Here is a 54,723-nt window from a genome sequence, read left to right as displayed (position 1 = left end):
GCCCGCAGGTGCGTCGAGTACGCCCCGCCGAAGGTCAGCAACCGGCGGTGCCCCTCCCGCAGGGCCAGCTCCAGATTGGGCCCCAGCTTGCGCCACTTGTTCCCCGGCACCAGCGGATGCACCAGGTCGTCCCGCTTGAGCCGCAGCTCCACCCCCGCCCGGGCGAGCACCTCGTCGGTGCAGTCGACGAGCGGGGTCGGCAGACGGGCGGCTTCGAGCATCCGCCCAGGATACGAAGGCACCGGACCGGGCCCGGCCGCGGGCGGACGGGACAGACGGGGTGACGGCGCGACGGGGGAGGGGAGGATGTCCCGGGAGCGGCATCGTCCGGGTGAATTCCGGCGCGTCGCGAGCTGCCGGTGAGCCCGATCCCCTAGGGTTTTCCCAGCCAGGGGCCGCTCGCGCGGGTGTGAGAGGTGGGGCGGGTGGGACTCGAACCCACGACCAAGGGATTATGAGTCCCCTGCTCTAACCGGCTGAGCTACCGCCCCGGTTCGCAGTGCGCGACGGAAGGTCGGTCGCGGCAGCAGCAGACGGCCCCGAAAGGCCGTCCCGGGCAGCATAGCCGGTCGATCACCCGTGGTGCGCGCCGGGGGCGCACACGGGTGCGGACCGGGGCGGCCGACCCGGACGGACGGCCGGTCAGCGGTCCGGTGGGCGCGGGGGCGAGGCGCGCGGGCGACAGTGGCGCGGCCGCGCCCGGCCTGGTAGATCTTGCTCACGAACGGCGAACGCGTGACCGGCCGCGACCGCCCCGAGGACCAGACGGAGCACCGATGCCCTCCCGCCCGGTTCGGACCGCGCGCGCGGCCCAGACGGTCGCCGTGGCGGCCCTGCTGCTGGCCGCCGCCATCGCCTGCGGCGGGGGCGAGGGCGGGCGGACGGCCGCGGTGGCCCCGCAGAACCCGGCCTGGGACCGGATCGGCACCCTCTCCGTGCACACCTCGCAGGGCCCCAGGGCGTGCACGGCGAGCGTGGTGCGGAGCCCGCGGCGCAATCTGCTGGTGACCGCCGCGCACTGCGTGCAGAGCCGCCGGATCGGCCTGCTGGACGGCCTGGTCTTCACTCCCGGCTACCGCAACGGGTACTCGCCGTACGGGAGTTGGCCGGTGGAGTCGGTCACCGTCGATCCGCGCTGGGAGGCCGACGACGACCCCGAGTACGACGTGGCCTTCGTCACCGTACGCCCGGTGAACGGCCAACAGGTCGAGGACGCCGTCGGCGGCAACCCGCTCGGCACCGACCAGGGCTTCGGGCTGGCGGTCTCGGTCACCGGCTACCCCAACGAGCGCGACGAGCCGATCACCTGCTCGGGGCTGACCGCGTCACAGAGCCCGACCCAGGAGCGGTTCGACTGCGGCGGCTACACCGACGGCACCAGCGGCAGCCCGTGGCTCACCACCAACGGCCGGGTGATCGGGGTGATCGGCGGCTACCAGGAGGGCGGCACGACGCCGGACACCTCGTACAGCATCACCTTCGACGAACGGGTCGCCGAGCTGTACCAGCAGGCCCTCGGGTGAGGCGGCTCACGGCGTCCTGACGCCCTGACCTCGGCATCGGCATCGGCATCGGCGGACCCCGGGCGGCCCCTGGACGGACCCGGGCAACACGAAGGCCCCCCGGTCTACCGAGGGGCCTTCGCTCTGAGCAGTCACCGGGCGAACCCGGCGCAGCTCCCGCATTTGGACTCGAACCAAAAACCTGCCGGTTAACAGCCGGCTGCTCTGCCAATTGAGCTATGCGGGACCGCAGTACACAACACACGTACCACGTACGGGTGATGGGCCCGGAGGCCGCCACCCTGGCTCCCCCAATTGGACTCGAACCAATAACCTGCCGATTAACAGTCGGCTGCTCTGCCAATTGAGCTATGGGGGATCGAGCTTCCCGCTCCGGCCCCCGGTCTCCCGGGCTCCTCGGCGCTCGCTGCGGGACATACATTAGCGCACTCGGGGGGGTGGTCCGCCAATCGCTTTCCCCGGCCGGCCCGGGCGGGCCCCGCCGGGTGCGCTCCCCGCGCGCCCGGGGCACCGTCCGGGGATGCTGGGGTCACCGAAGGTTCACCGTCCCGACAGACGGGTAGGGCAATGCGGCAATGGCCGCCAGGAGAGGGTGGAATCCGACCATGTGGAAGCTGTCGTTCGGCGTCGGACTCGCAGCGGGCTACGTCCTGGGCACGCGGGCGGGGCGCCAGCGGTACGAGCAGATCGCCAGGATCAGCCGGCAGGTCGCCCAGAACCCCAAGGTGCAGGGCGCGACGGACAAGGCCCGGCAGCAGGCCGGCGCGGTCGCCGGCAAGGCCGCCGGGGCCGTCGCCGAGAAGGTCGGCGACCGACTGCCGAACGCCGTCACCGACCGGGTGCCGTACTTCAACCGACCCAAGACCGAGGAGGACGACGCCTGGGGCACCTTCCGCCCCTGACCGCCGTCCCGAACCGTCCCGTCGGGCCAGCGGCAACGGCGCCGGGGCCCGGCCGGACGAGGGCTCCCGGGCGCGGTACCGAACGGGCAACACTTGCCCGGGCGGGCCGCGTCCGGACGCCCGCTGAGGCATGATCTCGACTATGGCCATCGTCGCGGGGATAGACAGCTCGACCGGGCGCACCGGGATCGTCGCGTGCGACTCCGCCACCGGCGCCGTCCTGCGTTCCGGCAAGGCCCCGCACCCCGTACCGGAGGACCCGGAGACCCGGCCCGGCGAGGCCGATCCGCAGATCTGGCTGCACTCCCTCGGCGACGCCGCGGCCGGCGGCCTGCTGGAGGGCGTCCGGGCGATCGGCGTCAGCGCGCAGCAGCACGGCATGATCGGCCTGGACGCCGGCGGCGTACTGGTCCGGCCGGCGATCCTGTGGAACGACCCGCGCGCCAGCGGCGCCGCCGCGGCCCTGCTGAACGAGCTGGGCGGCCCCGCGGCCTGGACGGCGGCGATCGGCGCCGTCCCCGGCCCCACGTACACCGTCGCCAAGCTGCGCTGGCTCGCCGAGTTCGAGCCGGCCAACGCCCGGCGGATCGCCGAGGTGCTGCTGCCGCACGACTGGCTGGTCTGGCAGCTGCTCGGCCACCCCAGGCGCCGCACCACCGACCGGGGTGACGCCTCCGGCACCGGCTACTGGTCCCCGATCACCGGCGAGTACCGGCAGGACCTGGTCGAGTTGGCGCTGGGCCACGCCTTGAAGCTGCCGGACGTGCTCGGCCCCGCCGAACCCGCCGGGCACACCCCCGAGGGCCTGCTGATCTCGGCCGGCACCGGCGACAACATGGCCGCCGCGCTCGGCCTCGGCCTCGGCCCCGGTGACGCGGTGGTCTCGCTCGGCAGCTCCGGGACGATCTTCGCGGTGCACGAGCAGGCCGTGGTGGACGCCACCGGGCTGGTCTCCTCCTTCGCCGACGCCACCGGCCGCCACCTGCCGATGGTCGCCACCCTGAACGCCGCCCAGGTGCTCCGTTCGACCGCCGCCCTGCTCGGCCGCGACCTGGAGGGCCTCAGCGACCTCGCCATGCAGTCCTCCCCCGGCTCGTACGGGCTGGTGCTGCTCCCCTACCTCGACGGCGAGCGGACGCCCGCGCTGCCGCACGCGGCCGGCACCCTGACCGGGATGCGGGCCGAGTCGATGGCCCCGCAGCACCTGGCCCGCGCCGCCGTCGAGGGCATGCTCTGCAACACCGCGGACGCCCTGGACGTGCTGCGCGCCCGCGGCGTCGAGGTGAAGCGGGTCTTCCTGCTGGGCGCCGCGGGGCGGCTGGAGGCCGTACGGCACATCGCGCCGCAGCTGTTCGGCGTCCCGGTGGTCGTCCCGCCGCCCGGTGCGCACGCGGCGCGCGGCGCGGCCCGGCAGGCGGCCTGGGCGCTGGCCGGGACTCCCGAGCCGCCGGACTGGGAGCTGCCGGAGGCGGTCACCGTGGCCCCGGACGCCGAGCACGACCCGGCGGTCGGCTCGGCGGTCCGTCAGCAGTACCGGGCCGCCCGCGACCAGATCCACCCGGAGACGGCGGCCTGAGACCGCCGTCCGAGGCCCGCACGGCTGCCGCAGCGCCGCACCGGTCCGGATGCGCCGCCCGGCGTGCGGTGGCAGCGTGGGAGGCGACGCGGCCACCGGACGGAAGGGCGGCTGATCCCCATGGCACTGCACAAGGGCACCGGTGACGACCGCCGGCTGAGCGTCGGCCCGTTCCTCGGCACCGCCGATCCGCTCGGCACGATGGAGCTGTCGCCCCCGCTGCACCGGCTCGCCGACGGCCCCGTCCCGGCCGACACGGCGTACCAGCTGATCCACGACGAACTGCTGCTGGACGGCAACGCGCGGCTCAACCTGGCGACCTTCGTCACCACCTCGATGGAGGAGCAGGCCACCCGGCTGATGACCGAGTGCCTCGACAAGAACATGATCGACAAGGACGAGTACCCGCAGACCGCCGAGTTGGAGCGGCGCTGCGTGTCGATCCTCGCCCACCTGTGGCACGCCCCCGACCCGGACGCCGCCGTCGGCTGTTCCACCACCGGCTCCAGCGAAGCCTGCATGCTGGCCGGTCTCGCGCTCAAGCGCCGCTGGATGCGCCGCAACGCCCACCGCTACGCCGCCGGCGCCCGGCCCAACCTGGTGATGGGCATCAACGTGCAGGTCTGCTGGGACAAGTTCTGCACCTTCTGGGAGGTCGAGGCCCGCACCGCGCCGATGGACGGCGAGCGCTTCCACCTCGGCCCCGAGCAGGCGGCGGAGCTCTGTGACGAGAACACCATCGGCGTGGTCGGCGTGCTCGGCTCGACCTTCGACGGCTCCTACGAGCCGGTGGCGGAGATCTGCGCCGCGCTCGACGACCTCCAGCGGCGCACCGGCCTGGACGTGCCGGTGCACGTGGACGGCGCCTCCGGCGGCATGGTCGCGCCGTTCCTGGACGAGGACCTGGCCTGGGACTTCCGGCTGCCCCGGGTCGCCTCCATCAACACCTCCGGCCACAAGTACGGGCTGGTCTACCCGGGCGTCGGCTGGGCGCTCTGGCGGGACCACGAGGCGCTGCCCGAGGAGCTGGTCTTCAAGGTCAACTACCTGGGCGGCGAGATGCCGACCTTCGCGCTGAACTTCTCCCGGCCCGGCGCCGAGGTGGTCGCGCAGTACTACACCTTCCTGCGGCTCGGCCGGGCCGGCTTCCGGGCCGTCCAGGGCGCCTGCCGGCAGGTGGCCGGCTACCTGGCCGGGGAGATCGCGGAGCTGGGCGGCTTCCGGCTGCTGACTCGGGGTGACGAGCTGCCGGTGTTCGCGTTCACCACCACGGACGAGGTGCCGTTCGACGTGTTCGACGTGTCGCGGCGGCTGCGCGAGCGCGGCTGGCAGGTGCCCGCGTACACCTTCCCGGCGAACCGGGAGGACCTCGCGGTGCTGCGGGTGGTCTGCCGCAACGGGTTCTCCCGCGACCTCGCGGACCTGCTGCTCGGCGACCTCGAACGGCTGCTGCCGGAGCTGCGCCGCCAGCCGGTCCCGCTCAAGGACCTCGGGGTGCCGACCCGGACGGCCTTCCACCACTGACGTCGCTGACGTCGCTGACGTCGCTGACGTCGCTGGCTGGGCCGGTGGTCGCGCGAGGGTGGTCGCGGCGGGGAGGGCGGCTTGAGACGCCCTCCCCGCCGTACGTCCCTGCGTTCCGGGGCAGCCTCCCCCCGTGAGGCTGCCACGGAACGGTGGGGTCAGGGAGTGACAGGCGCCGGGCCCGCAACTGCGGTGCCCGGACCAGGATCCGGGCGGCGAACCGCTCCGGTGGGGAGAACACTGCCCGACAAGCACATGAATGTTCGAGCGCTTCGCGGGGTTGTGAGACACTTCCGTCCGTCTCAGCGCCAGGACCTGGGTATTGGGACACCGGGCCGTTGATGTTTGAGACACGGACACGCCCACTCGGGCCCGGATCGGTGCCCCGCAGGCACCGGCGCTCCAGCACCGCCGCCCCGCCCGCCTCGCACGTTTGGAAGAGACCGCATGGGTTCCGCCTGGAAGCAGCTGCCCGACGACCTGTCCGACCCTGCCAGGCGCCTCACGGAAGAGCTGCGCGCCGTCAAGGACACGACCGGGCTCTCGCTCTCCGAGCTGGCCGCCCGGACGCACTACAGCCGGGCCTCCTGGGAGCGCTGGCTGAACGGCAAGCGGGTCATCACCGAGCAGGCGCTGGACGCGCTGATCGGCGCCGTCGAGTGCGACGGCCCGCGGCTGCGGAGGCTCTGGAACCTGACCGCGGCCGAGGCGGCGGCGAGCGACGCGACGGCACCAGGCGCGGACGCGGAGGCGGAGGCGGAGGCGGCACCCGAGGCCGCCGAGGCCGTTGAATCCTCGGGGATCCTTGAGACTGTTGAGGCTTCCGAGGCTTCCGAGCCCGGAACGGTCGTGCGGGCCGAGGCCGCGCCCGCTCCCGCCAAGCCCACCGGCCCGACACTGGGCCGCTCCGTGGCCCTGGCCGCGGCCTCGGCGGTGGCGGTGCTGCTGCTGGCCCTCGCCGGGGTGCGGTACTTCTCCCCCGCGGACGAGGACGCCGTCGGACCGACCGCGGCCACCCTGCTGCCCTCCGCCTCGGCGACCGGCGGCACGGTCTCCCCGGCCGCCTCAGCCGCCTCGGCGCCCGCGGTGCCCGCCAACCCCGCCCCGGCGACCCCGGCCTGTCAGGCCCTCGGCTGCGCGCACAAGGACCCCAGGGCCGCCGGCTGCGGTGGCGACGCCCGGACCCTGCTGACCACCAACATCGGCAAGGTCGTCGTCTACCTCCGCTACAGCCAGAAGTGCCAGGCGGCCTGGGCCGCGATCACCGAGGGCCAGCCCGGCGACCAGGCGACCATCACCACCAGTGCCGGCGAGTCGGAGACGGCGCTGATCCACTGGGGGTACGACAACTACTCGTCGATGGTGAACGCGGGCAACCCGACGGTCAGCCTCCAGGTCTGCGGCAAGCAGGCCCAGCCGGAGGGCGCCTCCTGCACCAGCAGCATCACCGACCTGGCCCGGGTGGTCGCCAACACCCCGATCCCGAGCGGCCCGGCCTCCCCGCCGGCGGCGACCACCGACCCGTCCGCGGCGCCGACGCCGACGCCGGCGCCGACGAGCTGAGCCGCCGCCAGGCCGCTGCTCCGGGTGACCGCGCTATTCCAGGTAGCCCCGGAGCTGGGCGGCGAAGGCGTGGTCGCGGAGCTTGACCAGGGTCTTCGACTCGATCTGGCGGATCCGCTCCCGGGTCACCCCGAACAGCACGCCGATCTCCTCCAGCGTGCGGGCCCGCCCGTCGTCCAGGCCGTACCGGAGCTGGACCACCTGGCGCTCGCGCTCGCCGAGGGTGGCCAGCACCGCCTCCAGGTGCTGGCGCAGCAGCAGGAAGGCGGCCGACTCGGCGGGTGAGGCCGCGTCGGCGTCCTCGATGAGGTCGCCGAGCGCGACGTCGTCCTCCTCGCCGACCGGGGTGTGCAGGGAGATCGGCTCCTGGGCGAGGCGGAGCAGCTCGCGCACCCGTTCCTCGGTGAGCTCCAGGGCCGTCGCGATGTCGGCCGGGCCCGGTTCCGTCCCGCTTTCCTGGAGCAGCGAGCGCTGCACCCGCACCACGCGGTTGATCAGTTCGACGACGTGCACCGGCACCCGGATCGTGCGGGCCTGGTCGGCCAGTGCGCGGCTCATCGCCTGGCGGATCCACCAGGTCGCGTAGGTGGAGAACTTGTAGCCCCGGGTGTAGTCGAACTTCTCCACCGCCCGGATCAGCCCGAGGTTGCCCTCCTGGACGAGGTCGAGCAGGGTGAGGCCGCGGCCGATGTAGCGCTTGGCGACGGAGACCACCAGCCGCAGGTTCGCCTCGATCAGCCGGCGCTTGGCGCGCCGGCCGATCACCACCAGGGTGCCGAGTTCACCGGCCAGCCGGTCGGGCGGCGGCGGTTCGCGGTGCAGCCGCTCCTCGGCGAACAGCCCGGCCTCGATCCGGCGGGCCAGGTCGACCTCCTCGGCGGCGGTGAGCAGTCGGATCCGGCCGATCTCGCGGAGGTACTGGCGGAGCAGGTCGGCAGCCGGCGCGCTCGGGTCGACGCCCGTCCGCCCCCGGCCGGCGGCGCCCTCGGGCTCCTCCCGGTCGTCCCTGTCGTCCCGGTCGTCCCTGTCGTCCCCGTCGGCGCCGGCCCCGGAGTCGTCGGCGTCCTCGGGCTCGTCCGCCCCCTGGGCGTCGGGGTGCCCGGGCGGGCGGCCCTGGGCGGTCACGCGCGCGCCGTCCGCGAGCGGCGCCCCCGCCCGGCCGTGGTCCTCCGCCGGGTCGGCGGTGTCGTACGGCGGGGGCGGGGCGAGCGGGTCGGTGGTCGGCTGGGCGGTCGCGGCGAGGCCTCGGTCCACGGGCATCCCCTCTGGGCGGGCGCGACTCTGGCGGACCCGCGCTGTAGGAGGCAGGACGCCCTCCAGTGTGCGGCACGCCACACTCCGTGGCCGAGACTCGTGCGCGGACTTTCTGAACGCGGGCCACCGCCCGGCTGCAGCGCGCCTAGAGCGCGGCGGCGCCGCCGCTGCGCAGGGACTGCCCGTACTGCTGGAGCTGCCACAGCTCGGTCTGCACCGCGTGCAGCTCCTCCGGGGCAGCGCGGTTGCCGAGCCGCTGGAGGTGGGCGCGGACCTCGTCGACCCGCCGGTCCACGGCCAGCATCCGCAGCTTGACCAGGAACTCCCCCGCGTAGACGGCGTCCACCTTGCGGCGCGAACGCACCGGCTCCACGGTCAGCTCGGTGACCAGCGAGCGCACCCGGTCGTCCGGGCACGCCTCGCGCACCACGGCGGTGAAGTCGGCCAGGGTGGCCCCGTACGCGGCGCCGCCGGCCTGGCCGACGGCCCGGCGCACGGCGGTGTACGGCGGGGTGGGGAACTCGTCCTCGCCGTAGTTGTCGAAGGCCGGCGCGACCAGGTCCGGGTGCTGGAGGGCCAGCTTGAGCAGCTCGCGCTCGACGAACTGGGCCGGGTCGCGCGGGTTGAGCACGAAGGCGGGCCGGGCCGGGCGGACCGGCTGCGGCGGTTCGGCGCGGCGCAGCTGGCCGTTGGCCCGGGGGTTCTGCTGGCGCTCGCGGTCCCAGCGGGCCAGCTGCGCCACCCGGCGGACGACGAACGGCTCGTCCAGGATGCCCAGCATGCCGGCCAGCCGGACGGCGTACTCGTGCTGGATCGAGCGGTCCTTGATCCTGGCGACGATCGGCGCCGCCTCCTCCAGGGCCGCCGACCTGCCCTCGGGGGTGTCCACCCGGTGCTTGGCGACGGCCGAGCCCAGCGCGAACTCGAAGAGCGGGACGGGGTTGTCGATCAGTTCGCGGACCGCGTCGTCGCCCTTGGCCAGGCGCAGCTCGCACGGGTCCATGCCGCCGGGGCTGACCGCGATGGAGGTCTTGGCGGCGAACTTCTGGTCGTCCTCGAAGGCCCGCAGGGCGGCCTTCTGGCCGGCGGCGTCGCCGTCGAAGGTGAAGACGGTCTCGCCGCGGTACTGCGAGGTGTCCATCAGCAGCCGGCGGATGATCTTGATGTGGTCCTCGGCGAAGGCCGTGCCGCAGGTGGCCACGGCGGAGGTGACCCCGGCCAGGTGGCAGGCCATCACATCGGTGTAGCCCTCGACCACCACCGCCCGGCCCGACTTCGCGATCTCCTTCTTCGCCAGGTCGATGCCGTAGAGCACGTGCGACTTCTTGTAGATCGGCGTCTCGGGGGTGTTGAGGTACTTCGGCCCGTTGTCGTCCTCGCGCAGCCGCCGGGCGCCGAAGCCGACCACCTCGCCGGCGATGTCCCGGATCGGCCAGACCAGCCGCCCCCGGAACCGGTCGATCAGTCCGCCGCGCTGGCCCTGCGAGGCCAGGCCGCCGAGCAGGATCTCCTTGTCCGAGAAGCCCTTGCCCCGCAGGTAGCGCACCAAGTGCTCCCAGCCGACCGGGGCGTAGCCGACGCCGAAGGTCCGGGCGGCCTCCTCGTCGAAGCCGCGCTCGGCCAGGAAGCGGCGGCCGATCTCGGCCTCGGGCGAGGTCAGCTGCTCCTGGTACCAGGCGGAGGCCACCTTGTGCGCCTCGACCAGGCGGGTGCGCTCGCCCTGCTGGTGGCGGGGGCTGTAGCCGCCCTCCTCGTAGCGCAGGGTGATGCCGGCCTGGGCGGCCATCCGCTCGACGGCCTCGGCGAAGGTGAAGTGCTCGATCTTCATCAGGAAGGCGATGGTGTCGCCGTTCTCCTGGCAGCCGAAGCAGTGGAAGACGCCCTTGGAGGGGTTGACGTAGAAGGAGGCGGACTTCTCGTCGTGGAAGGGGCAGACCCCCTTGTACTCGCCGCCGCCACCGTTGGTCAGCTGTACGTAGTCGCCGACCACCGCGTCGATCGGCAGTGCGCTCCGCACCGCCTGTACGTCTTCGTCCCTGATCCGCCCGGCCACCCCGGAAGTCTACTGGGGCGACCGGGTCGCGCGGGGGCCCCGACCGGGCGGCTCCTCCGGCAGCCGGAGTGCGGGGCCGGTCAGCTCCGGGTCGGGTCGACCAGCCGCGCGTGCAGGGCCAGGGCGGAGGCGTCGGTGAGGGTGGCGATCTGGTCGATCACCGTGCGCAGGGCGGCGCGGTCGTCCTCCGCCTCCTGGTACATCGCGGCGAAGACCGGGTCCAGCACCTCCGGGGCGCGCCGGGTGAGGGCCTCGGCCAGCTCGGCGATGACGATCCGCTGCCGGGCCCGCAGCTGGGCCTGCTCGTCGCGCTGCATCACGTACCGGACGGCGACCGCCTTGAGCACCGCGCACTCCAGCCGGACCTCGCGCGGCACCACCAGCTCGGCCCCGTACCGGGTGAGCCGGCCGGGGCCGTAGCGGGCCCTGGTGGCCTGCTCGGCGGCCAGGCAGAACCGGCCGATCAGCTGGCTGGTGAGGTCCTTCAGCCCGGCCCGGGCGCGGGCGGTGCCGTCGTACGACTCGGGCCACCAGTCCTTGTCGAGCAGTCGGTCCAGGGCGTCGGCCAGCTCTTCGGGCTCGGCGTCCCGGGCGTAGCGCTCGGCGACCTTGAACAGCTCGGAGCGCTCGCTCGGGGCGCGCAGCGCGGCCGGGTCGATGTGGCCGGCCTGGAGGCCGTCCTCGACGTCGTGGGTCGAGTAGGCGACGTCGTCGGACCAGTCCATGACGGTGGCCTCGAAGCACTTGCGCCCGGCCGGGGAGCCCGCCCGCAGCCAGCGGAAGACCGGCAGGTCGTCGGCGTAGACCCCGTACTTGGGCGAGGCCGGGTCGGCGGGGTGGGCGCCGTGCGGCCAGGGGTACTTGGTGGCGGCGTCCAGGGCGGCGCGGGTCAGGTTGAGGCCGACGCTGCGGCCCGGCCAGGGGGCCAGCCGGGCGGGCGCCTCGTCCGGCGGGGCGAAGCGCTTGGGCTCCAGACGGGTCAGGATCCGCAGCGACTGCGCGTTGCCCTCGAAGCCTCCGCAGGCCTCCGCGGCCTGGTCGAGCGCCTCCTCACCGGTGTGGCCGAACGGCGGGTGGCCGATGTCGTGGGCCAGGCAGGCGGTCTCGACGAGGTCCGGGTCGCAGCCGAGGGCGGCACCCAACTCCCGACCGACCTGGGCGCATTCCAGCGAGTGGGTCAGCCTGGTGCGGGGGAAGTCACTGCGCATCGGGGCGACCACCTGGGTGGTGCCGGCCAGCCGGCGCAGGGCGGCGGAGTGGAGCACACGGGCGCGGTCGCGCTGGAACCCCGTACGACCGGGGCGTTTGTCCGGTTCCGGCACCCAGCGGGCCTCGGCGGAGCGGTCGTACGGGGTCGGGGTCGGGGCGGCGGTGAGGCGGTGCGCGGTGTCGTCCATATGACCCTCACGGTACGCCGCGGCTGTGACACCGGAAGTGTGCCGCGCGCGACGGGGCGCGGGCCGGAGCGTGAACCCTTGACCGTACGCCGGTGAGCGCCGGAGCGCCGCTCCGCGGGGCCGTGCGCCGGGAACGGCGGCCCCGTCGGCCCGTTCGGCCCGTTCGGCGCGGCCTGCCCGCCTCGCCGGTCCCGCCGCCGTTCGGCCCTCAGCCCCGGACCGCCTTGAGGACGGCCTCGGCGACGCCCTCCTGACCCCTGGCATTGGGGTGGATCGCCGCCAGGCCGTGCGCCGGGAACGGCGGCTCCACCCAGCGGGCGGGCTCGCCCGCGCACATGTCGTGGCCGGCCGAGGCCGCGGCGAGGTCCACGAAGACCGCCCCGGCCGCCTCCGCCCGCCGCTTCAGCATGGCGTTGAGCTGCTGCTCCTTCTCCACCAGGAAGCCGAGGTCCCCGCCGGCCACGGTCGCGCCCAGCACCGGGAGGCAGCTCGCCGGGTCGGTGGGCAGCAGCGACGGATAGCCGACCACGTAGACCTTGGCCTTCGGGGACCGGCGCCCGACCTCCTTGAGCGTCTCGCCGAGGCGCTCGCCGGCGCTGTCCACCTTGCGCTGCACCTGGTCGCCGCCGTCCGCGGCGGCGTAGGAGTCCCGGCAGGGCGCGGCGGCGCGGTCCGAGCCGACCAGGCCCTTGAGCGCCTCCACCAGGTTCTCCTTGGCGCACTGGCCGACGACGTCCATGAAGCCTGCGTCGTTGCCGCCGATCCCGACGGTCACCAGCCGGGTGGCCGGGGTGAGCGCGTCGAGCTGCGGCGGATTGACGCCGCTCTCGGTGGTCTGGGCGCCGGTGAGGTCGACGGTCCTGGCACCGCTGCAACTGACGTCGCGGAACCGCTCGCCCGCCAGGCCGAGCGCCCGGGCCACCAGCGAGGGGTAGTTGACCCCCGAGCGGGAGCACCCCTTCGGCTCACCCACCTGGGGGCTGATCTTCAGGCCCGCCGTGTAGGAGTCGCCGAGCGCCACGTACGGCCCGGTGGGCGTCGGGGTCGGCGTCGGTGCGGCGGAGGCGGCGGCGCGCGGCGGTGCGGAGCCGTCCGCGGCGGCCACGACGACGCTCCCGGCGCCGGACGAGCCTGAGCAGCCGGCGAGCAGGACGGCGGCGAGGCCCGCGCTCAGCGCGCCGCCGAGCGTGCCGATCGGGCGTACGGACAGTGACACGGGATCCCCCCCGGGTAGGACCGTTGACCTTCTCCCTACGACGGCCCGTCCCCCGGGCATCGCAGTCCCCAACGGACGGGCGGGCGCGATCGCTCCCGCCCCGCCCGGGAAATCTCGGCAGCGCGAAGCTCCGGACGACGGTTCCCCCATCGTCCGGGGCCTCCCGGCCTGTTGCCCGGGCCCGTTGATCAGACCTGTTGCTCGGGCCTGCTACTCGGGCCCGCGCTCGTGCTCGGCCAGGAACTGCTCGAAGCGCCGGCCCAGCTCGTCCGCCGAGGGCAGGTCCACCGGCTCGGCCAGCAGGCTCTCCCGGCCCTGCGAGCCGGCCACCGCGTCGTACTGGCCCTCCATGCCGCGGATCGCCGAGCGCAACTCGCCGTCGCCGTGGGCCAGCTGCTCCTCGATGTCGGCGTACACCTCATCGACCCGCTCGCGCAGCAGGGTGCCGGGCAGCACCAGGCCGGTGGCCGACTGCACGGCCTCCATGATCAGCACCGCCGCCGCCGGGTACGCCGAACGCGCCACGTAGTGCGGCACATGCGCGGCGAAGCCCAGCACGTCGTGCCCGGCCTCGGCGAGCCGGAACTCCAGCAGCGCCTGGGCGCTGCCCGGGACCTGCGCCTGCTCGAACCACTGCGGGTAGCCGGCCGCGAGGTCCATCCGGTTGCCGTGCGGGGTCAGCCCGACCGGGCGGGTGTGCGGCACGCCCATCGGGATGCCGTGGAAGTCCAGGGTCAGCCGGACGTCGAAGCGCTCGACCAGTTCCCGGACGGCGGCGGCGAAACGCTCCCACTCGACGTCCGGCTCCGGCCCGGTGAGCAGCAGGAACGGCGAACCGGCCGCGTCGTGGACCAACTGGAGGAGGATCTCCGGCGGCTCGTAGGACGCCCACTGCTCGCGGTCGAAGAGCATCGCGGGACGGCGGGCCCGGTAGTCCACCAGGCGGTCGTGGTCGAAGCGGGCCACCACCTGCGGCTCGCCCGTCTCCAGCAGATGGGCGACCACCTGGGCGCCCGCCTCACCGGCGTCCATGAAGCCCTCGAAGTGGTGGAGCAGCACCAGGCCGGCGCCCGTGTCCGACAGCGCGGCCCTCGCCGCGGCCACGGCGGCCACGCCCTGCTGGTCAAGCTCGTACAGCGCCTGGGGATCACGCACCGCTCACCCACACCCCGTTTCTTTCCTCGTCGCGGTCGCCGCGCGCTCCCCCGCGCGTGCCCGCGCTGGGACTCGTACCCGGCTCTCCTCGTCCAGCGTGCGGGGTGCCGCCGGAATTCCCGGCACGCCCGGTCCGTTTTCGCGGGACCCCCCGCCGCGCGCCCCCCGCGGCGCGACCGGACCATGATCGCACCCACCGGGAAAGGCCCTGGTCAGGGGGGTGCGAACGGTCGGCGCGACAGGCCCCCGAGCTGCCCCGACGGCCATTCGTGTGCCGCGAAGTGACGCATTGCCTTCTGGCGGGTATCGTCCTCTCGCTGCCTCACATCGTCGCGTCGTCGTCACGTCGTCCGTAACGCCGTCGACCACGACCCGGACCGGTGTTCGGCCAGCCCCTACGACGCATCTTGCCTTCACCTGGCCGCCTGCTTCCCTTCGCGCTCTCGTTTCCTCTTCGGCCATCTCGCGGACGCACACTGTCCCCTCGCTCATCCCCGCCGGACCGGTCCGTGGATCCGTGTCCGTTCCGGCACCGCGCTGCCCGTCTCCGGGCCGTCGCTCCCCACCCCGCTCGACCGGACTCCGGCGTACGCGGGCACCGTGGGCGCACTCCGGAACGGGGCGAACCGTCCATGGCTGGCCCGGACCGCACCCCGGCACGGACCAGCTTCCTCCGACCGCCGAAGGACCGAAGGTTCCGTGCCCGTACCTGTCATCCTCACCGGCCGCACCGTGCGGCTGGAGCCCCTCGCCCCGCACCATGCCGAGGCCATCGCCCAGGCCGGCGCCGAGGACCGTACGACCTACGCCTTCACCCCCGTCCCGCACGGCCTGGAAGCAGCCCGGGAGTACATCGCGCGCGCTCTGGCGGACCAGGCCTCCGGCCGGTCGCTGCCGTTCGCGACGGTGAACCAGGCCGACGGCCGCGTGGTGGGCTCCACCCGGTTCCTGGAACTCGACTACTGGCAGGGGCCGCTCGTCTGGCCGCCGGTGCCGGGCGTGCCGTTCGGGGACCCGGCCACCGCCGTCCCAGACGCCGCCGAGATCGGCAACACCTGGCTGTCCCCGCGGGCCCAGGGCACCGGCATCAACACCGAGGCGAAGCTGCTGATGCTGCGGCACGCCTTCGAGGTGTGGGGCGTGCAGCGGATCTCGCTGCGCGCCGACGCCCGCAACATGCGGTCGCGGGCGGCCATCGAGCGGCTCGGCGCGACCCCCGAGGGCGTCCGCCGGGCGCACTCGCGCGGGCTGGACGGGGTGGTCCGGTCCACCGCGTTCTACTCGATCCTGGACGACGAGTGGCCGGCCGTGCGGGACATCATCGAGCTGCGGATCGCCGCCGCCACCTCGCCGAGCGCCCCGGATCCGGCGATCAACCAGGAGTGCCTTAGACACGGCGGCGGCGGGCACCTGATCACGGCCTGAGGGCCGTGGGCCCGGACCTTCGCGGTCCGGGCCCGCGGGGTCCGGGCCCACGGCCGGCGCCCTGGCGTCACCGCCCGCCGCACCGGTCGGGCGTCAACCGGGTTTGACCGGGCACTCCCCCGGCGGGCGATGTTCCGCATGCCGCCGACCCTGGTGGGAACCACCCGGGCATGATCCGCGCCACCCCGCTCTCCGGCCCGCCCCTACTCGTCGAACCGCGTCCGCTCGTCGGACCGCGTCCGCTCGCCGCCCCGCGTCCGCTCGTCGATCCGCTGCTGCTGGTCGGCGCCGACCAGCAGCACATCGTCACCCGGGCCCAGCTGCGCGGGCTCGGCGTGCCGTCCGGCACCATCGCGCACCGGTTGCGGCCCGGGGGGCCGTGGCAGCGGGTGCTGCCCCGGGTGATCTGCCTGCAGACCGGCCGGCTGACCGCGCATCAGCGGCTGCGGGCCGCGCTCGCGTACGCGGGTCCCAAGGGGCGGCCCGCGCCGGAGGCCGGGGAGGTGCTGCTCACCGGGGCCGCAGTGCTCGCCGATGCCGGTCTCCCCTCCGCCGGGCACCCCGCCGACCTCGCCGAGGTGGACGTCCTGATCCCTGGTCAGCGGCGGGTAGCCGATCGGGGGTTCGTCCGGATCCACCGGGCCGGCGGGGCGATGCCCGGCGGTTTCGAGCGCGACGACGGGCTCTGGAGCACCTCGGTCGCCCGCGCGCTGGCGGACCTCGCTCCCCGGGAGAGAGCGGACGGCGCCGGTTCCGCGCGCTCTGCGCCGAGGCCGTCCAGCGGCGGCACTGCGAACTCGGTGAGCTGCTCGACCAGTTGCTCGCCCGGCCGGACGCCTGCACGCTGCCCCGGCTGGCCGGGGTGGTGGAGGAGCTGACGGCCGGGGTCCGCTCGGTGGTCGAGGGCGAGGCCCGGGACGCGGTGCGCGGCGCCGGGCTGCCCGAGCCGCTCTGGAACCCGGTGCTCTTCCTGGACGGACGGTTCCTCGCCGTCCCGGATGCCTACTGGCCGCAGGCCTGCGTCGCGCTGGAGATCGACTCCCGGGCCTGGCACCTGCGCCCGGCCGACCACGAGCGGAGCCTCACCCGGGCCAACCGGCTGACCGCCGCCGGCCTCCCGGTCGTCCGCACCACACCGCTCCAGCTGCGCCGCGACCCGGCACCGGTGCTCCACGAACTGGCCGCGCTGCTCGCCGCCGACCCGCACGGGCCGCACGCCCGGATCAGCTGGCGGCGGGCCCGCTGAGGCCGTCACGAGCCCGCCGCGTGCCCATCCGCCTGTTCCTCCGCCTCCCGGCCCGCAGCCTCGGCCGCCGCCGCCAGCCGCTGCAGGACGGCCAGGTGGTCGGCGAGCGCCCGGCGCCCCGTGCCGGTGACGGCCAGCCAGGTGCGGGGACGCTTGCCGACGTACCCCTTCTTCACCACGATGTAGCCGGCCTCCTCCAGGGCGCTCGCCGCCTTGCTCAGGACGGAGTCGGAGACCTGGCAGTAGTCCCGGACGGCGGAGAACTCGGCCTCGACGCAGCCGCCGAGGAACGCCACCACGGTAAGCCGGGTGGGGTGCTGGAGCAGCGGGTCGAGCCCGGCCATCACGCCTCCTCGGACTCGCGGCGAATCCGGGCGTTCAGACGCGTCACGGCCAGCCAGAACAGCACCCCGGCCGTCACGCCCGCGCCACCGAAGGACCAGCGGGCGTCGGCGCCCAGCAGGTGGACGACCCCGGCCACGCCCAGGGCGCCCGCGAACAGCAGGAGCACCGCGCGGGCCGCCGGCCCGGCGAGGCTCGGCGCCATGCCCCTCGCCACGCCGCCGCGGCGGGACACCACGCCGGCCAGAGCGCCGCTCAGCGCCGCGAAGCCGGCGCCCAGGACGCCGAGCAGCCAGCTCACGTCGGCCCAGAGGGCGTAGCCCAGGCCGATGCCGTAGAGCGAGAAGCCCACCGCGAAGGTGACGCCGTACCAGGTGGGCAGCTCCTGCGGCGCCCGGGCGGCCTCGCGGGCACGGTCGGCGAGGCGCAGCGCCTCGGCCGCGGACAGTTCGACGGACGGTTCGACGGACACGGAATCGCTCATGGAGTCCCCCCAGGTGGTGATCGTTGATCTTGATTCCACTATGGCACGTACTTTCCATTGTGGAAAGTACTTTCAGAGCGGAGGCCGGATCCGTTCAGCAGCGGGCGTCGATCTCCTGGAAGGTGGCGTAGTGGTCGGCCGTCCAGTACTGCTCGCCGGAGTCGCCGGTGACCACGCGGCGGGCGCCGCGGTCGGCGGAGCCGGGGGTGACGACGGTGAACTCGTGGTAGTAGCCGGAGGCCTTGCGCGGGAGGCGGCTCTCACGGTTCTCGAAGACGATGCCGTCCGAGCGGTAGGGGCAGGGGCCGCCCTTGGCGATCAGGCCGAGGGTGTCGAGGGCCTGGCCGGGCAGCCGGGTGCGGCAGACGTCGGCCATCGCCGGGTCGGTCGGCACCCAGCCGGCGCCGGCGGCCGGCGGGGTGGCCGGGGCGGCCGAGGAGCGCGGCGCGCTGGGCTTCGGCGCCGCCGGGCCGGAGGTGACGGCCCCCGGTGCCGGGCCGGAGGCGGTCGCGGCGGCCGCGGCGGGCCTGGACGCGCCGCCGCCGGTGTCGTCCGAGCGCGCGCACCCGACCGCGGCGGCGAGCACGCAGAGCAGCGCGGCGGGGACGGTCCACAGGCGGTTTCTGCTGGTCATGGGCCCAGCTTGGCAGCCACCGGACCGCGGCCCGGACAACCACACGCGCGGCCGGGGCCGGGGCCGGAAAAGCACGCGGCCGGGGCGGGTACGGACGCCATTGTCCGTTCCTGCCCCGGCCGCTTCACGTACGCCGGTTCTCCTGCGCCGAGCTCCGGTGTACGCCCCTCCCCGATGGAGGGGGCACGGTCAGCGTTTCGGCCGTGCCGAGGGGCTCAACGCCCCTCGGCAATCAGCGCGAGTCGCTGCCCGCGGTCTCGATGGCGGCGCGGCCTGCCTCCAGGCGCGCCACCGGGATCCGGAAGGGGGAGCAGGAGACGTAGTCCAGCCCCACCTCGTGGAAGAAGTGCACCGACTCCGGGTCGCCGCCGTGCTCGCCGCAGACGCCGAGCTTGAGGTCGGGGCGGGTGGCCCGGCCGGCCTCGACGGCGTGCTTCACCAGGGAGCCGACACCGTCGCGGTCGATGGTCTCGAACGGTGAGACCCCGAAGATGCCCTTCTCCAGGTAGGCGGTGAAGAAGGAGGCCTCGACGTCGTCGCGGGAGAAGCCCCAGACCGTCTGGGTGAGGTCGTTGGTGCCGAAGGAGAAGAACTCGGCGGCCTCGGCGATCTGGCCGGCCGTCACGGCGGCGCGCGGCAGCTCGATCATGGTGCCGAGCTTGATGTCCAGCCGGACGCCGGTGGACCGGGCGACCTCGGCGAGCACGCGCTCGCACTCGTCGCGGACCAGCTCCAGCTCCTGGACGGTGCCGACCAGCGGGATCATCACCTCGGGGCGCGGGTCCCCGCCGGCCAGCTTGCGCTCGGCGGCGGCCTCGGCGATGGCGCGGACCTGCATGCCGAACAGGCCGGGGATGACCAGGCCGAGGCGCACACCGCGCAGGCCGAGCATCGGGTTCTGCTCGTGCAGCTTGTGCACCGCCTGGAGCAGGCGCAGGTCGTTCTCGTTCGGGTCCTTGCGGGCCTCGGCGAGGGCGACGCGCACCGACAGCTCGGTGATGTCCGGCAGGAACTCGTGCAGCGGCGGGTCGAGCAGACGGACCGTGACGGGCAGGCCGTCCATCGCCTGGAACAGCTCCAGGAAGTCGCCCTTCTGCAGCGGCAGCAGGGTGGAGAGCGCCTGCTCGCGGTCCTTGTCGTTGTCCGCGAGGATCAGGTGCTCGACCTCCTTGCGGCGCTCCTCACCGAGGAACATGTGCTCGGTGCGGCACAGGCCGATGCCCTGGGCGCCGTAGCGGCGGGCGCGCCCACCGTCCTCGGCGTTGTCGGCGTTGGCGCGCACCGCGAGGCGGCGGCGGCCGTCGGCGTGCGACATCAGGCGGTGCACGGCCTGGACCAGGCCGCCCTGGACATCGGCGCCGGCGTGCAGGGTGCCCTCGAAGTACTCGACCACCGCGGAGGGCAGCACGGGTACCTCGCCGAGGTAGACCTTGCCGGTCGCGCCGTCGATCGAGACGACATCGCCCTCCTCCAGCACCAGGCCGTCGGAGGTGGTCATCCGGCGGCGCTTGGTGTCGACCTCCAGCTCCTCGGCGCCGCAGACACAGGTCTTGCCCATGCCGCGGGCGACGACGGCGGCGTGCGAGGTCTTGCCGCCGCGGGAGGTGAGGATGCCCTCGGCGGCGATCATGCCGTCCAGGTCGTCCGGGTTGGTCTCGCGGCGGACCAGGATGACCTTCTCGCCGGAGCGCGACCACTTCACCGCGGTGTAGGAGTCGAAGACGATCTTGCCGATCGCGGCGCCGGGCGAGGCGGCGAGGCCCCGGGCGATCTGCTTGGACTCGGCGTTCGGGGCGAACCGCGGGAACATCAGCTGGGAGAGCTGGCCGCCGGTGACCCGCATGAGGGCCTCGTCCAGGTCGATCAGGCCCTGGTCGACCAACTGGACGGCGATCCGGAAGGCGGCCGCGGCGGTGCGCTTGCCGACCCGGGTCTGCAGCATCCAGAGCTTGCCGCGCTCGATGGTGAACTCGATGTCGCAGAGGTCGCGGTAGTGGTTCTCGAGCGTCTGCATGATCGTCATCAGCTCGTCGTACGACTTCTTGTCGAGCTTCTCCAGCTCGGACAGCGGCAGCGTGTTGCGGATGCCGGCGACGACGTCCTCGCCCTGGGCGTTGGACAGGTAGTCGCCGTAGACACCCTGGGCACCGGTGGAGGGGTCGCGGGTGAAGGCGACACCGGTGCCGGAGTCCTCGCCGAGGTTGCCGAAGACCATGCTGCAGACGTTGACCGCGGTGCCCAGGTTGTTCGGGATGCGCTCCTGGCGGCGGTAGAGCCGGGCCCGGTCGCCGTTCCAGGAGTGGAAGACGGCGTGGATGGCGAGGTCCATCTGCTCGCGCGGGTCCTGCGGGAAGGCCCGGCCGGTCTCGCGCTCGACGATGCCCTTGAACACGTCGACCAGCTGCTTCAGGTCCTCCGCGCCGAGGTCGAGGTCGCTGGTGGTGCCCTTGGCGTGCTTGGCCTCGTCCAGGGCCTCCTCGAACAGCTCGCCGTCGACGCCCAGCACGGTCTTGCCGAACATCTGGACCAGGCGGCGGTAGGAGTCCCAGGCGAAGCGCTCGTTGCCGGACTGCGCGACCAGGCCGTTCACCGACGCGTCGGAGAGGCCGATGTTCAGGACGGTGTCCATCATGCCGGGCATGGAGAACTTGGCACCCGAACGCACCGAGACGAGCAGCGGGTTGTCGGCCTGGCCGAGCTTCTTGCCCATCTCCTGCTCAAGAGCGTCCAGGTGGGCGCTGATCTCCTCGTGCAGCGAGGTGGGCTCGCTGCCCGTCTCCAGGAAGACCTTGCAGGCCTCGGTGGTGATGGTGAACCCCGGAGGGACGGGGAGACCCAGGTTGGTCATCTCGGCCAGGTTCGCGCCCTTACCGCCAAGAAGATCCTTGAGGTCCTTGTTTCCTTCAGTGAAGGAGTAAACAAACTTCTGCTGGGACGCCACGGGTCGGTCTCCTCGCACACGGTTGCCCTGACGCCGGAGAACATACCCATTTCGAAGGCGCTTCTGCGCCGCCAATAGGCCGTACGTGGCCAGTACCGGCACGTAACCCGCTAGATCGAATGCCTTGAACGGCGTTCACCTCTGGTGGCGAAATCGTCCGGATGACGCGAGGGTGTGTTCAAGTATTGAAGGCGGTGAAACCGGAAGATCACACGTCGGGAACGCACGGTAGCGACCGGCCGCCCGACCTGACGGCCCGGCTTGATTTCCTGCACCCTCAGTCGCCGATCCACCGCCACCCCCTTCGGGAAGCGATCCGCCTCCGACTTGTTCATTTCGTCCTGTCGGCCCCTCCGGGCGAGCAGGGTATGTGGCAAGCGTCACGAGCACATCTCACCGATCGAGCGTAGGCCGACTCCGCCTATCGTCGCACTGCGTCCAGAAACGTGCCCGCTCCGTGACATTCGACTGCCGAAAAGGAGCCCTCTTGTCCAGAGTGGCAAAGAGGGCTGGGACGGAGTGGCAGTCGCCCCAGAGAGGGCATTTCTGCCACCCCGTACAGATCAACCGCCAGAGGTGTCCGATTCGGCATCATCACCCGGTCGGGCGCAGTCGTACGGATCGTCCAACCAGCCTTCCGGCAGGACGACCCGGTTGTTGCCGCTGGTCCGCCCGCGCGGGCCGTCGGCACCGATCGGCCAGGCCTGCGACTGCTCCACCAGGGCCAGGGTTTCGGCCAGTTCGGCCAACGAGGACGAGTTGGCCAGCTTCACCCGCAGCTCCGAACCCACCGAAAAGCCCTTGGTGTACCAGGCGACGTGCTTGCGGAAGTCGATCACACCCCGGGCCTCGTCGCCCAGCCACTCGCCGAGCAGCTGCGCGTGGCGGACCATCGCCCGCGCCACATCGGCGAAGGTCGGGCGGGCGTAGTCCACCTCGCCCTCGAAGATCGCCACCAGGTCCTTGAACAGCCACGGCCGGCCCAGGCAGCCACGGCCGACCACCACACCGTCGCAGCCGGTCTCGCGCATCATCCGCACCGCGTCGTCCGCCGACCAGATGTCCCCGTTGCCGAGCACCGGGATCTCCGCCGGCACGGACTCGCGCAGCCGGGCGATCGCCGACCAGTCGGCGGTGCCGCCGTAGTGCTGGGCGGCGGTGCGCCCGTGCAGGGCGATCGCGGAGACGCCCTCCTCGGCACCGATCCGGCCGGCGTCCAGGTAGGTGAGGTGGTCGTCGTCGATGCCCTTGCGCATCTTCATGGTGACCGGCAGGTCACCGGCGTTGGACACGGCCTCGCGGAGGATCTCGCGCAGCAGGTTGCGCTTGTACGGCAGCGCCGAGCCGCCGCCCTTGCGGGTCACCTTGGGGACGGGGCAGCCGAAGTTGAGGTCGATGTGGTCGGCGAGGTTCTCGTCGGCGATCATCCGGGCCGCCTTACCGACGGTCACCGGGTCCACGCCGTACAGCTGGATCGAGCGCGGCTTCTCGCTCGGGTCGAACTTGATCAGCTGCATCGTCTTGGCGTTGCGCTCGACCAGGGCCCGGGTGGTGATCATCTCGGACACGTAGAGGCCCTTGCCGCCGCTCTGCTCGCGGCAGAGGGTGCGGAACGGCGCGTTGGTGATGCCGGCCATCGGCGCCAGCACCACGGGCGGCCAGACCTGCATCGGGCCGACCGTCAGCGGCGCGAACTCGGTGCCGGGGGCGCTCGCGGGGGCGGGGGCGCTCGGGGTGCCGGGGGCGCTCGCGGGGGCGTTCGTGTTCGTGTTCGCGGTGGCGTCCGTGTACGCGGTGGCGGGGGCAGTCGCGGTGCCGGTCGCGGTGCTCGGCTCGGTGGGTGCGGGCGGGACTGTCATGCGCGGCTGACCTCGGGGACGGCGGGTTCGGGGACTCTTCATTGTCCCCCACTCGGCGCAGCCGCCCGGGCGGCTCCCGACCCGGGGCGATCGGCCGGGGGCGATCGGGGCCGGTGGGCGGTGCGGGGCCCTCCGCAGGCCGGTAGCTCAGCCGTCGGCCTCGGCGTCCTTCGCGAAGATCGACACCGAGCCGGAGCTGACCGAGATCCTCACCTTGTGCGGGCTGGAGCGATCGGCCAGCGTCGGATCGATCCCGCCCCGTGGAACCGTCCCGCCCTCGAAGTCGTAGCGGGACCCGCTCGGCAGGCCCAGCAACACCGCTCCCGACGTGACACCGATGTCCACGGCCGAGGGTGTCGTGCGGAAGCCCAGCTCCACCGAGCCCGAGGTCGCGGCCACATCGGCGCTCGGGGAGCGGAGGCGGCTGCCGCGCACGGAGCCGGAGGTGGTGCGCACGGTCAGCGGGCCGGACACGTCGGCCACCCTGACCTCCCCCGAAGTGGAGACCAGATCGATCGCCCCGGTCACACCGGCGATGTCGATACTGCCGCTGGACTGTCGGCCGGTCACCGCGACACCGGGCGGCACCTCCAGCTCGATCACCGCACCGCAGGCGAAGTCACTGATCGGCAGCGACTGGTTGCAGGTCATCCGGACGTCGAGCTCGCCCTGGTCGAAGAGCGCCGCGACGACCGGCTTCTTGATCATCCAGTTCAGCGACTGCCCGACGACCACCCGGCCCTCCCGCCCGGGGCGGATCCGGACGGTGGCCCGGCCGGTGTCCAGCCTCACCCTGGCCACCGCGACCTCGTAGGACTTCTCCGACCGGGTCTGCTGCTGCACCGCCATCCCCCAGGTCTGCACGGCGCCGGTCAGCAGCGTCACGACGAGCGCGAGGGTGCCGAGCACCCGCCAGCCCCGTTGGCCCCGTTGGCCGCCGCGGGTGGACCCGGGCGGAGGTCCCGCGGTCGGGGCGGCCCCGGCCGTCGGGGCGGATCCGGCGGTGGGCGCGGTCCCGGCGGTGGGCGCGGTCCCGGCGGTGGGCGCCGCGCCGGGCGTCGTCATGCCACCTCCAGGAAGCGCAGCACCGCCATCACCCGGCGGTGACTGTCGTCGGCCGGCGGCAGGTCGAGCTTGGCGAAGATCGAGTTGATGTGCTTGGCCACCGCACTGTCGCTGACCACCAGGGCGCTCGCGATCGCGGCGTTCGAGCGACCCTCCGCCATCAGGGCGAGCACGTCCCGCTCACGCGGTGTCAACCGCTCCAGCGGATCGCGGTGGCGGCGCACCAGCAGTTGGGCGACCACCTCCGGATCCAGGGCCGTCCCACCCTCGGCGACCCGCTGCAAGGCGTCCACGAAGTCGTCCACATTGGCCACCCGCTGCTTGAGCAGGTAGCCGACCCCGCTGGTGTTGCTGGTCAGCAGGTCCGCGGCATAGCGCTCCTCCACGAACTGGGAGAGCAGCAGCACCGCCACCTCCGGCCACTGCCGACGGATGACCAGCGCGGCCCGGACGCCCTCGTCGGAGAAGCCCGGCGGCATCCGGACGTCCGCGACCACCACCCGCGGACGGTGCTCCTCCACCGCGGCGAGCAGCGCCTCGGCGTCCCCGACGGCGGCGGCCACCTCGTAGCCCACCGCCTCCAGGACCTTGACCAGGCCGACCCTGAGCAGGACCGAGTCCTCGGCGATCACAGCACGCACGGCAACTCCACGGTGATGGTGGTCGGGCCCCCGACGGGGCTGAGTACGGACAGGGACCCGTCGACCGAGGCGGTGCGCTGGCGCAGACCGGTCAGGCCGGTGCCGCGCGAGGCGTCCGCCCCGCCCACCCCGTCGTCGCTGACGACCAGGCGCAGCCGGCCGCCGGCCGTCCGCACCGAGACCTCCACCCGGGAGGCCCGGGCGTGCTTGGCGACGTTGGTCAGCGCCTCGGAGACGGTGAAGTAGGCGACGGCCTCGACGGTCGGCGCTATCCGCTCGGCCAGCTCGACGTCCAGCCGGACCGGCAGCGGGACGCGGGCCGCGATGCCGGAGAGCGCCGCGTCCAGCCCGCGGTCCTCCAGGACGGCCGGGTGCAGACCGCGGACCAGGCCGCGCAGCTCGTCGATGGCGGCCTGGGCCTCCTCGTGCGCCTCGACGATCACCTGCATGGCCTCGGGCGGGATGTCCTTGAGGGTGCGGCGGGCCAGGCCCAGGTTCATGGCGAGGGAGGTGAGCCGCTGCTGGGCACCGTCGTGCAGATCGCGCTCGATCCGGCGGCGCTCGGCGTCGACCGCGTCCACCAGCCCGGCCCGGCTCTCCACCACCTCCTCGATCCGGTGCTCCAGCACCGCCGTCCGGCCCGGACCGAGCATGCGCACCGCGAGCGCCTCGTCCAGCCGGGCCAGCAGGCCGACCGCCCGGGGCAGCAGCACCAGCAGGACCAGACCGCCGACGGTGAGCGGAATGTCGATCTTGGGCCAGTGGTCCACGACCGGCGAGGAGGGCGGCATCAGCCAGGCCCAGCCGAAGACCGTCGAGGCCGTCAGGGCCGCGCCGCCCGCCCAGACCACCGCCAGCACCCCGGCCGCGACCAGCGGGCCGACGATCAGGTGGTAGCCGACCTGGGGCCAGCTGACGCCGGTGCGCAGCGCCGTCACCAGGCCCCCCTGCGTCCCGACGGGCCGCAGCAGCGGCGGGACGTCCACCCCGCGCAGCGCGCGCAGCCGGGCGCGCTGCGCGGAGGAGAGCGGGCGGATGCCGAGCAGGACCACCCCCAGGACGACCAGGGCCGTCTTGGGGGTGGTGACGGCCAACCAGATAGGCAGGGCGAGGGGGATTCCGGCGGCGACGAACCGGGCGTCCCGCCAGAGCGCCGCCGGCCACGGGGGCTGGGCGGCGCTCCCGGCGAGCGCGTGGCGCAGCTTCGTGGAGGGCATGGCGGACAGCCTAGAGCGGCATGATCGACCGTCACCATGAAGGGGGCTGCCGAGAAATGGTGAAGCTGGGTACACCCCCGATTCGGATCGGTGCACTACCGACAAGGCCGTCCGGGGCGGCCAGTCTTGAGGGCATGACGAGCACCGCATCGCACTCCGCCGATCTGCCGCACGGGCGTCCGACCCACGGCGTCGCCCCCGCCGCGGCCGCGGCCGCCCCGGCCAGGCCGATCGAGGGGCGGCTGCCGGTCGGGCCCGCCGGCCTCGAAGGTCCCGCCGGGCCGTGGTCGGTGCGCAGTGTGCCGACCGGCCGGCGGCGCGGCCGGGCGGCCCTGGAGGTCTACGAGCAGGACGAGCTGGTGGACGTGCTGGTCGCGGCCCGGCTCACCGGCGGCCTGCTGCGCGGGGCCCGTGCCTGGGCCGACCCCGGAGCCGGGTCGGGCGGGCGCCGCCGTTCCCGGCACGGGCTCGCCTGGGGGCGGCTGCCGCGCGACGGCGCGGTCCCGGTCGTCGGATTCACCCGCGGGCGGCTGCTCCGCCTGCCGGGCCGGCCCGCCCCGGCCGTCACCGCGGCCGAGGTGGTCACCGTCGTCGGGGAGTTCTGGCTGGCCTGGGCCGAGGGCGTCTTCGACGGCGTGCTCGTCGAGGCGGGCGGCGCCGCGTCCGAGCGGTCGCGGCTGGCCCGGGCCCGCACCCGTGTCGCCCCGCGCGTCGACCCCCAGGTCGGTACCCGCGTCGCCACGGAGGTCGACACCGCGTCCTCCGGGGGTGCCCGATGAGCCCCGCTGCCCTCGCCCCCCGGTTCGGCCGCCCCGCGTTCGGCCGCCCGGTGTTCGGCCGCCCCGGGTTCGGTCCGCTCACCGAGCGGGTGCCCGCCGTCGCCGCCTTCCTGCTGCTGCCGTGGGTGGCCGTGCTCGCGGCCGCCGGAGAGACGGCCTGGGTCGCCCTCGACCTGTGCGAACTCGCCGCCCTGCTCCGGCTGGACGCCGTGCTGCGCCACCGCAGCCCGGCCACCGCCGGGCCCGCCACCGTGGTGGCCCTGCTGCTCGCGGCCGACGCCCTGGTCGACGTCGCCACCGCCGGCCCGGGCCCCGAGACACTCGCCGCGCTGATGATGGCGGGCTGTGTGGAACTCCCGCTGGCGGCACTCTGCCTGGCCCTCGGTCTGGCCCGCGCCGGGCGGCCGTCAGTGGAGCGGCGCCGCCGCCCCCGCCCCGGCCGACGGCAGCCGGACGGGCAGCCGAGCCAGCAGTGCGGTGGTCTCCTCGTCCTTCGGGGTGTAGACGACCATCCGCGGTCCCTGGGCCGGGCCGAGCCAGAAGCTCGTGTAGTCGAGGCGGAGCAGCCCCACCTCCGGCACCAGGAAGCGTTTCAGCCCGTTCCCCGGCCGCAGGACGTCGTGCCGCTGCCAGGCCGCGTCGAACACCGGGGAGGCCTTGCGCAGTCGGCAGAGCAGCGCCCGCCAGGCGGGCTCGGCCCCGTGATCGCCCATCCCGGACCGGAAGCGGGCGACCATGACGTCCCGCTCCTCCTCGTGGTCCACCAGCACGTCGTGGAAGCGCGAGGGGGTGAAGGCCAGCCACATCAGATTGCGGTCCGCGGGCGGAAGCGCCTCCAGGTCACCGACGATCCCGGTGTACTGCGCGTTGTACGCCAGCACGTCGTAGCGGGAGTTGATCACCGCGGCCGGGTAGGGGGCCATCCGATCCAGCGTCATCCGGACCGCGGGCGTGACGGTCGGGCACTCCCGCACCGGCGCCGGATCCTCCGCACCGGCCAGGGTGAACAGATGGGCCCGCTCGCTGGGGTCGAGCAGCAGGGCGCGGGCCACCGCGTCCAGCACCTGCACGGACACCTGGATCTCGCGCCCCTGCTCCAACCACGTGTACCAGGTGACCCCGACGGCGGCGAGCTGCGCCACCTCCTCACGGCGCAACCCCGGAGTCCTCCGCCGGCCGGTCAGCGGCAGCCCCACCTGCTCGGGGGTGATCCGCTCCCGGCGGCTGCGGAGGAACGCCGCGAGCTGCTGCCGCCGCGGATCGGGGGACGCCTTCCCCGCGGGTGCCATGGCGGTGGTCACCGCGACGGTGGTTGCCGCAGGGGTGGTGGTCAGACTCATTCCACCAGCATGCGGCACGCGCCATCCTGTTGCCAGGTACTTCTTATACCTGGATAAGCACACTCTGGTACCAGGGTGCGAGGCATCGGATCGTAGGACCGTGACCCAGCAACTGACCGCCACCAGGCCCCTCGCCACTGCCACCTCCACCACCTCCACCACCCCGGCTCCCTCCGCGCCCTCCCTCGGAACCGCCGGACTGGTCACCGTCCTGCTCGGGGCGTTCCTCCCGATGCTCGACTTCTTCATCGTCAATGTCGCCCTGCCGACCATCGACCACGACCTCGCCGCCGGCCCCGCCGTCCTGGAGCTGGTCGCCGCCGGGTACGGCATCGCCTTCGCCGTCCTGCTCGTCCTCGGCGGGCGGCTCGGCGACATCTTCGGCCGTCGCCGTCTCTTCGTCGCCGGGGCCGCCGCCTTCGCCGTGACCTCGCTCGCCTGCGGGCTCGCCCCCGGGGCGTGGAGCCTGGTCGCCGCCCGGGCCGCCCAGGGCGCCTCGGCCGCCCTGCTGATCCCCCAGGTCCTCGGCACCATCACCGCCGCCACCCACGGCGCCCGGCGCGGTCGCGCGCTCTCGATCTACGGCGCGGTCGGCGGCATCTCGGTGGTCATCGGGCAGGTCCTCGGCGGCATGCTGGTCGCGGCGGACCTGTTCGGCACCGGCTGGCGCTCGGTCTTCCTGCTGAACGTCCCCTTCGCCCTGCTCGCCCTCGTCCTCGCCCTGCGCTTCGTCCCGGAGAGCCGCGCCCAGCAGGCCACCAAGGTCGACGTGGCCGGCACGGTGCTGCTCACCGCCGCCCTGCTCGCCCTGCTCATCCCGCTGATGGAGGGCCGCGCCGCCGGCTGGCCGCTCTGGTCCTGGCTGCTGCTCGCGCTGTTCCCCGTCCTCGCCACCGCCTTCGCCCTGGTCGAGCGCCGGGCCGAGCGCCGCGGCGGCGCGCCCCTGGTCCCGCCCACCCTGCTGCGCATCCCCGAGATGCGGCACGGCCTCGGCATCGCCCTCCCCTACTTCACCGGCTTCGGCGGCTTCATGTTCGTCATCGCGGTCGCCCTCCAGCAGGGCCTGCACCTCGGACCGGTCGCGGCCGGCTGGGCGCTGGTCCCGATGGCGGTCGGCTACTTCACCGCCTCGCTCTCCGGCCCGCGCCTCATCGGCCGCTTCGGCAGCCGGGTCCTGACCGCCGGCGCCGCCGTCCAGGCCCTCGGTCTCGCCACCCTGGCCGTCACCGTGCTCGCCGACTGGAACGGGTTCTCCGCGCTGCGGATGGCTCCGGGCGTCGCCCTCGCCGGAATCGGGCAGGGTCTGATCGGCACCCCGCTGTTCCGCGTCGTCCTCTCCAAGGTCCCCGCCGCGCGGGCGGGCGTGGGCAGCGGCGTCCTCGCCACCGGCCAGCAGTCCAGCCTCGCGCTGGGTGTCGCCACCCTCGGCACCCTCTACCTGAGCCTCTCGCCCTCGCTGGGTATGGACCGCGCGCTCGCCCTCTGCCTGGGCATCCAGTTGCTGGGCTCGTTCACCATCTTCTACCTGACGACCCGTCTCCCCCGTTCCATCGGCTGACGGCCGGGTCTGGGCCACCGGCCTCGTCGCGACCGCCCGCTCCCGGACGGTCGCGACGAGGCCGCGCTACTTGGAGCCGGCCGGACGCAACTCGCACCGCCCGTCGACACACGAACGCTCCAGCCGCCCCCACGACACCGTCTCCATCAGCCCGATCACCCAGCACGTCGGGCACCCACGCAGCGCGAGCACCCCGAGCGGGAGCAGCAGCAGCGCCACCGGCCCCACGAACGGCACCAGGGCGAACGCCCCGATCAACGCGCCGAACCCCACCGCACCCCGGGCCAGGTGCCCGGCGACCGTCCGGCTCGCGAACCCCGACGACCCGCCCATCACCACCCCCCGCCGACCGTGGCGGCCCGGACCGCCGCCCGGGCCCGGTGCAGCCGGGACTTCATGGCGGCCGTGCTGAGCCCCAGCGCGTCGGCGACCGTCCGTCCGCCGAGGCCCTGCACGTCCCGCATGATCAGCACCCGGCGCTGGTCCTCCGGTAACGCGGCGATCGCCTCGGCGACCCGGCCGGCCTCCAGCCGCCCCAGCACCTCGTCCTCCACCGAGCGGAACGACCCCTCCCCGGCCGCCGGACGCTCCCCCAGCACCGGCCCTAGCACCGGGCCCAGCACCGGGCGGGCCCGCCGCAGGCACTCGTTCCGCACGATCCGGAACATCCACGAGGCCAGCGCCCCGGTCGCCCGCAGCATGCCGATCTTGCGGTACAGGATGATCAGCGCCTCCTGCGCGGCGTCCTCGGCGTCCTCCGGCGTGGCGCAGAGCGACCGCGCGAACCGCTGGACATGGGGGTGCGCCCCCGACACCAGCGCGGCGATCGCCTCCACGTCCCCGTCCTGCGCGGCGGACACCACCGAACTGCCCGGCCACTCCCGCACCTCAGCCACGCCGCCGCCCCGACGCCCGCAGCACCGTCACACTGCACGCCCCGACCAGCAGCACCCCGACCGCCACCGCCGCCCAGATCATCGTCATCGCCTCCTCTCGCGCCCCGGCCCTCGCCGAAGACACCTATAAGAGGCCGCGATCCCGCCGAAGGATTCACCCCGGTCGGCTCCGGATCTCACTCCGAGGCCGGCTCGCCGAGTTCGGTGAAGAGGGTGAGCTGGAGGGCGCCGGGGGCTTCGAGGCGGGAGTTGAGGGAGTTCCAGGGAGTGCGGACGGGCTCGGCGATCACCTCGGCACCGGCGGCGGCGAGCTTGGCGGTGACGGCGGTGGAGTCGTCGACCTGGAAGGCGACGCGGAGGTGACCGGCGACGCGGCGGCCGACCTCGACCTCGTCGATGAAGTCGGCTTGGCCCGGGTCGGCGATCTCCAGGGTGGCGCGACCGGCCTCCAGGATGCTGACCCGCCCATCGGGGGAGGCGAAGGCGGCGCGTTCGGGGAGGCCGAGGACGTCGCGGTAGAAGTGCAGCGCCTGCTCGTAGTCGGCCGCCGTGACGACCAGGCGCAGTTCGCGGACGGCGGGGGCGGTGCTCTCGGCGGACGGCTCGGACATATCAGCTCCTGACGGGTAGTTGGATTCGGAGGCGTCAACCGCACGGCTGGGACAGCTGATTCCCCGGTGGCGTGGGGACGGGCCCCGCCGATGGGTCCGGCGGCGAAAACCCGTTCGCCGCGCCACCCGACTTCGTGTCAGCATGACGATATGAGTGACGAGCACGCGATCGACCCCGTCGACACCCGAAACCGCGCCGACCTGACCACGGCCGTGGCGGCCGGAGCCCGGCCCGAGTGGCTGATGTTCTGGGGACACCAGTCGCAGCGGGACGGCTCGCTCGGGCCCGGTGTGCTGAGCCAGTGGTGGCCCGGCCACCCGTTCACCGTCGACGGCGTGACCTACGCGACCGCCGAGCACTGGATGATGGCGGGCAAGGCCCGGATGTTCGACGACACCAAGACCCTCGCCCGGATCCTGGCCGCCCCGAGCGCCGCCGAGGCGAAGAAGCTGGGCCGCCAGGTCCGCGACTTCGACGACGCCGCCTGGCGCGACGGCCGCTTCGAGCTGGTCGTCGCGGGCAACGTCGCCAAGTTCGGCGGCCACGACGACCTCCGCCGCTACCTGCTGTCGACCGGTCGACGCGTCCTGGTGGAGGCCAGCCCGCTCGACCGGATCTGGGGCATCGGCCTCGGCGCGGACAACGAACGCGCCGAACGGCCCGCCGAGTGGCGCGGCGAGAACCTGCTCGGCTTCGCTCTCATGGAGGCCCGCGCCCGGCTCGCGGCCGACAGCGCCGCCACCACGACCGGCGCCTCGGCGTAAGGGGGCGCTCCCGCCGGGAGCGTGCGCCGGGTTGCTCACCACCCGTGCGCCCCTTGCGCCCCCTGACACCACTCGCAAGAAAGTGGACGCACTGCCGTAACTTCAGCGCCGTATTTCAACGCCAGGATGACTGGCCGTCAGGGCCAAGTGGACAGGTTGCGGTGATCATGCGTACACGGCACACGGAACAGCCCCTCGCACCGGACGCGGACGTCCTCGGGAGCGAGCAGGACGCTCTCGAACTGAGATCCCAGCTCGACGAGTTACTCCGGGCCAGCCAGTACGCGGGGCAGCGCGAGCGCCGGCTCGTCGAAACCGTCCGGTCACTGCCCGACCGGCAGCGACCGGACGGCGAGCTGCTGCGGCAACTGGCCCAGGCCCGGACGCTCCGCGAGGGACTGGGCGCCCGTTGCCTGGAGCTGAGCGACCGGCTGAAGACCCTTGAGGAGCGGCTGCGCCAGCCCGCGCCGCGCCTCGCCACCGGGTACGACACACCCGGCAGTACACCTCACGAGGGCATACCCCACGACGGCACACCCCACCACGAGCCCGAATCCGCCGCCCCAGCCGCCCCCGCCCCACCACGCCGCCGCTCCCCCGGCGAGCTCGCCGCCCTCGCCGAGCGCATCACCGGCCTGTACCGGCACGCCTCTCCCACCGAGGCCGCCGACATCCTGGGCCAGGCCGCCGAGCACCTCACCCCCGAGGACACCGCCCGGCTGGCCGCCCTACTGGCCCGCCGCGGGCCGGCCGGCGCCTCCGTCCACCTCGCCCGCAGCGCCGTCCACGGCAGCCCCCGGCACGCCGCCGCCACCCTCGCCGAACTGCGCCAGGCCGGGCTGGCCGAGGAGGCCGGGGATCTCTTCCACGCCCTGCGCTCCTGCCCCGCCGACGATCTGCCGGCCCTGCTGGACGGACTCGAACGGGCCGGGCAGCACGCCGACGGCGCCACCCTGCTGTGGGAGTGGGGCTCCGCCCCGACCACCGAGCTGGCCGCCCTCGCCACCGCCCTCCACCAGGCCGACCGCGCCGACGACGCCCGGACCCTGCTGCGCCAGGCCGCCGGCCGGCCCACCGCCGACCTCACCGCCCTCGCCACCTCGCTGGCCCCGCCACTGCCCGGCCTGCTGCTGGGCGACCTGGCGGTGCTCCGCCCGCCGACCGAACTGGTCCGGCTAGCGGGCGCCCTGGCCGACCGTCCGGACCTCTACGAGGCGCTGCTCGCACCCCTGCTCGCGGACGCGGAGCACCATCGCACCACACTCGCCGCCCTCCGCACGGCCGGCCTGCCCACCACCGCCCCGACCCCCCGCCCGCGCTCACGCTGGGGCCGCCGCTGACACGCGTCCGACCGCAGCACAAAGCCCCCGCCCGCCCCGGATGGACCGGGGCGGGCAGGGGCTCCGCACACGCAGGCGTCAGCAGCCGATGAGCCGCGCCGCCAGGTAGGACTTCACCTGGTCGAGCGAGACGCGCTCCTGCGCCATGGTGTCGCGCTCGCGCACGGTCACCGCGTTGTCCTCAAGGGTGTCGAAGTCGACCGTCACGCAGAACGGCGTGCCGATCTCGTCCTGGCGGCGGTAGCGCTTGCCGATGGCGCCGGCGTCGTCGAACTCGACGTTCCACGCGGTGCGCAGGTCGGCGGCCAGGCCGCGGGCCTTCGGCGAGAGGTCGGCGTTGCGCGACAGCGGCAGCACCGCGACCTTGACCGGGGCGAGCCGCGGGTCCAGGCGCATGCCGACGCGCTTCTCCATGACGCCCTTGGCGTTCGGCGCCTCGTCCTCGAAGTAGGCGTCGAGCAGGAAGGCCAGCAGGGCGCGGTTGAGGCCGGCCGCCGGCTCGATGACGTACGGGAAGTACCGCTCGCCGGACTCCTGGTCGAAGTACTTGAGGTCCTGGCCGGAGGCCTCGCTGTGCACCGTCAGGTCGTAGTCGGTGCGGTTGGCGATGCCCTCCAGCTCGGAGAACTCGCTGCCGCCGAAGTTGAAGCGGTACTCGATGTCCACCGTGCGCTTGGCGTAGTGGGAGAGCTTCTCCTTCGGGTGCTCGAACAGGCGCATGTTCTCGGTGCGCAGGCCGAGGCCGACGTACCAGTCCCAGCGCTGCTGGAGCCAGTACTCGTGCCACTGCTCGTCGTCGCCCGGCTTGACGAAGAACTCCATCTCCATCTGCTCGAACTCGCGGGTCCGGAAAATGAAGTTGCCGGGGGTGATCTCGTTACGGAAGCTCTTGCCGACCTGGGCGATGCCGAACGGCGGCTTCTTGCGCGAGGTGGTCTGGACGGCCTTGAAATTGGTGAAGATGCCCTGGGCGGTCTCCGGACGCAGGTAGGCCAGGCCGCTCGCCTCCTCGGTGACACCGAGGTGGGTCTTCAGCATGCCCGAGAAGTCCTTGGGCTCGGTGAACTGGCCCTTGGTGCCGCAGTCCGGGCAGTTGATGTCCTGGAGGCCGTTCGGCGGCGGGAAGCCGTGCTTGGCCTCGTACTTCTCCTCCAGGTGGTCGGCCCGGTGGCGCTTGTGGCAGGAGAGGCACTCGGTCAGCGGGTCGTTGAAGGTCTGGACGTGGCCGGAAGCCTCCCAGACCTCGCGGGCCAGGATCACCGACGAGTCGAGTCCGACGACGTCCTCGCGGGCCTGGACCATCGCACGCCACCACTGGCGCTTGATGTTCTCCTTGAGTTCGACGCCCAGCGGACCGTAGTCCCAGGCGGCACGCGTGCCGCCGTAGATCTCGCTGCAGGGGTAGACGAAGCCACGGCGCTTGCTCAGGCTGACGATCGTCTCGATCTTGTCGGCTGCCACAGTGCTCTCTTCAGTACGTACGGCACGGTCAGGGCACGGCTGGTTGCGCGTACCCGAATACCCAAGGTTACCGGCCATATGGGTACAGGGTTCAAATCGGTATCGCCGGTACCGGCCCACTCACCGTCATTGTCCGTTCACCCGTCCGAGTGATTTGACAATCATTTCCATCTAATCTGAGAATGGTTGTCATGATGATCCGACGACGTACTCGCGGCGCCATAGCCCTGACCGCCGCCGCCCTCACCGCCGGCCTCACGCTGACGGCCTGCGGCGGCAACAGCAGCGCCCAGGGCACGGACGGCAAGCTGAACGTCGTCGCCTCCTTCTACCCGATGGAATACCTCGCCGGCCGGATCGGCGGCGAGCACGTGAAGGTCACCGACCTCACCGCCGCCGGCGTCGAGCCGCACGACCTCGAACTCACCGCCAAGCAGGTCGGGGCGGTCAAGAAGGCCGACGCGGTGGTCTACCTCAAGGGCCTGCAGCCCACCGTCGACAAGGCGGTCGCCGGCTCCGACGCCAAGCACAAGATCGACGCCACCGCGGCCAGCCCGCTGGAGGACCACCACCTCGCGGAGGGCCACACCGAGGGCGACGGCCACGACCACGACGAGGCCGCCGGCGACCCGCACATCTGGCTCGACCCGACCCGCTACGCCGCGGTGGCCAGGAGCGTCGGCGCCGAGTTCGCCGCGGCCGACCCCGCCCACGCCGAGGACTACCGGAAGAACACCGAGGAACTGGTCGGCCGGCTCACCGCCCTCGACCAGGAGTTCAAGGACGGGCTGAAGGACGCGAAGACCCGCACCTTCGTCACCAGCCACGCCGCCTTCGGCTACCTCGCCGAGGCCTACGGCCTCACCCAGGTCGCCATCAACGGCGTCGACCCCGAGTCCGAGCCCACCCCGGCCCGGCTCGCCGACGTCCAGAAGGCCGCCAAGGAGAACGGCGTCACCACGATCTTCTTCGAGACCCTGGTCAGCCCCAAGCTCGCCGACACCGTCGCCAAGGACCTCGGCCTCAAGACCGCCGTCCTCGACCCGCTGGAGGGCGTCAAGGACCCGGCCAAGGACGACTACCTCACCGTCATGAAGCAGAACCTGGCCAACCTGCAGGCCGCCCTCGGCGCGAGCACCCCGACCGGCACCACCCCGGCGACCGGCACCACCCCGGCCACCCCGACGACCGGCGCAACCCCAGCGACCCCGGCGAGCACCACGCCCGCCGCCCCCACCAGCTGACGGGACCACCGGCATGACTCTCCCGACACCCCCGGCCGTCCGCCTGCACGACGCCGTCGCCTCGCGCGGCGGCCGGCCGGTGCTGCGCGGCGTCGACCTCACCGTCCGCCCCGGCGAGGTGGTCGCCCTGCTCGGCGCCAACGGCTCCGGCAAGTCCACCACCGTCAAGGCCGTCACCGGGGCCGTGCCGCTGGAGCGCGGCGCCCTGGAACTGTTCGGCACCCCGCTCGCCCGGTTCCGCGCCTGGCACCGGATCGGCTACGTGCCGCAGCGCACCACCGCCGCCTCCGGCGTGCCCGCGACCGTCCGGGAGGTCGTCTCCACCGGCCGGCTGCCGCTGCACCGGCTGCTGCCGTTCCGCCGCGCCGACCGCGCCGCCGTGGACCGCGCGCTGGCCGCCGTCGGCATGCTCGACCGGGCCCGCGACGGGGTCGCCGACCTCTCCGGCGGCCAGCAGCAGCGGGTGCTGATCGCCCGCGCCCTGGCCGGCACCCCCGATCTGCTGATCATGGACGAGCCGATGGCCGGGGTGGACGCCGCCAGCCAGCAGGTGCTCGCCGACACCCTGCGCGCCGAGGTCGCGCGCGGGGCCGCCGTGCTGCTCGTGCTGCACGAACTCGGACCGCTGGAACCGCTGATCGACCGCGCCGTGGTGCTCCGCGACGGCTGCGTCGCGCACGACGGCCCGCCCGTCCCCAACACCGGTCTGCACGCCCTGCCGGGCCACGACCACGTCCACCCGCACGCCGACCACGGCCACGGCCACGACCGATCCCGGGGGCTGCTGTCATGACCGAGATGCTCAGCTACGACTTCATGCAGCGGGCGCTGATCGCCGCCGTCCTGGTGGGCATCACCGCCCCCGCCGTCGGCATCTACCTGGTGCAGCGGCGCCAGGCGCTGATGGGCGACGGCATGGGCCACGTCGCGATGACCGGCGTCGGCCTCGGCTTCATCTTCCAGACCAGCCCGGTCTGGATGGCCGTGCTGGTCTGCGTGCTCGGCGCGATCACCATGGAGCTGGTCCGCGCGCGCGGCAACCAGCGCGGCGACATCGCCCTCGCGATGCTCTTCTACGGCGGTATGGCCTGCGGCAAGCTGCTGGTCTCCAAGTCCGCCCAGGCCGGCGCCGGTTCGCTGGAGAGCTACCTCTGGGGCTCGATCCTGACCGTCTCCCCCGCCGACCTGGCCACCATCGCCGCCCTCGGCGCCGTCGTCGTCGCCGTCACCCTGGGCCTGCGCCGCCAGCTCTTCGCGATCTGCCAGGACGAGGACTTCGCCAGGGTCACCGGCATCCCGGTGCGCCTGCTCAACCTGCTGCTCGCGGTGATGGCCGCGGTCACCGTCACCGTCGCCATGCGGGTGGTCGGCCTGCTGCTGGTCAGCGCCCTGATGGTGGTCCCGGTCGCGGCCGCCCAGCAGCTCACCCGCTCCTTCGCCGCCACCCAGGCCGGCTCGATCGCGGTCGGCGTGGTCGTCGCCCTGGCCGGCGTCACCGGCTCCTACCAGCTGGACGTACCGTCCGGCCCGGCCATCGTGCTGCTCGCCATCGCCGTGTTCGCGGTGTTCAGCGCGATCGCCGCGCCGCTCGCCCGCCGCCGGCACCGCGACCTCCAGGAGGCCGGACCGCAGGTCTGCGACGTCCGGCTGCCCGGCCCGGAGCGGACCGACACGACCACTCCGGCGCCCAGTGCGGGGCTGGCACAATGAGGTGCCAGCCGCCCACACCACCAGGAGGACCCACGGTGACCACCGCAGGCCCGTCGCCGCGAGCCCGATCGACCCGGCAGCGCGCCGCCGTCTCGGCGGCCCTGGACGAGATCGAGGACTTCCGCAGCGCCCAGGAACTGCACGACATGCTGAAGCACCGGGGGGACTCGGTCGGCCTGACCACCGTCTACCGGACGCTGCAGTCGCTCGCCGACGCCGGCGAGGTGGACGTCCTGCGCACCGCCGACGGCGAGGCGGTCTACCGCCGGTGCAGCAGCGGTCACCACCACCACCTGGTCTGCCGCCACTGCGGCGCCACCGTCGAGGTCGAGGGCCCGGCCGTCGAGCGCTGGGCCAACTCGGTCGCCGCCGAGCACGGGTTCAGTGACATCGCGCACACCCTGGAGATCTTCGGCACCTGCGCGGAGTGCGCCAGGACGGCCTGATCGCCGGCACACGGGGAGGGCCCGCGGGAGGAGTCACCTCCCGCGGGCCCTTCTCTCACGTGCCATGCCGCGCCGGCCCGATGCCGAACCGGCTCAGCGCTGCGCCGGCACCTCGGCGGCCAGCTCGGCCGGCACCTCGTTCGGGATCGCCCCGCCGAAGCGGCGGTCGCGCATCGCGTACTGCTCGCAGGCCCGCCACAGGTCACGGCGGTCGAAGTCCGGCCAGAGCACGTCCTGGAACACCAGCTCGGCGTAGGCCGACTGCCAGAGCAGGAAGTTGGACGTCCGCTGCTCGCCGCTGGGGCGCAGGAAGAGGTCCACGTCCGGCATGTCCGGGTGGTACATGTACTTGGCGAGGGTCTTCTCGTTGACCTTCTTCGGGTCCAGCCGGCCCGCCGCGACATCGGCCGCGAGGGCCGCCGCGGCGTCCGCGATCTCGGCCCGGCCGCCGTAGTTGACGCACATGTACAGCGTCACGGCGTCGTTGTCCTTGGTCTGCTCCTCGGCGACCTGGAGCTCCTGGACGACGCTCTTCCACAGCTTGGGCATCCGGCCGGCCCAGCGGACCCGCACGCCCATCGCGTCCATCTCGTCGCGGCGGCGGTGGATGACGTCGCGGTTGAAGTTCATCAGGAACTTCACCTCGTCGGGTGAGCGCTTCCAGTTCTCGGTGGAGAACGCGTACAGCGAGATGTTCTTCACGCCGAGCTCGATCGCGCCCTTGAGCACGTCCAGCACGACGGCCTCGCCGACCTTGTGGCCCTCGGTGCGCGGCAGCCCGCGCTCCTTGGCCCAGCGGCCGTTGCCGTCCATGACGATCGCGACGTGGTCGGGGACCAGCTCGCCGGGGATCTTCGGGGGCCGGGCTCCGCTGGGATGCGGGGTCGGGGGGAGGTACTCCCTCTGCTTGCCCCCGCCGAAGAGCCGTCGCGCTGCCATGTGCTCACTTCTCCACGTATCTCATCGAGCGGATGCCCCGCTCCAGGTGCCACTGCAGATAGGCCGCGACCAGGCCGCTGCCCTCCCGCCAGTACCTCGGCTCGCAGGCGTCGGCCGTCTGCCAGTCCCCTGACAGCAACGCGCCGAGCAGTACCAGTGTCTCAGGGGAGGGTACGGCACATCCGGGCACTCGGCAGTCCGGGCAGAGCACCCCGCCCGCCTGGAGCGAGAAGAACCGGTTGGGACCCTCCATGCCGCACTTGGCGCAGTCGTCGAAGGTCGCGCCGTACCCGTTGACCGCGAGCGAGCGCAGCAGGAAGGCGTCCAGCACCAGGTGCGACTCGTGCAGGCCGGCGGCCAGCGTGCGCAGTCCGCCGACCAGCAGCAGGTACTGCTGGACGGCCGGCTGGCCCTCGTTCTCGGCGAATCGTTCCGCCGTCTCCAGCATGGCCGTCCCGGCGGTGTACCGGCCGTAGTCGGTGACGATCGAGCCGCCGTACGGGGCGATCGTCTCCACCTGGGTGCAGAGCGGCAGGCCGCGGCCGATCAGCTCGCTGCCCCGGCTGAAGAACTGCACGTCCACGTGCGAGAACGGCTCCAGGCGCGCGCCGAACTTCGACTTGGTCTTGCGCACCCCGCGCGCCACCGCGCGCACCTTGCCGTGGTGGCGGGTGAGCAGGGTGATGATCCGGTCGGCCTCGCCGAGCTTCTGCGCCCGGAGCACCACGCCGTCGTCCCGGAACAGACTCATGCGCCCGCCTCAGCGCCGCGGCGGCCCTCGAACAGTGTGGACATCCCACCATTGTCCCCCAGCGCCGGAGAGCGACGTCCAGTACGGCCGGTACGTCTAGTACGGCCAGTACGGCTGGTACCGGCCAGTACGGCTGGCCCCGCCTAGTACGGCGCCCGGGTCGCCGCCTCCAGCAGCGCCCCGACCCGCTCGTGCGGCACGTCCAGACAGCGCCCGATCGCCGCCAGCGCCTCCCGCTCCTGCGGCCGGTACCGGCCGTCGGCGAGGGCGATCGCCGCCCCCTGCAGCACCAGCCGCTCCCGGCCCGGCCGGGCGAGGTGCGGGGCCAGCGGCTCCAGCACGGCGTGCAGCTCCACGGCCAGCCCGCCGGTCATCCCGTGCGCCGCGGACAGCTCGCCGCCGAGGCCGGACAGCGCGGCCAGCGCCGCCAGCACCTGCGCCTCGCCGCAGTCCTCGAACCCGGCGTCCCGGACGGCCGCGCAGGCCGCCTCGCGGGCCGCACGGTGCGCGGTGCCGCCGGCCGCCAGCACGGCCAGCGCGACGGTGTACTGCGCGTCGCGCAGCATCCCACCCAGGCGCGTAGAGGTGGGCTGCTCCAGGCTCTCCACCCCGAACCGGCCGTCGCAGCTGGTGCACTGCACGCTGCCGATCACCGGTCCGAGCGGAAGCACCGGGGTCCCCAGCAGCCGCAGCCACCGCCGGCCGTGCTGCCGGCGGTAGTTGCGGTCCCCGCCGCAGCCCGGGCAGAAGAAGTCACCGAGAACGTCAGTCCGCCACCGCGGGCGAACACCCCACATCCCTGTCACGGCGCCACTCCCCAGACATGGCAGGCGGCCTGCACAACGATGGGCAGGTCACGCGACCGGCCGCCGGGCCGTCCCACCGACCCGGCTTACCGGTGGGACGATGTTGCCACGGTTGCCGACACGTGTCAGTACCTCGAACGGCCCGATCCGGGAAAAAATGTGGCGCAGGACACAGCCCGGGCGCCCCCTCCCGCGCGGCCGCCCCGGAACACCCTGCACCGCCCGGAAACGCCGCCGGGCCGCCCCCGAGGGGACGGCCCGACCGCTTTTACCCGTACGAACTAACCGCGCTGCGCCCGGTTGACGGCACTGATCATCGCCTTCAGCGAGGCCAGCACGGTGTTGCCGTCGATCCCGACGCCCCACAGCACCCGGCCGTCCACCGCGCACTCGACGTACGCGGCGGCCTGGGCGTCGCCGCCCTCGCTCAGCGCGTGCTCGGCGTAGTCCAGCACCCGGACGTCCACTCCGATCCCGGCCAGCGCGTCCGCGAAGGCGGAGACCGGGCCGTTGCCGGTACCCGCCAGGCTGACCGTCGCGCCGTCCACCACCGCGTGGGCGGTCAGCGCGTCCCGGCCGTCCTCGGTGGTCAGGCTGCGCGAACCGGTCAGCGAGATCCGGCCCCACGGGTTGCCCGTGGTCGGCAGGTACTCGTCCTCGAAGACCCGCCAGATCTCGTCCGGGGTGATCTCGCCGCCCTCGGCGTCGGTCTTGGCCTGGATGATCCGGGAGAACTCGATCTGCATCCGGCGCGGCAGGTCCAGCTTGTGGTCGTTCTTCAGGACGTACGCCACGCCGCCCTTGCCGGACTGGCTGTTGACCCGGATGACCGCCTCGTAGGTGCGGCCGACGTCCTTCGGGTCGATCGGCAGGTACGGCACGCCCCAGGTGTGCTCCTCGACCGGCACGCCCGCGGCGGCGGCGTCGGCCTCCAGGGCGTCGAAGCCCTTCTTGATGGCGTCCTGGTGCGAGCCGGAGAAGGAGGTGTACACCAGGTCGCCGGCGTACGGGTGGCGCGGGTGCACCTCCATCTGGTTGCAGTACTCGGCGGTGCGGCGGACCTCGTCGATGTCCGAGAAGTCGATCTGCGGGTCGATGCCCTGCGAGAACAGGTTCATGCCCAGGGTCACCAGGTCGACGTTGCCGGTCCGCTCGCCCTGGCCGAACAGACAGCCCTCGATCCGGTCGGCACCGGCCATGTAGGCCAGCTCGGCGGAGGCCACGGCGGTGCCCCGGTCGTTGTGCGGGTGCACCGACAGGCAGACGAACTCCCGGCGCGACAGGTGGCGCGACATCCACTCGAACTGGTCGGCCTGCACGTTCGGGGTGGCCCGCTCGATGGTGGCCGGCAGGTTCAGGATGATCTCGCGGCCCTCGCCCGGCTGCCAGACGTCCATCACCGCCTCGCAGACCTCCAGCGCGAAGTCCAGCTCGGTGTCGACGAAGATCTCCGGCGAGTACTGGTAGCCGAAGACGGTGTCCTCGCCCAGCAGCTTCTCGGCGTACTCCATCACCAGCCGGGTGCCGTCGGTGGCGATCGCCTTGGTGGCGGCCCGGTCGTTGCGGAACACCACCCGGCGGAACAGCGGCGCGGTGGCGTTGTACAGGTGCACGGTCGCCCGCGGCGCGCCGACCAGCGACTCGACGGTCTTCTCGATCAGCTCCTCGCGCGCCTGGGTCAGCACCGAGATGGTGACGTCCTCCGGGATCGCCCCCTCCTCGATCAGCGAGCGCACGAAGGCGTGGTCGGTGGCCCCGGACGACGGGAAGCCGACCTCGATCTCCTTGTAGCCCATCGCCACCAGCAGGTCGAACATCTTGCGCTTGCGGGCCGGGGACATCGGGTCGATCAGCGCCTGGTTGCCGTCCCGCAGGTCGGTGGAGAGCCAACGCGGCGCCTTGGTGATCACCTTGTCCGGCCAGGTGCGGTCCGGCAGGTCGACGACGCCGAACGGCAGGTAGCGGCCGTGCCGCATCCCGGACGGCCGCTGGCGTACCGAGGCGGCGGTGACCGGGGTCGGACGGTCGACGAAGGCGCGAGCGGCGGAGATGGACGCGGCGGAGCTCTGCTCGGTCATGGAGGTGACTCTCGGCTTCCTGTGATGCGTGGTGCGGACGGGTCGGGGTGGGATGGTCACCCGACTCGGCCGGCCTGCTGCCGCCCGCGATCCGTCATTGGATCGCCCGAATTCAGCGCGCAGCACAGTCCCCGCGGCGAGGGAAGCCGGCCCTTGGTGGACTACAGGCCCTCGACGCGGCAGCTAAGAAGAAGCAGCCCGATGCGCATGATGCGATCCAGCGTAACCCAGTGCCGCACGACCCCGAAGCGGCCACGGCGGTCTTCCCACCCCTTGAGACGGCGCGCGTTCCCGGCCGGGAGGGCGCGCAATCCCGTTCGCGCTGGTGACAACACGTCATCAATGCCCCACCCTGGGCCACATGACAGCCGAATCGACGCTCTGCGCGATCGTTCCGCCATACGTCCTGGACCGCCTCGCCGAGGACGGTCACCAGCCCGCCGCCCGCTCCCTGGCCCTCGACGCCGCGCACCGGACCGCGCGGCTCACCGCCCTCCCGGCCGCCCGGGCCTCCGCCGACCGGTTGGCGCGGGTGATCTCCGACGCCGGGCACCGCGAACGCCTGCCCGGCCGCACCGTCCGCCGGGAGGGCGAGGCCCCCGTCCCCGATCCGTCCGTCAACCACGCCTACGACGGCCTCGGCGCCACCTGGACGCTGTTCTCCGCCGTCTTCGGGCGGCACTCCATCGACGACCAGGGCCTGCGCCTGGACGCCACCGTCCACTACGGCCAGGACTACGACAACGCCTTCTGGGACGGCCAGCGCATGGTGTTCGGCGACGGCGACGGCGAGGTGTTCGGCGACTTCACCGCCTGCATCGACGTCATCGGCCACGAACTCACGCACGGTGTCACCCAGTTCACCGCCGGCCTGGAGTACCGGGACCAGCCGGGCGCGCTCAACGAATCGGTCTCCGACGTCTTCGGCTCGCTGGTCAAGCAGTACGGCCTGCGGCAGGACGCCGCCGAGGCGGACTGGCTGATCGGCGCCGGCCTGCTCGCCCCCGGGGTGCAGGGCGTCGCCCTGCGCTCGATGAAGGAGCCCGGCACCGCGTACGACGACCCCCGGCTCGGCAAGGACCCGCAGCCGGCCCACATGCGGGACTACGTGCGCACCGGCCGGGACAACGGCGGGGTGCACATCAACTCGGGCATCCCCAACCACGCGTTCTACCTGCTTGCCACCGCGCTCGGCGGTCCGGCCTGGGAGCGCGCGGGCCGGATCTGGTACGACGCGCTGACCGGCCGGCGGCTGCCCGCCGACGCCGACTTCACCGCCTTCGCCCGGGCCACCGTGGCCGCCGCGAAGGCCCGCTACCCGGAGCCGGAGGTCGCCGACACGGTGACCGCGTCCTGGGCGAAGGTCGGCATCAGTCCGACATGAGTGCAGCTTCGGTCAAGGTCCGGAAAAACCCCGGCAACCGCCATCCCTGGGTAGCACCATGGACACCATGCGTATCCAGGTGACCCGGACCGGCGGCCTCGCGGGACACGTCCGCCGCGCTGAGCTCGACACCACCGAGCGGGTGGACGCCCCGCACGTGCACGCGCTCGCCCGCGAGGCCGTCGCGGGCGGGCTGCGCTCGCCCTCGTACGGGGTGCCGGACGGCTTCCACTACGAGATCACCGTCGACGGGCGGACGGTGCACTGCTCGGACCCGAAGCTCACCGACTCCCAGCGCGAGCTGGTCTCACTGGTCCTGCGCGAAGGCGCCTGACCGGCGGGGCAGGCCCTCAGAACCGTCAGAGCCAGCCGTCGAGCGAGGCCAGGAAGCCCGGGAGGTCGTCCCGGTGGATGGTGTGCCCCGCGCCGGCGACCGTACGGACCTCGTAGCCCAGGCCGCGCAGCGTCGCGGCGTCCTCGGGCCCGATCAGCCAGCTGCTGTCAGCCAGCTGCACCAGGGAGGGCACGGCCGGGGCGCCGGGCAGCACGGCCCCGTCCGCGAGGGCGGAGAGGGCGAGCGCGGTGTCCTGGTCCCAGACGGCCAGGGTGGCCAGCTCGACCTCCACGTCCTCGGGGGCCCAGCGCGGGCTGACCGCGCCGAGCTGTTCCCGGGTGGCCGCCTTGAACTGGGCGAAGACCGCCGGGTCGAAGAGGCCGGGCCGGGCGAACTTCCAGGCCGGGTCGGAGTAGACGGCCCGGGCCGGCCGGAGCCGGTCCACCGCGTGCAGCAGGGCCAGGGCGCCGAGCGAGTGGCCGATCGCCAGCTCGGCGCCCGCCGGCAGGGTGTCCACCAGGTCCTCGGCGTACCGCTCGGGGCGGTAGCGGTCCACCGGGGCGGCGCCCTCGCCGCGCGGGCTGGCGCCGTGGCCGCGCAGGTCGACGGCGATCACCCGGTACCCGCGCCCGGCGAGCGCCGGGCCGACCGACCGCCAGCTGCGGTGGTCGGACATGATCCCGTGGACCAGCAGCGCGACCCGGTCGCCGGTGCCCCACTCCCGCGTGTTCAGCCTCATCCCGCGCCCCCTGCCGCCCCGGCCCCGCCGTGCTCAGAACCCGAGCTTGCGCAGCTGCTTCGGGTCCCGCTGCCAGTCCTTGGCCACCTTGACGTGCAGGTCCAGGTAGACCGGGGTGCCGAGCAGCGCCTCGATGTGCTTGCGGGCGGTGGTGCCGACGTGCTTGAGCCGGGCGCCCTTGGCGCCGATCACGATGGCCTTCTGGCTCTGCCGCTCGATGTACACGTTGGCGTGGATGTCCAGCAGCGGCCGGTCGGCCGGGCGGCCCTCGCGCGGCAGCATCTCCTCGACCACGACGGCCAGCGAGTGCGGCAGCTCGTCGCGGACGCCCTCCAGCGCGGCCTCGCGGATCAGCTCGGCCACCATGATCTGCTCGGGCTCGTCGGTGAGGTCGCCGTCCGGGTAGAGCGGCATGCCCTCCGGGAGCAGCTTGGTGATCAGCTCGGCGACCAGGTCCACCTGCTTGTCGCCGACCGCCGAGACCGGGATGATCTCGGCCCACTCGATGCCCAGCTCGACGCCGAGCTGGTGGACGGCGATCAGCTGCTCGGCGAGCCGCTTGGAGTCGACCAGGTCGGTCTTGGTGACGATGGCGACCTTGGGGGTCTTCTTGATCTCGGCGAGTTCCTTGGCGATGAACTTGTCGCCGGGGCCGAGCTTCTGGTCGGCGGGCAGGCAGAAGCCGATCACGTCGACCTCGGCCCAGGTGCTGCGGACCAGGTCGTTGAGGCGCTCGCCGAGCAGGGTGCGCGGCTTGTGCAGGCCGGGGGTGTCCACCAGCACGAGCTGGGCGTCCGGGCGGTGCACGATGCCGCGAACGGTGTGCCGGGTGGTCTGCGGGCGGTCGGAGGTGATCGCGACCTTCGTCCCCACCAGAGCGTTGGTCAGGGTCGACTTGCCCGCGTTGGGACGGCCGACGAAACACGCGAAGCCGGAGCGGTACGAGGAGGAAGGGGCACTCATGGGCCCCATTCTCCCTGATCACCCGCGCCGGGGCGGACACCGGCGTCCGGACCGGTCATTTCTTCCCGCTCTTCCCGCCGAACACCGCGCCCAGTCCCCAGCCCAGGACGAGCAGCAGGAAGGCCACCGAGCCCCAGAGCCAGAACGGCGAGCCGGTCTCCTGCCACTTGCCCATGCCCATCACGCCCAGCAGCAGTCCCGCGAAGAACGCGTACGGCCCCATCGCCCAGCCCCCTCACCGCGCCGAATCCCCGCCCGTCCCCGGTGAGATTATCCGCTGGATCCTGGGGCTCCCGAACGCACGGGTGCCCGGGGCGCGCACCCCGGGCACCGGCCGTGCCGCACCCGCTCAGCGGGCCTCGACCGAGGCGCGCAGCGCCCCGTCCGGCCCGGCCAGCAGCAGCGGGGTGCCCGCGCCGCCGAGGTCCCGCACCGCCGCGAGGTCGGCCTCCGCGGGCTGCTCCGCCTCGGTCACCACGGCCGCCGCCTCCAGCGACTTCGCACCGCTGGCCACCGCCATTGCCACCGCCGTCTGCACGGCGCTGAGCCGCAGCGAGTCCAGCGCGACCGTCCCGGCCACGTACGTCCGGCCGGTCTCGTCACGCACCGCGGCCCCCTCCGGGACACCGTTGCGGGCGCGGGCGGAGCGGGCCAGGGTGATGATCTTCTTGTCTTCGGGGTCCAGCTCGACGATGTCACTCATGCCCAGGAGCATAGGCCCCGGCGGCACGGCCGCTCAGTGGCCGACCGGGTTCGGCGGACCGGGCCGGATCACCTTCACGAAGGTCTTGGGACCGGTCGGCATGGCCTCCTCCTCCGCCGCGCGTTTGCGCCAGTACGGGTTGTCGTGCGGCAGGTGACCGCTGACCCGCCCGTACATCCCGAAGGTGGTGATCACCACGCCGAAGGCGAACGCGAAGACCACGTTGTGGATCCCGAAGTTCAGGATGTTGGCGTCCGGCCGGTCGAGCACGATCAGCCCGTAGAACCCGGACAGTACGAACAGCACGCCGACCGCCATGTTCACGTTGGCCGCGACATTGCCGCCGACGACCGCGGCGATCACCAGGACCCCGCCCATCACGACGGACAGGATGCTCAGCGCGCCGTTGGTGGACATCCCGGCGATCTCGTCGCCCTCGGTGGACAGGAAGCCCGGGTGGTCGGCCAGCCCCAGGCAGCCGAACACGATCAGGAAGATCCCGCCGAGCCCCGCCCCGATCCGCCAGACCAGCACCAGCCTGTGGTCGACGGGCAATTCGTCTTGCAGCTTCATGGCGACCTCCGACGTGGCGCCTCGCTGTTTCCTACCGGGTCAGGTTCCAACCGGGTCAGGGCCCCGTCTAGCTGTACGGGTGGCTCCCCTGCATGTGCGGCACCTCGTGCATGTACAGCGAACCGCACTGCTGACAGCACCGGAGCCCGGTCCCCCACTCCTGCTCCGGCCGGGTCTCGGCCGCGGCGGGCATGGTCCGGCCGCACAGCGCCATGGCCGGATCCCCCTCCCGCACGACGTGCCAGACCTTCACCCCGCCCGCCGCCCCCTGCGGGCCGTACTCCGCGCGAAGTTGGTGAGTCATGCCTCCCATCGTCGCCCCGTACGCACCCGAACGCTACTCGCCGCCCTCCCGCCCCTGGTCGGGGGTGTCGTGGACCGAGCCGTGGATAGGGCAACGATTGCCCCAACCCGCCGGACGGCGGATACTTGCACTCCTCTGAGTGCAGTTCTACACTTATGAATGTGGATAACAACACTTCCATGACCGGCACCCCCCTGCTCTCCCCGGAGGAGTTGCAGGTGCTGGAGGAGATCGGCAACCCGATCTCCTACACCGTCAACAGCGTCCTCTTCGGCGAAGGAGAGGAGACCGAGTTCGCCCTGCTCATCCGCAAGGGCCTGGTTCGCGTGCAGACCGGGAGTCCCGCGCGGATCGTCGCCATCCGCGGCGCCGGCGAGATGGTCGGAGAGATGGCCGCGGCCCGGCACCGCCCCCGGTCCGCAAGCGTCTTCGCCATGACCAAGGTCGACGCTCTCCACCTCCCGGCAGGCCTGTGGCTGAAGTTCCTCTACGACCACCCGCGAGCCATGCACGCGCAGCTGGTGGCGGCCGAGGAAAGACTCGAAGAAGCGACCCGGAAGAGCGTCGAGTCGTTCCTCGGTGTCGAGCAGCGCCTCGCCAAGGTGCTCGTAGAGTTCGAGGCCAAGGGCGCCGGAAGCGTGATTGAGGGACGATTCGCCGTACAGCTCAGTCAGCGCGAGCTGGCCGATGTCGTCGGCGCGTCCCGCGAGTCGGTGGTCCAGGTGATCCGCGCCCTGAAGGGGCGGGAGGTCGTGAGCACCGGCCGCCAGGCAACAATCATCGAAGACCTCGAGGCCCTTCGCAGTATCGCCAGGGGCGAGCTGACAGCGTCCCCCTGACACATCCGCGAGCCTCCCGTCACGAAGGGGACGACCAGTGAACGAGCAGACCCCCGGCGTCGTCCTGGCTCATCCACTCATGCGGGAGTTGCTCACGCTCCGACTGCCGCCCGACGACTTCGTGATCTTCGGCAGCGGGCCGCTCCTCGCCCACGGGCTCCGAGAGGACCTTGGCGATCTCGACCTGGTGGCCCGAGGCGCGGCGTGGCGGGCCGCGGGTCGGCTCGGGGCTCCGGGCAGCGGGGGGATCACGGGCGACGAGCTGTTCCGGTGCTGCAACGGCCGGATCAACGTCTTCCAGCAGTGGATCTCCCCCTCCTGGGATCCCGACGACCTGATCGACAACGCCGAGGTCATCGGCGGGCTGCGATTCGCACCGCTGACCGAAGTCCTCGCGTACAAACTCATCCTTCGCCGCCCGAAGGACCTGCCGGACATCCGGGCCATCAAACGCAGTCTCGACCAGCAGCACCACAGGCCCTGCTGACGTCCCGCATTCCCACGGGCACCGCACCACCTCGAAACCCGTCGTACCGACGAACGAGACGAGTGAGGAACCGATGACCACCACCGCACCGACGCCTCGCCCTGGCCGCCGCGCCCCGTGCCCCACGTGCACCGACCGTGAACGGCGACGGGCCGTCCGTCTGCGACGGCTCTCGACCGCGGCCCAGTGGGCCGCGAGCGCCCTTGCCGTCGTCTGCGTCGGCACAGCCGTGTCGTTGTTGCTGTCCGGCCTACCGGTACACGCGAGTGCCTGCGCGGCCATCGCGACGGTCGGCGTCGCGATGGCTGTCGCCGTACGGAAGAAGCACGACTCCTGACGTGCCGAACGCTACTCGCCGCCCTCCCGGCCCTGGTCGGGGGTGTCGTGGACGGGGGCGGCGACGACGGAGCCGATGCGGTTGCGGCGGCCGGCCGAGCTCTCGGCGGTCAGCCGGATCGCGGTCAGGCCGCCCGGGACCTCCTCCGGCAGCGGGATCGCGCAGGACGAGCCGGGGATCGGCACCCGGCCCAGGTGCTTGGCCAGCAGACCGCCCACCGTCTCGACGTCCTCGTCCTCCAGCTCGATGCCGAACAGCTCGCCCAGGTCCTCGACCAGCAGCCGCGCGGTGATCCGGTAGGAGCCGTCCCCGAGGTCCTCCACCGGCGCGATCTCCCGGTCGTACTCGTCGGTGATCTCGCCGACGATCTCCTCCAGGATGTCCTCGATGGTGACCAGGCCGGCCGTGCCGCCGTACTCGTCGATCACGATCGCCACGTGCGAGCGCATCTTCTGCATCTCGCGCAGCAGGTCGGTGACGGGCTTGGAGTCCGGGACGAAGACCGCCGGGCGCATCACGGCGCCGATCTCGTCGGACTCCGAGTCCCGGTTGATGTGGGTGCGGCGCACCAGGTCCTTGAGGTAGACGATGCCGACCACGTCGTCCTCGTTGTCGCCGACCACCGGGATCCGCGAGAAGCCCGAGCGCAGCGCCAGGGTCAGCGCCTGGCGGACGGTCTTGTGCCGCTCGATCATCACCAGGTCGGTGCGCGGCACCATCACCTCGCGGACGATGGTGTCGCCCAGCTCGAAGACCGAGTGCACCATCCGGCGCTCCTCGTCCTCGATGACGTCGTTCTTCTCGGCCAGGTCGACCAGGGCCCGCAGCTCCGCCTCGGAGGCGAACGGACCCTCCTTGTAGCCCTTGCCGGGCGTCAGGGCGTTGCCGAGCAGGATCAGCAGCCGCGGGATCGGGCCGAGGATCCGGGCCAGCGGCAGCAGCACGAAGGAGGCCGCGGTCGCGGTGGTGAGCGGGTGCTGGCGGCCGATCGTGCGCGGCGAGACCCCCACCGCCACGAAGGACACCAGCACCATCACGCCGAACGCCACCAGCACGGCCTGCCAGGTCGTGTCGATGCTGCGCACGCACACCACGGTGACCAGGACCGCCGCCGCCATCTCGCTGGCCACCCGGATCAGGGTGGCCAGGTTGAGGTAGCGGATCGGGTCGGAGGCCAGCGCCAGCAGCCGGGCCGAGCCCCTGCGCCCGGACCGGACCGCCTCCTCCGCCCGGAACCGGGAGACCCGGGAGATGCCCGCCTCGGCGCACGCGGCCAGCCAGCCCAGCACGACCAGCGCGACCGCGCCCAGGATGAAGCTCGTACTCTCACCACTCACAGGGGTTCGGGCTCCGCGCTCAGTGGGTGGTGGGGGCCGGGGAGATACCGCCGAGGCCCCGCTCGGCCCGCCAGCCGTCGAGGATCGCCTTCTGGAGGCCGAACATCTCCTCCTCCTCGTCCGGCTCCTCGTGGTCGTAGCCGAGCACGTGCAGCACACCGTGCACGGTGAGCAGCTGCAGCTCCTCGTCCATCGAGTGCTTGGACGGGGCGGCCTTGCCCTGCTGCTCGGCGACCTCGGGGCAGAGCACGATGTCGCCGAGCAGGCCCTGCGGCAGCTCCTCGCCCTCCTTGCCGGGGCGCAGCTCGTCCATCGGGAAGGACATCACGTCCGTGGGGCCCGGGAGGTCCATCCACTGGATGTGCAGCTCCTCCATCGCCGCCCCGTCCACCAGGATCACGGACAGTTCGGACTGCGGGTGGATCCGCATCTTGTCCAGTGCGTAGCGGGCGACGTCGAGGATGGACTCCTCGTCGGCGTCCCAACCGGACTCGTTGGCGATGTCGATCGACATGACGGGCTGGTTACTCAGCTTTCGGTGCGATGGGACTGACGGGGTGCGCGCGAGCCGCGCCGCTGGGCGGGCTTGACCGGGGGCCTGCGGTCCTCGGTCTCCTGGGCGTCCTGGATGGCGTCCCAGCGCTCGTACGCGTCCACGATCCGGCCGACCAGCTTGTGGCGGACCACGTCGGTGCTGGTGAGGACGGAGAAGTGGATGTCGGGCACGTCGGCCAGGATCTCCTGGACGACCTTGAGGCCGCTGCGGGTGCCGCCCGGGAGGTCGATCTGGCTGGTGTCGCCGGTGACGACCACCCGGGAGTTGAACCCGAGGCGGGTGAGGAACATCTTCATCTGCTCGGGCGAGGTGTTCTGGGCCTCGTCCAGGATGATGAAGGCGTCGTTGAGGGTACGGCCGCGCATGTAGGCGAGCGGCGCGACCTCGATGGTCCCGGCGGCCATCAGGCGCGGGATGGAATCCGGGTCCATCATGTCGTGCAGCGCGTCGTACAGCGGCCGCAGGTACGGGTCGATCTTCTCGTAGAGGGTGCCGGGCAGGAACCCGAGCCGCTCCCCCGCCTCGACGGCCGGGCGGGTCAGGATGATCCGGTTGACCTCCTTGGCCTGGAGGGCCTGGACGGCCTTCGCCATCGCCAGGTAGGTCTTGCCGGTGCCGGCCGGGCCGAGGCCGAAGACGATCGTGTGCTTGTCGATCGCGTCGACGTAGCGCTGCTGGTTGAGGGTCTTCGGACGGATGGTCCGGCCCCGGTTGGACAGGATGTTCGCGGTGAACACCTGCGACGGCGCCGGGCTGTCGGGGTCGTCCACGGCACTGCGGAGCATGGCGATGGAGCGCTCCACGGAGTCCTCCGTGAGGGGTTGGCCGGTGCGCAGCACCAGCATCATCTCGCTGAACAGCTGCTTGACGAGGGCGACCTCGGCACGTTCGCCGGTCGCGGTCACCTCGTTGCCGCGGACGTGGATGTCGGCGTCGGGGAAGCCCCGCTCGATCACCCGCAGCAGCGAGTCGGCGGCGCCGAGCAGGGTGACCATCGGATGCTTCTCGGGGATGACGATCCGGGCGCTGACGCGGCCGTCGTCGGCCGGTTCCGGACGCGGCCGTCCGTTGGTACGGGTCTGCGATGTGTCACTCATAGGTCGGCGCTGGGGCCTGCCTCATCCCATCCGTGTCTCGTGTGCCGCTGGGTCTCTCCGGGGCACCAGGGTACGCCGCGCACGTGATCGCCGCGGCGGGCGGCGGGGCCGCACCCGACGATGCTCCGGCAGATCGCCGGGCGGCGCGAGCGGTTTTCCACGCTGCTCACCGCGGCCCTGACGTGGGGGCGCGTCACTTGCGCCGGGGCGGTACTGGTACCCGGGCGAGGTCCTCGGCAAGCACGATCGGGCCGTCGAAGTGCTTGCGGGCGTCGGCGAGGTGCTGTCCGAGGTCGGGGTAGCGCTGGGAGAAGTGGGTCAGCACCAGGGTGCGGACGCCCGCCTCGGCGGCGACCTTGGCGGCCTGGCCGGCGGTGAGGTGGCCGTGGTCCTCGGCGAGCGCGATGTCGGCGTCGGCGAAGGTGGCCTCGACGACCAGCAGGTCGGCGCGCTCGGCGAGCTCGTGCACGCCCTCGCAGAGCCGGGTGTCCATGACGAAGGCGAAGCGCTGGCCCGGGCGGGGCTCGCTGACCTCCTCCAGGGTGATCCGCCGGCCGTCCGTCTCGATCGCGCCCCGCTGCTGGATCCGTCCGACGTCCGGGCCCGAGATGCCCAGGGCGGCCAGCCGTTCGGGCACCAGCCGGCGGCCGTCCGGCTCGCTCAGCCGGTAGCCGAAGGACTCGACCGGGTGCGAGAGCCGGACGGCCTCCAGCGCGAAGCGGGCGCCGGGCGCGGGCAGCGGGCCGGGCTCGTCGATCGGGCGGGGCCGCAGCACGGCCGTCTCGTGGAAGGCGGTGGCGTACCGCAGCCGCTCGAAGTACATCTCGCCGGAGGCCGGGAAGTAGACGTCCACCGGGTGCGGGACCCGGTCCAGGTTGATCCGCTGGATCACCCCGGCGAGGCCCAGGCTGTGGTCGCCGTGGAAGTGCGTGACGGCGATCCGGGTGAGCTGGGTGGCCGAGACCCCGGCGCGCAGCATCTGCCGCTGGGTGCCCTCGCCGGGGTCGAAGAGCAGGCCCTCGCCGTCCCAGCGCAGCAGGTAGCCGTTGTGGTTGCGGTGCCGGGTCGGGACCTGGCTGGCGGTGCCGAGGACGACGAGTTCGCGCTGCGACACGCGACTAGACCATGCGCTCGGTCATCGACATGCCGCCGAGCACGTGGACGTGGGCGTGGAAGACGGTCTGCCCCGCGCCGGCCCCCGTGTTGAAGATCAGCCGGTAGTCCTCGATGCCCTCGTCGGCGGCGACCCGGCCCGCCTCGGCGAGCAGCTCGCCGGCGATCTCCGGCTCGGCGTCGGCCAGCGCGGCCGCGTTCGGGTAGTGGACGTGCGGGATCACCAGGACGTGCACCGGGGCCTTCGGCGCGATGTCGCGGAAGGCGAGGGTCCGCTCGGTCTTGCGCACCACGGTGGCCGGGATCTCGCCCGCCACGATCTTGCAGAACAGGCAGTCGGGCTGCGGCTCGCCGGCCATCGGGATCTCCTCGCGGGGTCGGTCGGGGGGACGGTGCCGGTCCGGGGTCGGTCCGGGTTCGTACGGCGGCATGCTAGCCGAGCCGCGCCGCCGCCCGCCGGTACTCGCGCAGGTGCTTCCACCGCACCACGCGCACGGCGACGAGCTCGCCCTCGTCGTCGTAGTCCTCGGTGATCAGCGCGATCGCGAGGATCACGAAGCCGAGCGCCCAGCGCTTGGTGAGCCGCCACAGGTGCGGGCGGGAGCCGTCCTTCGCGCGGATCACCCGCAGCGCCATCAGGCCCTTGCCCGCGCTGAAGCCGGTGAGGCGGGCGAGCAGCACCTGGTTGACGAAGGAGACGCCGAGGCCGACCCCGAACAGGGCACCGAAGTAGGCGCCGCCGAGGTCGAGCCGCGGCCCGGCGGCGGCCTTGGCGGCGAGGAAGCCCGCGACGATCGCGAGCAGCCAGTCCGCGAGCATGGCGGGGTAGCGGCGGAAGCCGCTCGCCTCCTCCGGCCGGGGCGGCCGGAGGTGCGGCGGGAGGGCCTGCCGCGGCGGCTGCTGCAGGTGCTGCTGCTGCGGATGCTGGGCCCACTGCTGGGGGTGCTGCTGGGCGTACTGCGGGGGCTGCCCGTACTGCGGAGCCTGGGGGTACTGCGGGGCCTGCCCGTACTGCGGCGGGTACGGCTGCTGCTGCTGCGGGTACGGCTGCTGTCCGTACGGCTGCTGCCCGTACGAGCCCGGTGGATATCCCTGCGCCATTTCCGTGTCCCCCGTCGGATACCGGTGATCATGAACAGCCCCGCATCGTACCCGGCCCCGGCGCGACCCCGAGGCCCGGCGCGACCCCGAGGCCCGGCGCGACCCCGAGGCCCGG

At 73.0% G+C, this 54,723-nt stretch carries 55 protein-coding genes and 3 tRNA genes (1 of these 58 running past the window's edge); 20 read left to right on the top strand and 38 right to left on the bottom strand.

Annotation, left to right across the window (positions count from 1 at the left end; all coding sequences use genetic code 11):
- Positions 1–221 carry the 5' portion of a 1-aminocyclopropane-1-carboxylate deaminase/D-cysteine desulfhydrase gene (locus ACFP3U_RS13825; RefSeq protein ID WP_380225763.1) on the bottom strand. The gene continues 718 nt to the left of window position 1, outside the view, so 221 of the gene's 939 nt are visible here — the first part of the coding sequence; the start codon lies at positions 219–221; the stop codon falls past the left edge of the window.
- 196 nt (positions 222–417) lie between these two features.
- Positions 418–491, bottom strand: a tRNA-Ile gene (locus tag ACFP3U_RS13820).
- Between the two features lie 285 nt (positions 492–776).
- Between ACFP3U_RS13820 and ACFP3U_RS13815 the strand changes: the two genes are divergently transcribed.
- Positions 777–1,523 carry a trypsin-like serine peptidase gene (locus ACFP3U_RS13815; RefSeq protein ID WP_380225762.1) on the top strand — a complete coding sequence of 249 codons (747 nt, stop codon included), beginning with the start codon at positions 777–779 and terminating at the stop codon, positions 1,521–1,523.
- Positions 1,524–1,676: 153 nt separating this feature from the next.
- Here ACFP3U_RS13815 and ACFP3U_RS13810 read toward each other — a convergent pair.
- Positions 1,677–1,749 (bottom strand) — tRNA-Asn (locus ACFP3U_RS13810).
- Between the two features lie 56 nt (positions 1,750–1,805).
- Positions 1,806–1,881 (bottom strand) — tRNA-Asn (locus ACFP3U_RS13805).
- A gap of 247 nt (positions 1,882–2,128) precedes the next feature.
- On the opposite strand from ACFP3U_RS13805, the gene ACFP3U_RS13800 reads away from it, so the two are divergent.
- From ACFP3U_RS13800 to ACFP3U_RS13785, 4 genes are all read left to right on the top strand, one after another.
- Positions 2,129–2,425, top strand: a complete 297-nt coding sequence (locus ACFP3U_RS13800) for a hypothetical protein (RefSeq protein WP_380225761.1) — start codon at positions 2,129–2,131, stop codon at positions 2,423–2,425.
- A 142-nt stretch (positions 2,426–2,567) separates the two neighbouring features.
- Positions 2,568–4,001 carry an FGGY family carbohydrate kinase gene (locus ACFP3U_RS13795; protein ID WP_380225760.1) on the top strand — a complete coding sequence of 478 codons (1,434 nt, stop codon included), beginning with the start codon at positions 2,568–2,570 and terminating at the stop codon, positions 3,999–4,001.
- A gap of 120 nt (positions 4,002–4,121) precedes the next feature.
- Positions 4,122–5,525, top strand: coding sequence for a glutamate decarboxylase (locus tag ACFP3U_RS13790; protein ID WP_380225759.1), 1,404 nt, complete (start codon positions 4,122–4,124; stop codon positions 5,523–5,525).
- Positions 5,526–5,972: 447 nt separating this feature from the next.
- Positions 5,973–7,088 (top strand): helix-turn-helix domain-containing protein, encoded by a 1,116-nt coding sequence (locus ACFP3U_RS13785; protein ID WP_380225758.1) that lies wholly within the window; start codon positions 5,973–5,975, stop codon positions 7,086–7,088.
- Between the two features lie 33 nt (positions 7,089–7,121).
- Here the strand turns inward: ACFP3U_RS13785 and ACFP3U_RS13780 are convergent, their stop codons facing one another.
- The 5 genes from ACFP3U_RS13780 to ACFP3U_RS13760 all read right to left on the bottom strand — a co-directional run bounded on the left by ACFP3U_RS13780 (position 7,122) and on the right by ACFP3U_RS13760 (position 14,163).
- Positions 7,122–8,348 carry an RNA polymerase sigma factor gene (locus ACFP3U_RS13780; protein WP_380225757.1) on the bottom strand — a complete coding sequence of 409 codons (1,227 nt, stop codon included), beginning with the start codon at positions 8,346–8,348 and terminating at the stop codon, positions 7,122–7,124.
- Positions 8,349–8,487: 139 nt separating this feature from the next.
- Positions 8,488–10,395: a DNA primase gene (dnaG, locus tag ACFP3U_RS13775; RefSeq protein WP_380225756.1), complete on the bottom strand. Its 1,908-nt coding sequence runs from the start codon at positions 10,393–10,395 to the stop codon at positions 8,488–8,490.
- Positions 10,396–10,475: 80 nt separating this feature from the next.
- Entirely contained in the window at positions 10,476–11,792 is a 1,317-nt protein-coding gene (locus ACFP3U_RS13770) for a deoxyguanosinetriphosphate triphosphohydrolase (protein WP_380225755.1), read from the bottom strand.
- 208 nt (positions 11,793–12,000) lie between these two features.
- The gene (locus ACFP3U_RS13765; protein WP_380225754.1) at positions 12,001–13,008 is read right to left on the bottom strand and encodes an SGNH/GDSL hydrolase family protein; all 1,008 of its coding nucleotides are present in this window, start codon (positions 13,006–13,008) and stop codon (positions 12,001–12,003) included.
- 210 nt (positions 13,009–13,218) lie between these two features.
- Complete coding sequence (locus ACFP3U_RS13760) at positions 13,219–14,163, bottom strand: PAC2 family protein (RefSeq protein ID WP_380225753.1); 945 nt, start codon at positions 14,161–14,163, stop codon at positions 13,219–13,221.
- Positions 14,164–14,862: 699 nt separating this feature from the next.
- Here ACFP3U_RS13760 and ACFP3U_RS13755 point away from each other — a divergent pair.
- From ACFP3U_RS13755 to ACFP3U_RS13745, 3 genes are all read left to right on the top strand, one after another.
- Positions 14,863–15,588, top strand: a complete 726-nt coding sequence (locus ACFP3U_RS13755; protein WP_380225752.1) for a GNAT family N-acetyltransferase — start codon at positions 14,863–14,865, stop codon at positions 15,586–15,588.
- 170 nt (positions 15,589–15,758) lie between these two features.
- On the top strand, positions 15,759–16,466 hold the full coding sequence (locus ACFP3U_RS13750) for a hypothetical protein (RefSeq protein ID WP_380225751.1): 708 nt from the start codon (positions 15,759–15,761) through the stop codon (positions 16,464–16,466).
- On the top strand, positions 16,406–16,834 hold the full coding sequence (locus tag ACFP3U_RS13745; protein ID WP_380225750.1) for a hypothetical protein: 429 nt from the start codon (positions 16,406–16,408) through the stop codon (positions 16,832–16,834). Before ACFP3U_RS13750 ends, ACFP3U_RS13745 begins: the two co-directional genes overlap by 61 nt.
- 5 nt (positions 16,835–16,839) lie before the next feature.
- Here the strand turns inward: ACFP3U_RS13745 and ACFP3U_RS13740 are convergent, their stop codons facing one another.
- From ACFP3U_RS13740 to ACFP3U_RS13705, 8 genes are all read right to left on the bottom strand, one after another.
- Entirely contained in the window at positions 16,840–17,178 is a 339-nt protein-coding gene (locus tag ACFP3U_RS13740) for a transcriptional regulator (protein ID WP_380225749.1), read from the bottom strand.
- Positions 17,178–17,660, bottom strand: a complete 483-nt coding sequence (locus ACFP3U_RS13735; protein ID WP_380225748.1) for a hypothetical protein — start codon at positions 17,658–17,660, stop codon at positions 17,178–17,180. Before ACFP3U_RS13735 ends, ACFP3U_RS13740 begins: the two co-directional genes overlap by 1 nt.
- 94 nt (positions 17,661–17,754) lie before the next feature.
- The gene (locus ACFP3U_RS13730) at positions 17,755–18,294 is read right to left on the bottom strand and encodes a ribonuclease domain-containing protein (RefSeq protein ID WP_380225747.1); all 540 of its coding nucleotides are present in this window, start codon (positions 18,292–18,294) and stop codon (positions 17,755–17,757) included.
- 232 nt (positions 18,295–18,526) lie between these two features.
- A complete protein-coding gene (gene ppdK, locus ACFP3U_RS13725; RefSeq protein ID WP_380225746.1) occupies positions 18,527–21,235 on the bottom strand; it encodes a pyruvate, phosphate dikinase in 2,709 nt (902 codons plus the stop codon).
- Between the two features lie 563 nt (positions 21,236–21,798).
- Positions 21,799–22,905, bottom strand: coding sequence for a tRNA dihydrouridine synthase DusB (gene dusB, locus ACFP3U_RS13720; RefSeq protein ID WP_380225813.1), 1,107 nt, complete (start codon positions 22,903–22,905; stop codon positions 21,799–21,801).
- A 336-nt stretch (positions 22,906–23,241) separates the two neighbouring features.
- On the bottom strand, positions 23,242–24,159 hold the full coding sequence (locus ACFP3U_RS13715; protein WP_380225745.1) for a DUF4097 family beta strand repeat-containing protein: 918 nt from the start codon (positions 24,157–24,159) through the stop codon (positions 23,242–23,244).
- Entirely contained in the window at positions 24,156–24,800 is a 645-nt protein-coding gene (locus tag ACFP3U_RS13710; RefSeq protein ID WP_380225744.1) for a response regulator, read from the bottom strand. The genes ACFP3U_RS13715 and ACFP3U_RS13710 overlap by 4 nt, the downstream gene beginning before the upstream one ends.
- Positions 24,788–26,017 (bottom strand): sensor histidine kinase, encoded by a 1,230-nt coding sequence (locus ACFP3U_RS13705; RefSeq protein ID WP_380225743.1) that lies wholly within the window; start codon positions 26,015–26,017, stop codon positions 24,788–24,790. Before ACFP3U_RS13705 ends, ACFP3U_RS13710 begins: the two co-directional genes overlap by 13 nt.
- A gap of 134 nt (positions 26,018–26,151) precedes the next feature.
- Here ACFP3U_RS13705 and ACFP3U_RS13700 point away from each other — a divergent pair, with 134 nt between their 5' ends.
- The gene (locus ACFP3U_RS13700) at positions 26,152–26,796 is read left to right on the top strand and encodes a hypothetical protein (protein WP_380225741.1); all 645 of its coding nucleotides are present in this window, start codon (positions 26,152–26,154) and stop codon (positions 26,794–26,796) included.
- 407 nt (positions 26,797–27,203) lie between these two features.
- On the opposite strand, the gene ACFP3U_RS13695 is transcribed toward ACFP3U_RS13700, so the two are convergent.
- Positions 27,204–28,136, bottom strand: a complete 933-nt coding sequence (locus ACFP3U_RS13695; RefSeq protein ID WP_380225739.1) for a helix-turn-helix transcriptional regulator — start codon at positions 28,134–28,136, stop codon at positions 27,204–27,206.
- Positions 28,137–28,236: 100 nt separating this feature from the next.
- Here ACFP3U_RS13695 and ACFP3U_RS13690 point away from each other — a divergent pair, with 100 nt between their 5' ends.
- Entirely contained in the window at positions 28,237–29,694 is a 1,458-nt protein-coding gene (locus tag ACFP3U_RS13690; protein WP_380225737.1) for an MFS transporter, read from the top strand.
- Positions 29,695–29,760: 66 nt separating this feature from the next.
- Here the strand turns inward: ACFP3U_RS13690 and ACFP3U_RS13685 are convergent, their stop codons facing one another.
- The 3 genes from ACFP3U_RS13685 to ACFP3U_RS13675 form a co-directional block, all read right to left on the bottom strand.
- Positions 29,761–30,027: a hypothetical protein gene (locus tag ACFP3U_RS13685; protein ID WP_380225735.1), complete on the bottom strand. Its 267-nt coding sequence runs from the start codon at positions 30,025–30,027 to the stop codon at positions 29,761–29,763.
- Complete coding sequence (locus ACFP3U_RS13680; protein ID WP_380225734.1) at positions 30,027–30,590, bottom strand: RNA polymerase sigma factor; 564 nt, start codon at positions 30,588–30,590, stop codon at positions 30,027–30,029. The genes ACFP3U_RS13685 and ACFP3U_RS13680 overlap by 1 nt, the downstream gene beginning before the upstream one ends.
- A gap of 176 nt (positions 30,591–30,766) precedes the next feature.
- A complete protein-coding gene (locus ACFP3U_RS13675) occupies positions 30,767–31,201 on the bottom strand; it encodes a VOC family protein (protein WP_380225733.1) in 435 nt (144 codons plus the stop codon).
- 150 nt (positions 31,202–31,351) lie between these two features.
- Here ACFP3U_RS13675 and ACFP3U_RS13670 point away from each other — a divergent pair, with 150 nt between their 5' ends.
- Positions 31,352–31,966: an NADAR family protein gene (locus ACFP3U_RS13670; protein ID WP_380225732.1), complete on the top strand. Its 615-nt coding sequence runs from the start codon at positions 31,352–31,354 to the stop codon at positions 31,964–31,966.
- Positions 31,967–32,133: 167 nt separating this feature from the next.
- Entirely contained in the window at positions 32,134–33,306 is a 1,173-nt protein-coding gene (locus tag ACFP3U_RS13665; RefSeq protein WP_380225731.1) for a hypothetical protein, read from the top strand.
- Between the two features lie 78 nt (positions 33,307–33,384).
- On the opposite strand, the gene ACFP3U_RS13660 is transcribed toward ACFP3U_RS13665, so the two are convergent.
- A complete protein-coding gene (locus ACFP3U_RS13660; protein ID WP_380225730.1) occupies positions 33,385–34,767 on the bottom strand; it encodes a glycine--tRNA ligase in 1,383 nt (460 codons plus the stop codon).
- A 191-nt stretch (positions 34,768–34,958) separates the two neighbouring features.
- Between ACFP3U_RS13660 and ACFP3U_RS13655 the strand changes: the two genes are divergently transcribed.
- From ACFP3U_RS13655 to ACFP3U_RS13640, 4 genes are read left to right on the top strand one after another with little or no spacing between them, the layout of a single operon-like run.
- Positions 34,959–36,011 carry a metal ABC transporter substrate-binding protein gene (locus ACFP3U_RS13655; RefSeq protein ID WP_380225729.1) on the top strand — a complete coding sequence of 351 codons (1,053 nt, stop codon included), beginning with the start codon at positions 34,959–34,961 and terminating at the stop codon, positions 36,009–36,011.
- A gap of 13 nt (positions 36,012–36,024) precedes the next feature.
- Positions 36,025–36,804: a metal ABC transporter ATP-binding protein gene (locus ACFP3U_RS13650; protein ID WP_380225728.1), complete on the top strand. Its 780-nt coding sequence runs from the start codon at positions 36,025–36,027 to the stop codon at positions 36,802–36,804.
- Complete coding sequence (locus ACFP3U_RS13645; protein WP_380225727.1) at positions 36,801–37,721, top strand: metal ABC transporter permease; 921 nt, start codon at positions 36,801–36,803, stop codon at positions 37,719–37,721. The genes ACFP3U_RS13650 and ACFP3U_RS13645 overlap by 4 nt, the downstream gene beginning before the upstream one ends.
- Before the next feature lie 35 nt (positions 37,722–37,756).
- The gene (locus ACFP3U_RS13640; RefSeq protein ID WP_380225726.1) at positions 37,757–38,167 is read left to right on the top strand and encodes a Fur family transcriptional regulator; all 411 of its coding nucleotides are present in this window, start codon (positions 37,757–37,759) and stop codon (positions 38,165–38,167) included.
- Positions 38,168–38,260: 93 nt separating this feature from the next.
- Here the strand turns inward: ACFP3U_RS13640 and ACFP3U_RS13635 are convergent, their stop codons facing one another.
- The 4 genes from ACFP3U_RS13635 to leuA form a co-directional block, all read right to left on the bottom strand.
- The gene (locus ACFP3U_RS13635; protein ID WP_380225725.1) at positions 38,261–39,106 is read right to left on the bottom strand and encodes an isoprenyl transferase; all 846 of its coding nucleotides are present in this window, start codon (positions 39,104–39,106) and stop codon (positions 38,261–38,263) included.
- A gap of 4 nt (positions 39,107–39,110) precedes the next feature.
- A complete protein-coding gene (recO, locus tag ACFP3U_RS13630) occupies positions 39,111–39,857 on the bottom strand; it encodes a DNA repair protein RecO (protein ID WP_380225724.1) in 747 nt (248 codons plus the stop codon).
- A 143-nt stretch (positions 39,858–40,000) separates the two neighbouring features.
- On the bottom strand, positions 40,001–40,654 hold the full coding sequence (locus ACFP3U_RS13625) for a TerB family tellurite resistance protein (RefSeq protein ID WP_380225812.1): 654 nt from the start codon (positions 40,652–40,654) through the stop codon (positions 40,001–40,003).
- Positions 40,655–40,944: 290 nt separating this feature from the next.
- A complete protein-coding gene (gene leuA, locus ACFP3U_RS13620; protein ID WP_380225723.1) occupies positions 40,945–42,741 on the bottom strand; it encodes a 2-isopropylmalate synthase in 1,797 nt (598 codons plus the stop codon).
- 361 nt (positions 42,742–43,102) lie between these two features.
- Here leuA and ACFP3U_RS13615 point away from each other — a divergent pair, with 361 nt between their 5' ends.
- A complete protein-coding gene (locus tag ACFP3U_RS13615) occupies positions 43,103–44,125 on the top strand; it encodes a M4 family metallopeptidase (protein WP_380225722.1) in 1,023 nt (340 codons plus the stop codon).
- A gap of 67 nt (positions 44,126–44,192) precedes the next feature.
- Entirely contained in the window at positions 44,193–44,459 is a 267-nt protein-coding gene (locus ACFP3U_RS13610) for a protealysin inhibitor emfourin (protein WP_380225721.1), read from the top strand.
- A gap of 25 nt (positions 44,460–44,484) precedes the next feature.
- Here the strand turns inward: ACFP3U_RS13610 and ACFP3U_RS13605 are convergent, their stop codons facing one another.
- The 6 genes from ACFP3U_RS13605 to ACFP3U_RS13580 all read right to left on the bottom strand — a co-directional run bounded on the left by ACFP3U_RS13605 (position 44,485) and on the right by ACFP3U_RS13580 (position 47,741).
- Entirely contained in the window at positions 44,485–45,198 is a 714-nt protein-coding gene (locus ACFP3U_RS13605; RefSeq protein WP_380225720.1) for an alpha/beta fold hydrolase, read from the bottom strand.
- Between the two features lie 33 nt (positions 45,199–45,231).
- Entirely contained in the window at positions 45,232–46,161 is a 930-nt protein-coding gene (gene era, locus ACFP3U_RS13600; protein ID WP_030309821.1) for a GTPase Era, read from the bottom strand.
- Positions 46,162–46,216: 55 nt separating this feature from the next.
- Positions 46,217–46,384 carry a hypothetical protein gene (locus ACFP3U_RS13595; protein WP_380225719.1) on the bottom strand — a complete coding sequence of 56 codons (168 nt, stop codon included), beginning with the start codon at positions 46,382–46,384 and terminating at the stop codon, positions 46,217–46,219.
- 126 nt (positions 46,385–46,510) lie between these two features.
- On the bottom strand, positions 46,511–46,876 hold the full coding sequence (locus ACFP3U_RS13590) for a cytidine deaminase (protein WP_380225811.1): 366 nt from the start codon (positions 46,874–46,876) through the stop codon (positions 46,511–46,513).
- 21 nt (positions 46,877–46,897) lie between these two features.
- On the bottom strand, positions 46,898–47,437 hold the full coding sequence (locus tag ACFP3U_RS13585) for a DUF4383 domain-containing protein (protein WP_380225718.1): 540 nt from the start codon (positions 47,435–47,437) through the stop codon (positions 46,898–46,900).
- A gap of 67 nt (positions 47,438–47,504) precedes the next feature.
- Positions 47,505–47,741, bottom strand: coding sequence for a hypothetical protein (locus ACFP3U_RS13580; RefSeq protein ID WP_380225717.1), 237 nt, complete (start codon positions 47,739–47,741; stop codon positions 47,505–47,507).
- 179 nt (positions 47,742–47,920) lie between these two features.
- On the opposite strand from ACFP3U_RS13580, the gene ACFP3U_RS13575 reads away from it, so the two are divergent.
- Positions 47,921–48,580 carry a Crp/Fnr family transcriptional regulator gene (locus ACFP3U_RS13575; RefSeq protein ID WP_380225716.1) on the top strand — a complete coding sequence of 220 codons (660 nt, stop codon included), beginning with the start codon at positions 47,921–47,923 and terminating at the stop codon, positions 48,578–48,580.
- Between the two features lie 37 nt (positions 48,581–48,617).
- Positions 48,618–49,067 (top strand): hypothetical protein, encoded by a 450-nt coding sequence (locus tag ACFP3U_RS13570; RefSeq protein WP_380225715.1) that lies wholly within the window; start codon positions 48,618–48,620, stop codon positions 49,065–49,067.
- A 348-nt stretch (positions 49,068–49,415) separates the two neighbouring features.
- On the opposite strand, the gene ACFP3U_RS13565 is transcribed toward ACFP3U_RS13570, so the two are convergent.
- From ACFP3U_RS13565 to ACFP3U_RS13540, 6 genes are all read right to left on the bottom strand, one after another.
- Entirely contained in the window at positions 49,416–50,741 is a 1,326-nt protein-coding gene (locus ACFP3U_RS13565) for a hemolysin family protein (RefSeq protein ID WP_380225714.1), read from the bottom strand.
- A 19-nt stretch (positions 50,742–50,760) separates the two neighbouring features.
- On the bottom strand, positions 50,761–51,255 hold the full coding sequence (gene ybeY, locus ACFP3U_RS13560; RefSeq protein ID WP_030309813.1) for an rRNA maturation RNase YbeY: 495 nt from the start codon (positions 51,253–51,255) through the stop codon (positions 50,761–50,763).
- A gap of 14 nt (positions 51,256–51,269) precedes the next feature.
- The gene (locus ACFP3U_RS13555) at positions 51,270–52,292 is read right to left on the bottom strand and encodes a PhoH family protein (RefSeq protein ID WP_380225810.1); all 1,023 of its coding nucleotides are present in this window, start codon (positions 52,290–52,292) and stop codon (positions 51,270–51,272) included.
- A 295-nt stretch (positions 52,293–52,587) separates the two neighbouring features.
- Positions 52,588–53,508, bottom strand: a complete 921-nt coding sequence (locus ACFP3U_RS13550) for a ribonuclease Z (RefSeq protein WP_380225713.1) — start codon at positions 53,506–53,508, stop codon at positions 52,588–52,590.
- 4 nt (positions 53,509–53,512) lie between these two features.
- The gene (locus ACFP3U_RS13545) at positions 53,513–53,866 is read right to left on the bottom strand and encodes a histidine triad nucleotide-binding protein (RefSeq protein ID WP_380225712.1); all 354 of its coding nucleotides are present in this window, start codon (positions 53,864–53,866) and stop codon (positions 53,513–53,515) included.
- 73 nt (positions 53,867–53,939) lie between these two features.
- Complete coding sequence (locus tag ACFP3U_RS13540) at positions 53,940–54,608, bottom strand: RDD family protein (RefSeq protein ID WP_380225711.1); 669 nt, start codon at positions 54,606–54,608, stop codon at positions 53,940–53,942.
- Between the last annotated feature and the right edge of the window lie 115 nt (positions 54,609–54,723).

This window comes from Kitasatospora misakiensis (assembly GCF_042656005.1).
GTDB lineage: Bacteria > Actinomycetota > Actinomycetes > Streptomycetales > Streptomycetaceae > Kitasatospora > Kitasatospora misakiensis.
The sequence above is the reverse complement of the archived record's forward strand: the minus strand, read 5'-3'. Positions and strand labels throughout refer to the sequence as shown.

What these genes read in the sequence shown, in the direction of transcription:
- ACFP3U_RS13815 (WP_380225762.1), top strand. Translation starts at nt 777, where the DNA reads ATGCCCTCCCGCCCGGTTCGGACCGCGCGCGCGGCCCAGACGGTCGCC.
- ACFP3U_RS13800 (WP_380225761.1), top strand. Translation starts at nt 2,129, where the DNA reads ATGTGGAAGCTGTCGTTCGGCGTCGGACTCGCAGCGGGCTACGTCCTG.
- ACFP3U_RS13795 (WP_380225760.1), top strand. Translation starts at nt 2,568, where the DNA reads ATGGCCATCGTCGCGGGGATAGACAGCTCGACCGGGCGCACCGGGATC.
- ACFP3U_RS13790 (WP_380225759.1), top strand. Translation starts at nt 4,122, where the DNA reads ATGGCACTGCACAAGGGCACCGGTGACGACCGCCGGCTGAGCGTCGGC.
- ACFP3U_RS13785 (WP_380225758.1), top strand. Translation starts at nt 5,973, where the DNA reads ATGGGTTCCGCCTGGAAGCAGCTGCCCGACGACCTGTCCGACCCTGCC.
- ACFP3U_RS13780 (WP_380225757.1), bottom strand. Translation starts at nt 8,348, where the DNA reads ATGCCCGTGGACCGAGGCCTCGCCGCGACCGCCCAGCCGACCACCGAC.
- ACFP3U_RS13770 (WP_380225755.1), bottom strand. Translation starts at nt 11,792, where the DNA reads ATGGACGACACCGCGCACCGCCTCACCGCCGCCCCGACCCCGACCCCG.
- ACFP3U_RS13750 (WP_380225751.1), top strand. Translation starts at nt 15,759, where the DNA reads ATGATCCGCGCCACCCCGCTCTCCGGCCCGCCCCTACTCGTCGAACCG.
- ACFP3U_RS13740 (WP_380225749.1), bottom strand. Translation starts at nt 17,178, where the DNA reads ATGGCCGGGCTCGACCCGCTGCTCCAGCACCCCACCCGGCTTACCGTG.
- ACFP3U_RS13735 (WP_380225748.1), bottom strand. Translation starts at nt 17,660, where the DNA reads ATGAGCGATTCCGTGTCCGTCGAACCGTCCGTCGAACTGTCCGCGGCC.
- ACFP3U_RS13730 (WP_380225747.1), bottom strand. Translation starts at nt 18,294, where the DNA reads ATGACCAGCAGAAACCGCCTGTGGACCGTCCCCGCCGCGCTGCTCTGC.
- dusB (WP_380225813.1), bottom strand. Translation starts at nt 22,905, where the DNA reads ATGCAGGTCTGGCCGCCCGTGGTGCTGGCGCCGATGGCCGGCATCACC.
- ACFP3U_RS13715 (WP_380225745.1), bottom strand. Translation starts at nt 24,159, where the DNA reads ATGACGACGCCCGGCGCGGCGCCCACCGCCGGGACCGCGCCCACCGCC.
- ACFP3U_RS13705 (WP_380225743.1), bottom strand. Translation starts at nt 26,017, where the DNA reads ATGCCCTCCACGAAGCTGCGCCACGCGCTCGCCGGGAGCGCCGCCCAG.
- ACFP3U_RS13700 (WP_380225741.1), top strand. Translation starts at nt 26,152, where the DNA reads ATGACGAGCACCGCATCGCACTCCGCCGATCTGCCGCACGGGCGTCCG.
- ACFP3U_RS13695 (WP_380225739.1), bottom strand. Translation starts at nt 28,136, where the DNA reads ATGAGTCTGACCACCACCCCTGCGGCAACCACCGTCGCGGTGACCACC.
- ACFP3U_RS13685 (WP_380225735.1), bottom strand. Translation starts at nt 30,027, where the DNA reads ATGGGCGGGTCGTCGGGGTTCGCGAGCCGGACGGTCGCCGGGCACCTG.
- ACFP3U_RS13675 (WP_380225733.1), bottom strand. Translation starts at nt 31,201, where the DNA reads ATGTCCGAGCCGTCCGCCGAGAGCACCGCCCCCGCCGTCCGCGAACTG.
- ACFP3U_RS13670 (WP_380225732.1), top strand. Translation starts at nt 31,352, where the DNA reads ATGAGTGACGAGCACGCGATCGACCCCGTCGACACCCGAAACCGCGCC.
- ACFP3U_RS13665 (WP_380225731.1), top strand. Translation starts at nt 32,134, where the DNA reads ATGCGTACACGGCACACGGAACAGCCCCTCGCACCGGACGCGGACGTC.
- ACFP3U_RS13655 (WP_380225729.1), top strand. Translation starts at nt 34,959, where the DNA reads ATGATGATCCGACGACGTACTCGCGGCGCCATAGCCCTGACCGCCGCC.
- ACFP3U_RS13650 (WP_380225728.1), top strand. Translation starts at nt 36,025, where the DNA reads ATGACTCTCCCGACACCCCCGGCCGTCCGCCTGCACGACGCCGTCGCC.
- ACFP3U_RS13645 (WP_380225727.1), top strand. Translation starts at nt 36,801, where the DNA reads ATGACCGAGATGCTCAGCTACGACTTCATGCAGCGGGCGCTGATCGCC.
- ACFP3U_RS13635 (WP_380225725.1), bottom strand. Translation starts at nt 39,106, where the DNA reads ATGGCAGCGCGACGGCTCTTCGGCGGGGGCAAGCAGAGGGAGTACCTC.
- recO (WP_380225724.1), bottom strand. Translation starts at nt 39,857, where the DNA reads ATGAGTCTGTTCCGGGACGACGGCGTGGTGCTCCGGGCGCAGAAGCTC.
- ACFP3U_RS13625 (WP_380225812.1), bottom strand. Translation starts at nt 40,654, where the DNA reads ATGTGGGGTGTTCGCCCGCGGTGGCGGACTGACGTTCTCGGTGACTTC.
- leuA (WP_380225723.1), bottom strand. Translation starts at nt 42,741, where the DNA reads ATGACCGAGCAGAGCTCCGCCGCGTCCATCTCCGCCGCTCGCGCCTTC.
- ACFP3U_RS13615 (WP_380225722.1), top strand. Translation starts at nt 43,103, where the DNA reads ATGACAGCCGAATCGACGCTCTGCGCGATCGTTCCGCCATACGTCCTG.
- ACFP3U_RS13610 (WP_380225721.1), top strand. Translation starts at nt 44,193, where the DNA reads ATGCGTATCCAGGTGACCCGGACCGGCGGCCTCGCGGGACACGTCCGC.
- ACFP3U_RS13605 (WP_380225720.1), bottom strand. Translation starts at nt 45,198, where the DNA reads ATGAGGCTGAACACGCGGGAGTGGGGCACCGGCGACCGGGTCGCGCTG.
- era (WP_030309821.1), bottom strand. Translation starts at nt 46,161, where the DNA reads ATGAGTGCCCCTTCCTCCTCGTACCGCTCCGGCTTCGCGTGTTTCGTC.
- ACFP3U_RS13595 (WP_380225719.1), bottom strand. Translation starts at nt 46,384, where the DNA reads ATGGGGCCGTACGCGTTCTTCGCGGGACTGCTGCTGGGCGTGATGGGC.
- ACFP3U_RS13590 (WP_380225811.1), bottom strand. Translation starts at nt 46,876, where the DNA reads ATGCTCCTGGGCATGAGTGACATCGTCGAGCTGGACCCCGAAGACAAG.
- ACFP3U_RS13585 (WP_380225718.1), bottom strand. Translation starts at nt 47,437, where the DNA reads ATGAAGCTGCAAGACGAATTGCCCGTCGACCACAGGCTGGTGCTGGTC.
- ACFP3U_RS13580 (WP_380225717.1), bottom strand. Translation starts at nt 47,741, where the DNA reads ATGACTCACCAACTTCGCGCGGAGTACGGCCCGCAGGGGGCGGCGGGC.
- ACFP3U_RS13575 (WP_380225716.1), top strand. Translation starts at nt 47,921, where the DNA reads ATGACCGGCACCCCCCTGCTCTCCCCGGAGGAGTTGCAGGTGCTGGAG.
- ybeY (WP_030309813.1), bottom strand. Translation starts at nt 51,255, where the DNA reads ATGTCGATCGACATCGCCAACGAGTCCGGTTGGGACGCCGACGAGGAG.
- ACFP3U_RS13555 (WP_380225810.1), bottom strand. Translation starts at nt 52,292, where the DNA reads ATGGTCACCCTGCTCGGCGCCGCCGACTCGCTGCTGCGGGTGATCGAG.
- ACFP3U_RS13545 (WP_380225712.1), bottom strand. Translation starts at nt 53,866, where the DNA reads ATGGCCGGCGAGCCGCAGCCCGACTGCCTGTTCTGCAAGATCGTGGCG.
- ACFP3U_RS13540 (WP_380225711.1), bottom strand. Translation starts at nt 54,608, where the DNA reads ATGGCGCAGGGATATCCACCGGGCTCGTACGGGCAGCAGCCGTACGGA.